This is a genomic window from Flavobacterium hibisci (assembly GCF_020026925.1).
GTDB classification, from domain to species: Bacteria; Bacteroidota; Bacteroidia; order Flavobacteriales; family Flavobacteriaceae; genus Flavobacterium; species Flavobacterium hibisci.
In genome coordinates this window covers 1-57,671 of record NZ_JAIQDW010000022.1, presented here as the reverse complement: position 1 = coordinate 57,671, position 57,671 = coordinate 1, and the positions used below count along the sequence as shown (strand labels likewise).

Annotated in this window: 58 protein-coding genes (1 of these 58 running past the window's edge); 17 read left to right on the top strand and 41 right to left on the bottom strand. The window is 33.8% G+C overall.

Features of this window, described 5'->3' with window-relative positions; genetic code table 11:
- A protein-coding gene (locus K8B81_RS18055; protein ID WP_223682951.1) for a metallophosphoesterase crosses the window boundary here: on the top strand, nucleotides 1–215 show its 3' portion. The gene continues 3,520 nt to the left of window position 1, outside the view; only the last 215 of its 3,735 coding nucleotides appear in the window; its start codon lies off the left edge, out of view; it ends in the stop codon at nucleotides 213–215.
- Here the strand turns inward: K8B81_RS18055 and K8B81_RS18050 are convergent, their stop codons facing one another.
- Together K8B81_RS18050 and K8B81_RS18045 are read right to left on the bottom strand one after the other, a co-directional pair.
- Nucleotides 216–1,076 carry an SdiA-regulated/phytase-like domain-containing protein gene (locus K8B81_RS18050; protein ID WP_223682950.1) on the bottom strand — a complete coding sequence of 287 codons (861 nt, stop codon included), beginning with the start codon at nucleotides 1,074–1,076 and terminating at the stop codon, nucleotides 216–218. It abuts the gene before it with no gap.
- An 11-nt stretch (nucleotides 1,077–1,087) separates the two neighbouring features.
- Nucleotides 1,088–2,140, bottom strand: coding sequence for a hypothetical protein (locus K8B81_RS18045; RefSeq protein ID WP_223682949.1), 1,053 nt, complete (start codon nucleotides 2,138–2,140; stop codon nucleotides 1,088–1,090).
- A gap of 96 nt (nucleotides 2,141–2,236) precedes the next feature.
- Between K8B81_RS18045 and K8B81_RS18040 the strand changes: the two genes are divergently transcribed.
- The 3 genes from K8B81_RS18040 (at nucleotide 2,237) to K8B81_RS18030 (ending at nucleotide 8,636) form a co-directional block, all read left to right on the top strand.
- Nucleotides 2,237–3,148 carry an ABC transporter ATP-binding protein gene (locus K8B81_RS18040; RefSeq protein ID WP_223682948.1) on the top strand — a complete coding sequence of 304 codons (912 nt, stop codon included), beginning with the start codon at nucleotides 2,237–2,239 and terminating at the stop codon, nucleotides 3,146–3,148.
- Nucleotides 3,149–3,151: 3 nt separating this feature from the next.
- Entirely contained in the window at nucleotides 3,152–3,988 is an 837-nt protein-coding gene (locus K8B81_RS18035) for an ABC transporter permease (RefSeq protein WP_223682947.1), read from the top strand.
- A 121-nt stretch (nucleotides 3,989–4,109) separates the two neighbouring features.
- A complete protein-coding gene (locus K8B81_RS18030) occupies nucleotides 4,110–8,636 on the top strand; it encodes a T9SS type B sorting domain-containing protein (RefSeq protein WP_223682946.1) in 4,527 nt (1,508 codons plus the stop codon).
- Nucleotides 8,637–8,726: 90 nt separating this feature from the next.
- On the opposite strand, the gene typA is transcribed toward K8B81_RS18030, so the two are convergent.
- The gene (gene typA, locus K8B81_RS18025; protein WP_223682945.1) at nucleotides 8,727–10,523 is read right to left on the bottom strand and encodes a translational GTPase TypA; all 1,797 of its coding nucleotides are present in this window, start codon (nucleotides 10,521–10,523) and stop codon (nucleotides 8,727–8,729) included.
- 167 nt (nucleotides 10,524–10,690) lie between these two features.
- Here typA and K8B81_RS18020 point away from each other — a divergent pair, with 167 nt between their 5' ends.
- Together K8B81_RS18020 and K8B81_RS18015 are read left to right on the top strand one after the other, a co-directional pair.
- On the top strand, nucleotides 10,691–12,400 hold the full coding sequence (locus tag K8B81_RS18020; protein WP_223682944.1) for a PAS domain-containing sensor histidine kinase: 1,710 nt from the start codon (nucleotides 10,691–10,693) through the stop codon (nucleotides 12,398–12,400).
- 3 nt (nucleotides 12,401–12,403) lie between these two features.
- A complete protein-coding gene (locus tag K8B81_RS18015; protein ID WP_223682943.1) occupies nucleotides 12,404–12,811 on the top strand; it encodes a response regulator in 408 nt (135 codons plus the stop codon).
- 67 nt (nucleotides 12,812–12,878) lie between these two features.
- Here K8B81_RS18015 and K8B81_RS18010 read toward each other — a convergent pair whose 3' ends face one another.
- The 11 genes from K8B81_RS18010 to K8B81_RS17960 form a co-directional block, all read right to left on the bottom strand.
- On the bottom strand, nucleotides 12,879–13,937 hold the full coding sequence (locus K8B81_RS18010; RefSeq protein WP_163394336.1) for a nucleoid-associated protein: 1,059 nt from the start codon (nucleotides 13,935–13,937) through the stop codon (nucleotides 12,879–12,881).
- Nucleotides 13,938–13,979: 42 nt separating this feature from the next.
- Nucleotides 13,980–14,339: a four helix bundle protein gene (locus K8B81_RS18005; RefSeq protein WP_223682942.1), complete on the bottom strand. Its 360-nt coding sequence runs from the start codon at nucleotides 14,337–14,339 to the stop codon at nucleotides 13,980–13,982.
- Nucleotides 14,340–14,436: 97 nt separating this feature from the next.
- Entirely contained in the window at nucleotides 14,437–14,979 is a 543-nt protein-coding gene (locus K8B81_RS18000) for a plasmid pRiA4b ORF-3 family protein (RefSeq protein WP_223682941.1), read from the bottom strand.
- A gap of 115 nt (nucleotides 14,980–15,094) precedes the next feature.
- Nucleotides 15,095–15,697, bottom strand: a complete 603-nt coding sequence (locus K8B81_RS17995) for an HPP family protein (protein WP_223682940.1) — start codon at nucleotides 15,695–15,697, stop codon at nucleotides 15,095–15,097.
- A 108-nt stretch (nucleotides 15,698–15,805) separates the two neighbouring features.
- Nucleotides 15,806–17,110: a chloride channel protein gene (locus K8B81_RS17990; protein WP_223682939.1), complete on the bottom strand. Its 1,305-nt coding sequence runs from the start codon at nucleotides 17,108–17,110 to the stop codon at nucleotides 15,806–15,808.
- Between the two features lie 145 nt (nucleotides 17,111–17,255).
- A complete protein-coding gene (gloA2, locus tag K8B81_RS17985; protein ID WP_223682938.1) occupies nucleotides 17,256–17,645 on the bottom strand; it encodes an SMU1112c/YaeR family gloxylase I-like metalloprotein in 390 nt (129 codons plus the stop codon).
- A gap of 10 nt (nucleotides 17,646–17,655) precedes the next feature.
- Entirely contained in the window at nucleotides 17,656–18,192 is a 537-nt protein-coding gene (locus K8B81_RS17980) for a PIN domain-containing protein (protein ID WP_223682937.1), read from the bottom strand.
- Nucleotides 18,179–18,532, bottom strand: a complete 354-nt coding sequence (locus K8B81_RS17975; RefSeq protein ID WP_223682936.1) for an STAS-like domain-containing protein — start codon at nucleotides 18,530–18,532, stop codon at nucleotides 18,179–18,181. Before K8B81_RS17975 ends, K8B81_RS17980 begins: the two co-directional genes overlap by 14 nt.
- Nucleotides 18,533–18,578: 46 nt before the next feature.
- Entirely contained in the window at nucleotides 18,579–19,460 is an 882-nt protein-coding gene (locus tag K8B81_RS17970; RefSeq protein WP_223682935.1) for a hypothetical protein, read from the bottom strand.
- Between the two features lie 90 nt (nucleotides 19,461–19,550).
- Nucleotides 19,551–20,120: a sugar O-acetyltransferase gene (locus K8B81_RS17965; RefSeq protein WP_223682934.1), complete on the bottom strand. Its 570-nt coding sequence runs from the start codon at nucleotides 20,118–20,120 to the stop codon at nucleotides 19,551–19,553.
- Between the two features lie 63 nt (nucleotides 20,121–20,183).
- On the bottom strand, nucleotides 20,184–20,642 hold the full coding sequence (locus K8B81_RS17960) for a DinB family protein (RefSeq protein WP_223682933.1): 459 nt from the start codon (nucleotides 20,640–20,642) through the stop codon (nucleotides 20,184–20,186).
- A 141-nt stretch (nucleotides 20,643–20,783) separates the two neighbouring features.
- Between K8B81_RS17960 and K8B81_RS17955 the strand changes: the two genes are divergently transcribed.
- The 8 genes from K8B81_RS17955 to K8B81_RS17920 all read left to right on the top strand — a co-directional run bounded on the left by K8B81_RS17955 (nucleotide 20,784) and on the right by K8B81_RS17920 (nucleotide 27,456).
- The gene (locus K8B81_RS17955; protein WP_223682932.1) at nucleotides 20,784–22,943 is read left to right on the top strand and encodes a TonB-dependent receptor; all 2,160 of its coding nucleotides are present in this window, start codon (nucleotides 20,784–20,786) and stop codon (nucleotides 22,941–22,943) included.
- 247 nt (nucleotides 22,944–23,190) lie between these two features.
- On the top strand, nucleotides 23,191–23,598 hold the full coding sequence (locus tag K8B81_RS17950) for a DUF2141 domain-containing protein (RefSeq protein WP_223682931.1): 408 nt from the start codon (nucleotides 23,191–23,193) through the stop codon (nucleotides 23,596–23,598).
- 37 nt (nucleotides 23,599–23,635) lie between these two features.
- A complete protein-coding gene (locus K8B81_RS17945; RefSeq protein WP_223682930.1) occupies nucleotides 23,636–24,259 on the top strand; it encodes a tetratricopeptide repeat protein in 624 nt (207 codons plus the stop codon).
- 22 nt (nucleotides 24,260–24,281) lie between these two features.
- The gene (locus K8B81_RS17940) at nucleotides 24,282–25,643 is read left to right on the top strand and encodes a 2TM domain-containing protein (protein ID WP_223682929.1); all 1,362 of its coding nucleotides are present in this window, start codon (nucleotides 24,282–24,284) and stop codon (nucleotides 25,641–25,643) included.
- Nucleotides 25,644–25,645: 2 nt separating this feature from the next.
- The gene (locus K8B81_RS17935; protein WP_223682928.1) at nucleotides 25,646–25,945 is read left to right on the top strand and encodes a 2TM domain-containing protein; all 300 of its coding nucleotides are present in this window, start codon (nucleotides 25,646–25,648) and stop codon (nucleotides 25,943–25,945) included.
- A 2-nt stretch (nucleotides 25,946–25,947) separates the two neighbouring features.
- Complete coding sequence (locus K8B81_RS17930; RefSeq protein ID WP_223682927.1) at nucleotides 25,948–26,253, top strand: 2TM domain-containing protein; 306 nt, start codon at nucleotides 25,948–25,950, stop codon at nucleotides 26,251–26,253.
- An 18-nt stretch (nucleotides 26,254–26,271) separates the two neighbouring features.
- The gene (locus tag K8B81_RS17925; RefSeq protein WP_223682926.1) at nucleotides 26,272–26,640 is read left to right on the top strand and encodes a 2TM domain-containing protein; all 369 of its coding nucleotides are present in this window, start codon (nucleotides 26,272–26,274) and stop codon (nucleotides 26,638–26,640) included.
- Between the two features lie 48 nt (nucleotides 26,641–26,688).
- Nucleotides 26,689–27,456 (top strand): LytR/AlgR family response regulator transcription factor, encoded by a 768-nt coding sequence (locus K8B81_RS17920; protein WP_223682925.1) that lies wholly within the window; start codon nucleotides 26,689–26,691, stop codon nucleotides 27,454–27,456.
- 235 nt (nucleotides 27,457–27,691) lie between these two features.
- Here K8B81_RS17920 and K8B81_RS17915 read toward each other — a convergent pair whose 3' ends face one another.
- The 3 genes from K8B81_RS17915 to K8B81_RS17905 are packed head-to-tail and all read right to left on the bottom strand — an operon-like array spanning nucleotide 27,692 to nucleotide 30,552.
- Complete coding sequence (locus K8B81_RS17915) at nucleotides 27,692–28,717, bottom strand: COX15/CtaA family protein (RefSeq protein WP_223682924.1); 1,026 nt, start codon at nucleotides 28,715–28,717, stop codon at nucleotides 27,692–27,694.
- 12 nt (nucleotides 28,718–28,729) lie between these two features.
- Nucleotides 28,730–30,163, bottom strand: coding sequence for a CCA tRNA nucleotidyltransferase (locus K8B81_RS17910; RefSeq protein ID WP_223682923.1), 1,434 nt, complete (start codon nucleotides 30,161–30,163; stop codon nucleotides 28,730–28,732).
- A gap of 14 nt (nucleotides 30,164–30,177) precedes the next feature.
- Nucleotides 30,178–30,552: a GxxExxY protein gene (locus K8B81_RS17905; RefSeq protein WP_223682922.1), complete on the bottom strand. Its 375-nt coding sequence runs from the start codon at nucleotides 30,550–30,552 to the stop codon at nucleotides 30,178–30,180.
- 362 nt (nucleotides 30,553–30,914) lie between these two features.
- Between K8B81_RS17905 and yaaA the strand changes: the two genes are divergently transcribed.
- Nucleotides 30,915–31,673, top strand: a complete 759-nt coding sequence (gene yaaA / locus K8B81_RS17900) for a peroxide stress protein YaaA (RefSeq protein ID WP_223682921.1) — start codon at nucleotides 30,915–30,917, stop codon at nucleotides 31,671–31,673.
- 129 nt (nucleotides 31,674–31,802) lie between these two features.
- On the opposite strand, the gene K8B81_RS17895 is transcribed toward yaaA, so the two are convergent.
- From K8B81_RS17895 to K8B81_RS17780, 24 genes are all read right to left on the bottom strand, one after another.
- Entirely contained in the window at nucleotides 31,803–33,392 is a 1,590-nt protein-coding gene (locus K8B81_RS17895; protein ID WP_223682920.1) for an MDR family MFS transporter, read from the bottom strand.
- Between the two features lie 5 nt (nucleotides 33,393–33,397).
- Nucleotides 33,398–34,477, bottom strand: coding sequence for an HlyD family secretion protein (locus K8B81_RS17890; RefSeq protein WP_223682919.1), 1,080 nt, complete (start codon nucleotides 34,475–34,477; stop codon nucleotides 33,398–33,400).
- Between the two features lie 12 nt (nucleotides 34,478–34,489).
- The gene (locus K8B81_RS17885; RefSeq protein ID WP_223682918.1) at nucleotides 34,490–35,812 is read right to left on the bottom strand and encodes a TolC family protein; all 1,323 of its coding nucleotides are present in this window, start codon (nucleotides 35,810–35,812) and stop codon (nucleotides 34,490–34,492) included.
- Nucleotides 35,802–36,431, bottom strand: coding sequence for a TetR/AcrR family transcriptional regulator (locus tag K8B81_RS17880; RefSeq protein WP_223682917.1), 630 nt, complete (start codon nucleotides 36,429–36,431; stop codon nucleotides 35,802–35,804). Before K8B81_RS17880 ends, K8B81_RS17885 begins: the two co-directional genes overlap by 11 nt.
- A gap of 336 nt (nucleotides 36,432–36,767) precedes the next feature.
- Nucleotides 36,768–36,917, bottom strand: coding sequence for a type II toxin-antitoxin system RelE/ParE family toxin (locus K8B81_RS17875; RefSeq protein WP_223682916.1), 150 nt, complete (start codon nucleotides 36,915–36,917; stop codon nucleotides 36,768–36,770).
- Complete coding sequence (locus tag K8B81_RS17870) at nucleotides 36,908–37,150, bottom strand: hypothetical protein (RefSeq protein WP_223682915.1); 243 nt, start codon at nucleotides 37,148–37,150, stop codon at nucleotides 36,908–36,910. Before K8B81_RS17870 ends, K8B81_RS17875 begins: the two co-directional genes overlap by 10 nt.
- A 211-nt stretch (nucleotides 37,151–37,361) precedes the next feature.
- Nucleotides 37,362–37,616: a hypothetical protein gene (locus tag K8B81_RS17865; RefSeq protein ID WP_223682914.1), complete on the bottom strand. Its 255-nt coding sequence runs from the start codon at nucleotides 37,614–37,616 to the stop codon at nucleotides 37,362–37,364.
- 116 nt (nucleotides 37,617–37,732) lie between these two features.
- The gene (gene trpA / locus K8B81_RS17860; RefSeq protein WP_223682913.1) at nucleotides 37,733–38,494 is read right to left on the bottom strand and encodes a tryptophan synthase subunit alpha; all 762 of its coding nucleotides are present in this window, start codon (nucleotides 38,492–38,494) and stop codon (nucleotides 37,733–37,735) included.
- A gap of 118 nt (nucleotides 38,495–38,612) precedes the next feature.
- A complete protein-coding gene (locus K8B81_RS17855) occupies nucleotides 38,613–38,930 on the bottom strand; it encodes a gamma-glutamylcyclotransferase family protein (RefSeq protein WP_223682912.1) in 318 nt (105 codons plus the stop codon).
- A 132-nt stretch (nucleotides 38,931–39,062) separates the two neighbouring features.
- Nucleotides 39,063–40,244 carry a tryptophan synthase subunit beta gene (trpB, locus tag K8B81_RS17850; RefSeq protein WP_223682911.1) on the bottom strand — a complete coding sequence of 394 codons (1,182 nt, stop codon included), beginning with the start codon at nucleotides 40,242–40,244 and terminating at the stop codon, nucleotides 39,063–39,065.
- A gap of 13 nt (nucleotides 40,245–40,257) precedes the next feature.
- On the bottom strand, nucleotides 40,258–40,890 hold the full coding sequence (locus K8B81_RS17845) for a phosphoribosylanthranilate isomerase (RefSeq protein WP_223682910.1): 633 nt from the start codon (nucleotides 40,888–40,890) through the stop codon (nucleotides 40,258–40,260).
- 162 nt (nucleotides 40,891–41,052) lie between these two features.
- Nucleotides 41,053–41,832, bottom strand: coding sequence for an indole-3-glycerol phosphate synthase TrpC (gene trpC / locus K8B81_RS17840; protein WP_223682909.1), 780 nt, complete (start codon nucleotides 41,830–41,832; stop codon nucleotides 41,053–41,055).
- Nucleotides 41,833–41,864: 32 nt separating this feature from the next.
- Complete coding sequence (locus tag K8B81_RS17835) at nucleotides 41,865–43,226, bottom strand: Fic family protein (protein WP_223682908.1); 1,362 nt, start codon at nucleotides 43,224–43,226, stop codon at nucleotides 41,865–41,867.
- An 11-nt stretch (nucleotides 43,227–43,237) separates the two neighbouring features.
- Entirely contained in the window at nucleotides 43,238–44,230 is a 993-nt protein-coding gene (gene trpD, locus K8B81_RS17830) for an anthranilate phosphoribosyltransferase (protein ID WP_223682907.1), read from the bottom strand.
- 86 nt (nucleotides 44,231–44,316) lie between these two features.
- On the bottom strand, nucleotides 44,317–44,883 hold the full coding sequence (locus K8B81_RS17825) for an anthranilate synthase component II (RefSeq protein ID WP_223682906.1): 567 nt from the start codon (nucleotides 44,881–44,883) through the stop codon (nucleotides 44,317–44,319).
- Nucleotides 44,884–45,013: 130 nt separating this feature from the next.
- A complete protein-coding gene (locus tag K8B81_RS17820; protein ID WP_223682905.1) occupies nucleotides 45,014–46,414 on the bottom strand; it encodes an anthranilate synthase component I family protein in 1,401 nt (466 codons plus the stop codon).
- Between the two features lie 300 nt (nucleotides 46,415–46,714).
- Entirely contained in the window at nucleotides 46,715–47,989 is a 1,275-nt protein-coding gene (locus K8B81_RS17815) for a hypothetical protein (protein WP_223682904.1), read from the bottom strand.
- A gap of 202 nt (nucleotides 47,990–48,191) precedes the next feature.
- Nucleotides 48,192–48,758: a YceI family protein gene (locus K8B81_RS17810; RefSeq protein WP_223682903.1), complete on the bottom strand. Its 567-nt coding sequence runs from the start codon at nucleotides 48,756–48,758 to the stop codon at nucleotides 48,192–48,194.
- A gap of 32 nt (nucleotides 48,759–48,790) precedes the next feature.
- Nucleotides 48,791–49,423 carry an NAD(P)H-dependent oxidoreductase gene (locus K8B81_RS17805; RefSeq protein ID WP_223682902.1) on the bottom strand — a complete coding sequence of 211 codons (633 nt, stop codon included), beginning with the start codon at nucleotides 49,421–49,423 and terminating at the stop codon, nucleotides 48,791–48,793.
- Between the two features lie 4 nt (nucleotides 49,424–49,427).
- Nucleotides 49,428–49,889 (bottom strand): MarR family winged helix-turn-helix transcriptional regulator, encoded by a 462-nt coding sequence (locus tag K8B81_RS17800; protein ID WP_223682901.1) that lies wholly within the window; start codon nucleotides 49,887–49,889, stop codon nucleotides 49,428–49,430.
- A 225-nt stretch (nucleotides 49,890–50,114) separates the two neighbouring features.
- Nucleotides 50,115–51,704, bottom strand: a complete 1,590-nt coding sequence (locus tag K8B81_RS17795) for a glycerol-3-phosphate dehydrogenase/oxidase (RefSeq protein ID WP_223682900.1) — start codon at nucleotides 51,702–51,704, stop codon at nucleotides 50,115–50,117.
- A 301-nt stretch (nucleotides 51,705–52,005) separates the two neighbouring features.
- Nucleotides 52,006–52,482 (bottom strand): DUF6691 family protein, encoded by a 477-nt coding sequence (locus K8B81_RS17790; protein WP_223682899.1) that lies wholly within the window; start codon nucleotides 52,480–52,482, stop codon nucleotides 52,006–52,008.
- 11 nt (nucleotides 52,483–52,493) lie between these two features.
- Nucleotides 52,494–53,057 carry a YeeE/YedE family protein gene (locus K8B81_RS17785; RefSeq protein WP_223682954.1) on the bottom strand — a complete coding sequence of 188 codons (564 nt, stop codon included), beginning with the start codon at nucleotides 53,055–53,057 and terminating at the stop codon, nucleotides 52,494–52,496.
- Nucleotides 53,058–53,173: 116 nt separating this feature from the next.
- On the bottom strand, nucleotides 53,174–54,592 hold the full coding sequence (locus K8B81_RS17780) for an MBL fold metallo-hydrolase (RefSeq protein WP_223682898.1): 1,419 nt from the start codon (nucleotides 54,590–54,592) through the stop codon (nucleotides 53,174–53,176).
- A gap of 257 nt (nucleotides 54,593–54,849) precedes the next feature.
- Here K8B81_RS17780 and K8B81_RS17775 point away from each other — a divergent pair, with 257 nt between their 5' ends.
- Entirely contained in the window at nucleotides 54,850–56,196 is a 1,347-nt protein-coding gene (locus K8B81_RS17775; RefSeq protein WP_223682897.1) for a cytochrome ubiquinol oxidase subunit I, read from the top strand.
- Nucleotides 56,197–56,198: 2 nt separating this feature from the next.
- Nucleotides 56,199–57,275, top strand: a complete 1,077-nt coding sequence (gene cydB / locus K8B81_RS17770; protein WP_223682896.1) for a cytochrome d ubiquinol oxidase subunit II — start codon at nucleotides 56,199–56,201, stop codon at nucleotides 57,273–57,275.
- The last annotated feature ends 396 nt before the right edge of the window (nucleotides 57,276–57,671 follow it).

The window sequence follows — 57,671 nt, the reverse complement described above, 5'->3', positions numbered from 1 at the left end:
TTCGAAAAACAATTGCTCCTTTGACCTATGGAATTTTAGCAGGATTTGATTATGGACGTATTTGGCTTGATGGTGAAGATTCAAAAAAATGGCACAACGATTTTGGCGGCGGAATCTGGATTAACGGAATAAATCTAATTACAGCGAGAGTTTCCTATTTTCAATCACCGGACGAAAGAGGAAGGGTTGTTGTAGGAGCCGCTTATAGTTTTTAGTTATTTTAATTTCAATTCATAAACATTGCCGCCGATTTTATTGGTTTTTTCATCAGCAATTAATAAAGTAGTATTGTCTTTAAAAACAACTGCTTCTTTTTGTGAAAAATGATTTAAAGCAATTTCGTTTTGAGTTCCTTTGTGAAAAGAATCCCCACTGAAATCTTTGAATAGTACAATTTTATCGTGACTTAACAATGCAATTTTTTTTCCATCCGGACTAATTGTTGCACTTGTTAGCACACAATGATTGTAATTATTGCAGGTTTTAAATTCGCCAATTTTAACCGCTTTTTGAGTTCCCGGAGCATTTACTATTTTGTAAATAAATGCAGTTCCGTCAAAACCTTTGCTACGGTTTTTGGTAAAAAGATAAAAATAGTTCCGGTATTCAAAAAAACCTTCAACATCATAGAATAATTCTTTTTTCTTAGGCGGAAATTGTGTCTGCTCAGGATAGGAAAAAGAAACTTTATATTCAGCAACGGCATTTTCTTTATTTAATTCACTTTTGGCAATTTTATAAATACACAAATCCTGACGTTTATTATCGTTATTACCAAAGTCGCCTATGTAAATATTTCCTGCTGTATCTTTTGTAATATCTTCCCAATCTACGTTTTGAGCGTTTGTAATGGCGATAGTCTTTTCTAATTTTCCTTCTGAATTTATAGCGTAAATTTCGTTTTTATTGCCGCTGTCTTCAAGTGTATAAATCAAATCAGTCTCAGGGAAATAAGTGATTCCTGAAACTTCTTTAAGCTTTTTAGGAAGCGAATAAAGCGTTTTTAAATCACTATTTGATTGCTGTTGGCAAGCGAGTAAAACGAGAGAAGTTACAATTAAGAAGGACTTTTTCATAAGATAATTTTTTAAATCAGGTTGGTGTTTTTAAAATTACGAGTGATAAATTCAAAAGCGGCATGCATGATATGCCCCATCGATTTTGCATTTTTAAATTTCATATCATTAGTATAACGGTACAATTCCATTTTTAGCTGATTCAAATGTTCTTCCGTTGAAATGGTATCGTGACACATGATGTTTAAAAGCTTTTTAATTCTGTTTTCGGCAGAATGGATTCGCTTTGCTAAAATAGCACGTTCTTCATCTTTGTATTGAATAATAGAGCGTTCTTCGAGCTTTTCCTTAATCAGTTTTATCATCGGATAATTTTCTTTGAAAAACTGAGGACGATACACTTTAAAATTGCCTTCGTAACATTGCTGGTCAAAATCAATCGGACGAATTTTATACACTACCTGATCAAAATCATGAATTGGTACGATTACATAATTATAAGCCCGCATATCGCCTAAAAGCCTAATCATACAGCGTTCATTGAATTTTACAAACTCTTTTGCGATTTGTGATTTTTCGGTTTCTGTACAGGAATCCAATAAAGAGCCCATGAAAACATCACCCGGAATGCCGATAATATGTTCTTCAATCAGCGTATCATTATAAACCAGAAAGTTGATTTTGTCAGGAGATAAAATATCTTCTAATTCCAGTCCATAAATTCTGGAAGCATCCGCTTTTTTAATATAAAAATGAACGTAATTGTCATTAAGAATATTTCGAACCTTAATCCGGAAAGGTTTTGAATTGCCAAATGTGCAGTAATCAATGGCATCAATATTAAGAAACTGGATAATTTCGCTATTTCCGTCAGAATGTAAAAGAGAATATATTTTCTTCAGGTTCAGATCAATTTCATTTCTTTCAAATTCATTATAATAGACTCTGATCCATAAAGTGTCAGCATCATTCTTATCATATACATTTATAGAACCTGAAAAGCGCAATAAGTCGTCATAAAACACAGAAACTTTAGAGATTCTTTCGTATCGTTCTAAGTAACTTAAAAGAGGCTGCGTCAGAGGGTAGGTAGGTTTTTTTAACAGCATTAAAGGCTCGCTCATTTTCAATATCTTTAATGCAAATTTACATTAATTTATATTTAGAGTAACAATATCTAAGTTGAAACGTCTTACTAAAAAACTAAAACCGAAATAAATTTGGAAACCATACTCACAATTGAAAATCTTCATAAAAGATATGGGCGAATTCAGGCCTTGAAAAATATATCTTTTGAAATACAAAAAGGACGCGTTTACGGTATTTTAGGACCAAACGGAAGCGGAAAATCAACTACTTTAGGAATTGTTCTGAATGTTGTAAACCGGACATCTGGGAATTATAGCTGGTTTGGTGGAAAAATGCAAACCCATGAAGCTTTAAAAAAAGTAGGCGCAATAATAGAGCGCCCTAATTTTTATCCTTATATGACCGCTGAAGAAAACCTGAAATTAGTCTGCAAAATAAAAAGCATTGATTATTCTAAAATAAATGAAAAGCTTGATCTTGTTGGTCTGACAGAAAGGAAAAACAGTAAATTCAGTACTTTTTCTTTAGGAATGAAGCAGCGTCTGGCTATTGCTTCGGCACTTTTAAATGATCCTGAAATTTTAATTTTGGATGAACCTACAAACGGATTAGATCCACAGGGGATTCATCAGATTCGTGATATTATTAAAAAAATTGCGTCGCAGGGAACGACTATTCTACTGGCTTCACATTTATTGGATGAAGTTGAAAAAGTGTGTTCGCATGTTGTGGTTTTGCGAAAAGGAGAGATGCTGTATTCAGGCTCTGTTGACGGAATGTCTGCCAATGAAGGTTTCTTTGAAGTTCAGTCTGAGGATAATGAAACTTTAAAATCGGTTTTGAATGAACATCCTGCAGTTGACAGAATTGCCGAAGAAGAAGGGAAAATTTCGGTTTATTTAAAATCTGAATTGTCAGCTTCTGAACTAAATAAATTTTTATTCTCAAAAGATATTGCCCTAAGCCATTTAGTGAAGCGGAAAAACAGTTTAGAAGCACAGTTTTTAGAATTAACCAAAAATGCCAACGCTCAAAATAACTAAACCATGAACAGACTTATTTCAATAGAGTTCCAAAAGATCTGGAAAAACAAAGCCAGTAAAGTATTGACCCTAACGTATTTCATTTTACTTTCATTTATAGCTTTAATTGCGTCAATAAAATTTGATTTGGGAATTTTTAGATTCCACTTAGCAGAAATGGGAATTTTTAATTTTCCTTTTATTTGGCATTTTAATACGTATGTAGCCGCATGGCTGAAATTTTTTCTGGCTATTGTTATTGTTTCTATGATGGCGAATGAATATAGTTACGGGACTTTAAAACAGAATTTGATTGATGGGCTAAGCAAAAAAGAATTTGTGTTGTCTAAATTCTTTACAGTTGTTGTTTTCGCATTTTGCTCGACGATATTCGTTTTCGTAATGAGTCTTATTTTAGGACTTTGTTTTTCATCTTATACTGAATTTGGAATTATTTGTACTGATTTAGATTATCTTCTGGCTTTTTTTATAAAGTTGACGGGCTTCTTTTCTTTCTGTTTGTTCTTAGGAATTTTAGTAAAACGATCTGCTTTTGCATTGGGATTTCTTTTGGTTTGGAGCATATTGGAAGGAATTTTGAAAGGTGTTTTAGTATTTAAAATATTCCCTGACAGCTCTATTGGATATACTATTATGAAGTTTTTTCCATTAGAAGCCATGTCAAATTTAATTATTGAACCATTTACAAGATTGTCAGTAATTAAAACTATTGGCAATCAAATGGGAGTTGATAATGTGAAGGATTATAGTGTTGATTATTTTTCAGTTCTGATTGTTTTAGCCTGGACGTTTTTGTTCGTTTACTTTTCATATAAAATACTGAAAAAAAGAGATTTGTAGTATTCCGGATAATGTAGTTTTTTTCAGATTATTTGAATATATTCTGATAAATAGTTTTATGAAAAGCGGTAAAAAAATGCTTTGATTTTAAAAATAATGCAAAAATCATTACTTTTAAAATATGCTAAAAAATATACTTTTATATCTTTTTTTACTATTTGTACCTTTTCTGGGTTTTTCGCAATTTAGTAAAACGCATTATATTCCGCCTGTAGTGGCTTCAGCAGGTGTGCCGGTAGGTCAGCAATATATTTATATTTCTACTCCAAGTTCAACCCCGGTTAATTTTATAATAAACGAAATAGGAGGAGCATCTTTTAAAGGAATAGTTTCGAGAGATGTACCTTATATTTTTGATATTAATGCGCATAATTCAAAACAATTCGTTCTTGAAGAGTTTGATGTAAGCAATATTCAGTCGAATCGGGGTTATACTATCGAAGCCGGAGATGTTGTGTATGCCACATTACGTATTACTGACAGAACTGGAAATCAGGCAAGTGAAATAGTTTCAAAAGGGCTGGCAGCCCTGGGAACGCAGTTCAGAATTAGCGGTCTTACCAATAAATTAAATGAAGGCTATTCAGATAGACATTTGACATTCGCATCTGTTTTAGCTACTGAAAACAATACTACAATCAATTTTAAAGACATTAAAACAGGTGCTATCCTGATTAATAATACCCTTACCGGAAACTCGCTTTCGAGTATTACTCTCAATAGTGGTGAAAGTTATACTATTGCAGTAAAAGGTCCCCTGCCTGCTAATAATGATGCACTTATTGGTGTATTAATTACATCAAACAAGCTTATAGCTGTAAATTGTGGTTCTTTTGCAGGGTCAAATGGTTTGATTAGAAATAATGTAGATCTTGGGATTGACCAGATTGTGTCGGCAGAAAGAACTGGTACCGAGTATATATTTATTAAAAGTACAGGTTCGCCAGACGTAGAGAAGGTAATATTAATAGCTCATGAAGATAATACTGAAATATTTTTGAATGGTTCTGCAACTTCGGCTTATTCTATCGATGCCGGAGAATACATTTCGCTTTTAGGGTCAGACTATAATGCTCAGGGTAATTTGTATGTGCGCTCCAGCAAAAACATCTTCGCTTATCAGAGCATAGGTGATGATTTAAGAGGGGATGAGGCTAATCAGGAAATGTTTTTTGTCCCGCCTTTAAGCTGTCAGAGTCCAAAATCGATCGATAATATTCCGGCAATTGAGTCGGTTGGTAATCGCATTTTTAAAGGCAGGGTCACACTTATCACTAAAGCAGGATCAGATTTAAATTTTATAGAGAATAAAATACCTTATACTTTAGCAGCATTACGTAGAAAAGTAAATGTTTCAGGACCCACTGCTGTAACAGGAAATGCTGAATATGAATGTTATGTTATAACCGGACTAATCGGAGATGTATCTGTTTTTTCGACTTCACAGTTATATTTAGCGGCATATGGAAGTGATGATGCAGCAACATTTGGAGGTTATTACTCTGGATTTACTTTTAAACCCGAAATCAATTTTCAGCAATTGAGTATAGCCCAATCAGGCTGTATCCCGAATGTGAGGCTTAATGTGAGTTCTGTAGCTGGGTTTGACGTGTTTCAGTGGTATTTTAATGATACAGAAATTCCAGGAGCTACTTCAAACAGTTATTTACCAACGCAGCCGGGATATTACAAAGTAAGAGCGACCTTATCAGCTTGTGGGACTGAATTTTTTTCGGATGAAATTCCTGTAAGTGATTGTCCTGCAGATAGGGATGATGACAAAGTCAATGATAATATAGATCTTGATAATGACGGGGATGGAATAGCGAATTGTACTGAATCGTTTGGAAATCAGAATATAGATCTTTCTAAATTAACTTTAAATACTATTTCCATTGGCGGTACTTATACAAATTCATTTGCTGGGACAATAACTACTTCAGCAACATCTGGTTTTATGTCCTTTTTAGGAAGTCCTGATGGAAGTTTCGTTAGTGAAGTACCAGCCGGAAAAACAAATTGGGTAAAATATACGATGACTTTCGCTCAGCCTGCGTCAATAGGACTGGAATATATTTCAGTAGGAAATGCTGCTGATTTACTGAATTCTACAGCGGAATATGTGGTGAGTTCAGAAATAAATAAAACAGTAACGGTATTAAATCCAAACAACCAATTATTGATCGACACTAATTATGATGGTTTTTATGAAAGTGGTGTAACTGAATTTTCATCTTTTGAAATTCGTTTTAGGTTGAATGGTGCTGCCCCATTAGCAGCTGGCACAGGAACTTTTAAATTTTTAACAAATGAGTCTAAAATAATTAGTTTTAAACATCAAAACCTTTCTGATATATTATTAAATAGAACATCTTTAAAATTCTATTTGGTTTGTGTTTCTAAAGATTCGGATAATGACGGAATTCCGGATCAGTTAGATCTGGACAGCGATAATGATGGTATTCCTGATGCTGTTGAAGCACTAGGTGTAAATTTAAAAGTAGTTTCTAATATTGATACCAATCATGACGGGATTGATGACAGTTTTGGAAACGGATTGATACCTTCGGATTTTGATAATGATGCTATTCCTGATTATTTAGATCTGGATAGCGACAATGACGGAATTTATGACTTGATTGAATCCGGAAGTAACGCTGCAGATGTAAATAGGGATGGTGTAATAGACGGGAATAATTTTGGTTCAAACGGACTGGCTAATGCTGTGGAAACTACTCCCGAAAGCGGAAAAATAAATTACAGTATAACAGATACTGATTTAGACAACGTTTATAATTATATCGAAACAGATAGCGATAACGACCTTTGCCCTGACGTTACAGAAGCTGGATTTATGGATGGGAATAACGATCATTTTTTGGGATCGGCTGCTCCTCCGGCAGTAAATAAAAATGGAATCGTTACTAGTGGGACTGGTTATAGTAGTCCAAATTTGAATTATACGATTCCTGCGCCTATTATTATCGATAAGCAACCAGAAAACAAATCGGTTTGCGAATTACAAAACACTGTTTTTACAATTGTTGCTGCTTCAATTTCCGGTTATCAATGGCAGATTTCTACTGATGGCGGTACAACCTGGAATGATTTGGTAAATACGGCAACATACTCAGGGGTAAATTCTTCTTACTTAACAGTTTCTAATGTTTTGAAATCAATGAATGCCTATCAATACAGGGTGTTTTTGAGCCGTACAGGCAATTCATGCGGATTATATTCGGATGCTGCAACTTTGACATTATTAGCTTTGCCAACGGTTAATTCTCCAATAACTCTTGTACAGTGTGATGACGATACGGATGGTATTTCAACATTTAATCTAATACAGAAAAATAACGATATTTCAGTCAATTCCGCACTGGAAAAATTCACTTATTACACCACTTTTGCAGCAGCAGTATCAAAAGACAACATATCATTAATTGCAAATCCTTTAGCTTATAAAACTTCTGACAGAGTTATTTATGTTCGTACTGAAAATGCAAATGGTTGTTTTAGTGTGTCACAATTAAATCTGTTTGTTTCAGTGACTCAAATACCGAATAGTTTTCAAATTGCTGGTTATCAGGTTTGTGATGATTTTATAGATGGAGTCAGTGTAGACACAGATGGTATTTCAGCTTTTGATTTTAGTAATGTAACACAGCAAATTAAAAATACGCTTCCTGCTTCCGGATCAAATTATACGATAAGTTATTATAAAAATGAGGCAGATTTCCTGGCGGAAACAGATGCTTTCAGTAATTCATTGGCAATTGAAAATATCGCAAATTATCGAAATATTGGATATCCAAATAAACAGAAAATATGGGCAAGGGTTGAAAATTCTTTGTCAAATGAGTGTTTTGGATATGTAACTTTTGAGTTAGTAGTAAATCCATTCCCAAATATAGATTTAAACATTGACGGTCTGGAAAATGAAATTGTCTGTACTAATTTACCTGAATTTATGGTCAGACTTGAAGCGGGAATTAATGACGGTACGCCAATAAATGAGTATACCTATCAATGGTTTTTGAATGGAAATACCATCTCCGGAGCTATAAATTATTCAATTGAAGTGGATAAGCAAGGAGAATATAGCGTTGAAGTAAAAAATACAAATAATTGTTCGAGAACCCGAACTATAAAAGTCACAGCATCGGATATTGCCGGTATTAACGAAATTAAAATTAAAGATTTAAGCGAGAACAATTCAGTTGTGATAGATGTAAATGGACCTGGACATTATGTATACAGTATTTCGGATTCAAATGGTCCTTATCAGGATTCAAATGTGTTCCAAAATGTTGATATTGGTTTTCATACTGTTTATATTAAAGATATGAATGGGTGCGGAATAACTGAAAAAGTAATTGCTGTTCTCGGAGCTCCAAAGTTTTTTACTCCAAATGGAGATGGTCATAACGATACCTGGAATATAAAAGGCGTAAGCAAGGATTTTTATTCCAAATCAATCATTTATATTTTTGACAGATATGGAAAACTGATTAACCAAATTTCTCCTTTAGGCTCGGGATGGGATGGTACATTTAACGGAATACCCATGCCTGCTGACGATTATTGGTATTCGGCAAAATTTGAAGATGGGCGTGAAACAAAAGGTCACTTTAGTCTAAAAAGATAATTTTTTGAAACTCCGATTCAAAAACAGTTAAAAAAATCCCAAACTCATTATTGTCTGGAGTTTGGGATTTAATGTTGAAATTTAATATAATTAGATTTTATATCTTTTTCTGTCAGTTTCACTTAAGTAAATCTTTCTTAAACGAAGAGATTTTGGAGTAACTTCAACGTACTCGTCTTTTTGAATATATTCTAAAGCTTCTTCTAAAGAGAATTTGATAGCAGGAATAATTCTGGCTTTATCATCAGCTCCAGAAGAACGTACGTTTGAAAGTTTTTTCGTTTTAGTAACGTTAACCGTCATATCGTCGCTACGAGTGTTTTCTCCAATAACCTGACCTTCATAAATATCCTCGTTTGGATCAACGAAGAATTTACCACGATCCTGTAATTTATCGATAGAGTAAGGAATTGCTTTTCCGTTTTCCATAGAGATTAATGAACCGTTGTTACGTCCTGGGATTTCTCCTTTGTATGGTTCGTATCCGATGAAACGGTGTGCCATAATAGCTTCACCAGCCGTAGCGGTAAGTAATTGATTTCTTAAACCAATAATTCCACGGGATGGAATATTGAATTTAACAATCATACGCTCACCTTTGCCTTCCATAGAAAGCATTTCTCCTTTACGGATCGTTACGAATTCAACCGCTCTACCTGAAAGGTTTTCTGGTAAGTCGATTGTTAATTCCTCAATTGGCTCACATTTCACACCATCAATTTCTTTGATGATAACCTGTGGCTGACCAATTTGAAGTTCGTAGCCTTCTCTTCTCATTGTTTCAATAAGGACTGATAAGTGTAGTACACCGCGACCAAAAACCATGAATTTATCAGCAGAATCAGTTTCTCCAACTTTCATCGCTAAGTTTTTCTCAAGCTCTTTTGTTAATCTTTCACGAATATGTCTGGAAGTAACAAATTTACCTTCTTTACCAAAGAAAGGAGAGTCGTTAATGGTAAACAACATAGACATTGTTGGCTCATCGATAGCAATAGTTTGTAAAGCCTCAGGATTTTCGAAGTCAGCGATAGTATCTCCAATTTCAAAACCTTCAATACCTACAACAGCACAAATATCACCAGCAACAACTTCTTCTACTTTTCTACGGCCTAAACCTTCAAAAGTGTGTAATTCCTTAATTCTGGATTTGATGATTTTTCCATCTCTTTTTACCAAAGAAATTGGCATTCCTTCTTTCAAAGTTCCTCTTTCAAGACGTCCGATAGCGATACGGCCTGTAAAAGAAGAGAAATCTAAAGATGTGATGAGCATTTGTGGAGTACCTTCAGAAACTTTTGGAGCAGGGACATTTGCAATAACCATATCTAATAATGGCTCAATGTTTTGTGTTTGAACTTTCCAGTCATCAGACATCCAGTTGTTCTTAGCAGAACCGTAAACAGTTGGAAAATCCAATTGCTCTTCAGTAGCACCTAATTCGAACATTAAGTCGAAAACTTTTTCATGCACTTCTTCCGGAGTACAGTTTTCTTTATCAACTTTATTGATAACTACACATGGCTTAAGACCTAAGTCAATAGCTTTTTGTAATACAAAACGGGTTTGTGGCATCGGACCTTCAAAAGCATCCACAAGTAAACATACACCATCGGCCATGTTCAATACACGCTCTACTTCACCTCCAAAATCGGCGTGGCCTGGAGTGTCAATAATATTGATTTTTGTCCCTTTATATTGAACAGAAACGTTTTTAGAAGTAATAGTAATACCTCTCTCACGCTCTAAATCGTTATTATCAAGAATTAAATCACCTGTGTTTTCGTTTTCACGAAATAACTGACAGTGATACATAATTTTATCAACCAAAGTGGTTTTACCGTGATCGACGTGGGCAATAATTGCAATGTTTCTAATAGATTCCATCTGTGATTTTTAATGGGCGCAAAGGTACACTTTATTTTGATAAAAAAAACGTTTTGAAGATAGTTTACGTAATGCCAGCGAATTAGTTTAACGAAATAGTAATAATTCAATAGATTTAAACACAATTCTGTTTGGTTCAGTCTGGTTTATTTGCCTATATTTGAGTAATGAAAAGTAAACCTAAACAAATTACGCTGATATATATTATCATTTCGTTATTTATGGCTGTCTTGTGTCATAAATTACTGGTTTGCTACGCTTTAAAAACTGAATTCTTTTATCTTAGTTTTATAAAAGACATTATTTATATATTTTTTACCGGAGTGGTTTTTAATTATATTTTATCTAAAAATGAAAATAAGAATATTTCCATTTTAAAAAAAATGCAGCTTACTAATGAAGAGATTAAAGAGTCTAATGAGAAGTATGATATAGTTGCAAAAGCTACCAGTGATACGATATGGGACTGGAGAATTCAGGAAGATTACATTACATGGAATAAAGGAATAGAAACTGTTTTTGGATATAAACACGAAGATGTAGGTGTGACATCGAAATGGTGGTTCGATAAAATTCATCCGGAAGACAGTATCAGGATGTCTGTTAAATTATATTCTTTTATTGAACAGAAAACTGAAAAATGGCAGGATCAATATCGCTTCAGGTGTGCAGACGGAAACTATAAATATGTTTTAGACAGAGGGTTTCTCTTAAAGGATGAAAACGGCAAGGCTATCAGGATGATTGGGGCTATTCAGGATATCACAAAACAAAAAGAAGAGGAGCAGCGGCTTAAACTTTTAGAAACCGTAATTATTCAGTCTAAAGATTCTATTTTGATTACAGAAGCAAATTCTACTGACGGTAAAATTCCGAGAATTGTTTACGTAAATCCTGCTTTTTCTAAAATGTCTGGCTACGAATCCGATGAAATCCTGGGGCAGTCGCCAAATGTTTTTAAAGGGCCAAATTCAGATTCTGAAGCATTAAAAAAAGTATTAAAAGCTATCAAGGAAGAAAAGGAATGTCTAATTGAAACCATAAGTTACAGCAAAGATAAAAAGGAGTATTGGGTTCGTTTTTCTATGATTCCAATTTTTAATTCAGAAGGTGTTTTGTCACATTGGATATCGATTCAGCAGGATATTACAGAAGAAAGAAAACTTGAAACAGAAAAAGAACATTTGATTCGTGAATTGACTCAGAATAATAAAGACTTAAAGCAGTTTTCGTATATAACTTCGCATAACCTTAGGGCTCCACTGTCTAATTTAATGGGGTTGTTGAATCTGATTGAGTATATACCTATAGATAACCCTGAGTTACAGGAAATTCTTAATGGTTTTTATAAGTCAACGTATCTTTTAAATGAAACAATTAATGATCTGGTAAAGGTTATCATTATAAAAGATAATCCTTCGATGCAGAAAGAAATGGTTTCTCTGGCCGAGGTTTTTGAAAATGTATTTGGTCAGTTGTCTTTTCAAATAGAGACACATAAGCCTATAATAAAACTTAAGCTGGATAAAGTTCCGTTACTTAATACTAATAAGGCTTATATTGAAAGTATATTATTAAATTTGTTAACGAATTCGATTAAATACAAATCTGAGAATAGAAAGTTAAAAATTTCAATAACCGCTGAACAAGTTGGTCAGACAGTTTTTTTGACTTTTACTGATAATGGAATCGGTATTGATCTAGAAAGAAACGGTGATAAAGTTTTCGGATTATACCAAAGATTTCATAATTATCCCGATAGCAAAGGTCTGGGTTTGTATCTTGTTAAATCGCAGGTTGAAACTATGGGGGGGACAATTACTGTTGAAAGTGAGGTCAATAAAGGAACCTCATTTATCATAACATTTAAAAATTAATTTATGCTGGAAGAAATTTTATGTATTGATGATGATCCTATTACATTAATGCTGTCTAAAAAAGTAATTGCAAAAGCAGGTTTTTCTGATTTAATCATCACAGCTCAAAATGGTGAGGAAGCTTTGTCGTATTTCAATACTCTAAAATATAGTAAAGATCAGCCGGTAAAAAAGCCACAATTGATCTTTCTGGATTTGAATATGCCTGTTATGGGAGGCTGGGAGTTTTTAGATCATTTTACAACGTCTGATTATGAGGAGTTTAATTCTATTAATGTTATCGTTTTATCTTCTACAATTAATCCTGAAGATTTAGCAAAAGCAAAAAAATATCCTATTATAATTGATTTTCTTTCTAAGCCTATAACCTTGCAAATGCTTGAATACCTGAAAAATAAAATTGAACTATAATAAAAAAAACGGCAATTAGATTTAATTGCCGTTTTTGTTTAAGTAAGTAATAGAAAATGAATCCTCCTTAGTTTTTTTCTTCTTTGTTGAAATATACTAAGTAGTAATACATTTGTTTTTCTTCATCCCAGCCTTTTTCGACAAATTTTTCTGCGCTTTCAGGATTAATAAAGTCCATTTTAATCTGAATATGAGTATCCAGATTAATCACGTTTTTAATCGATTTTCTGGCGTCAGAAACTGCTGCGTTAGCAATAGGGAATGAGGTAACATCTTCGATGCTGTATTTTTCTCCTTTATCGACTTTATAGTTTTTAAATTCGGGGATTAAATCAGGATTGTCTAATACTTCATTTAGGAAATTCTGTTCTTCAAACTGATCATTTTTAGCGAAATAATTCACAGATCGGTTCATAAACATTACTTCTTCTTTTTTGTCTTCTGCTGGTAAAACAACATCTTTCGCAAAGTTTTGACAGAATTTTAAATATTTTTTGGTGATAAAGTTTTCATCTTCAAAAGCATCCACAGATAAAAAGTGCTCAAGCCAGTAACGGGCATCATAACGGTTGCTGTCTACGGTTAAGATTTTGTATCCTTCTTCTTTTTTGTAATTAAAAATAAGGCATCCTTTATCTAACTTACTCAGGTTGATTCCCTGCTGTAAAATCATTTCAAGATTACTGTCTTTTTCTTCAAATTGTAAAAAATCAGATTGTAATTCGCTTTTAAAAATTCCAATCGCGTCAACTACATTGTTATCAATGCTTAAATTAGTCAAATACGTTACGTAAACCTCTCCGTTTTTAATATGCGGATGATTGGACTGTTCATATAAATGCTTCGTGATTTTTTTTGAAACTTCCTGAACACTTGATGGATTTGCAAAAATTTCAGTTGCAAATTTAAACATGTCGTTGTAGTCCAGATCTACTTCGTGTGCAAACTGATAATAATTTTCTTCTTTTTCTCTAAAAGGCTTAAAAAAATACTCTTTAATTAATGGTACAATTTCATCATTTAAATTAAATGGCTGTTCCGATAAAAAAATCGCTTCATTTCGGCTTTTATTTCCTACGCGATGTATCGCCAGAGTTTCGATGTGGGTATTGAAAAGGTTTATCATATTTCTAGGTGCTGAGGTTCTAAGTTGTTAAGTTAGTAAGGTTTAGTTTCTGTATTTTATTTTTTTTATAATTGAAACTAACATTCTTTCTACTTCACGGCTATCCTCGTATAAGTTATTAAAATCGTCTTCTTTTAGATACGAGATATTTTTTGCGATTTCTAATTGTGTTTGCATTTCAAATAAAGAACCAACTGAAATATTTAAAAATCGTAAAAGATCTTTGTCACTTTCTTTGCCAGATCCTTCTGCAATATTACTTGGAATAGAAATCGAACTACGTCTAATTTGTGAAGTTAATCCAAAGATTTCTTCTTTTGGAAAATTATTTGTTGAATAATAAATTTTGGTAACCAAGGACATTGATTTCTGCCAGATCAAAAGTTTTCTGAAATCACTCATTTTTATTGAATTTAAATTTTAGTAAAAATAAGAAAATTCCTAAAATAAAAAAACCTCAGAAACTTAGCAGCTCAGAGCCTTAGAACCTTAAAAAAAACTAATTCCAATTCTCCTCAAAACCGAAATCCTCAAAGCTGTCGTCTCCTTCGAACATGTCAAGATCGTCTTCATCTAGATCATCTTCAAATTCACCGTAGATATCATTGTGCATATCATCAGATTCGAAGTTTTTTTCTGTAGCTTCATCAGGCATTTCACCGTGTGAAAATAAAGTTTCGGGATAAGTAACTCCAACTTGTTCATCTTCGATAGCAGCCAGTTCAACTAAGAAAGTCCACATGCTGATGAAATCATAAACGTATATAATCTTCGTATTTTGTTTGTCTAAAATACTAGATAACGGATAATCGTTCATGGTTCTGATTTCGCCGGGAATATCTCCTGTGTCAAAAAGCGGAATTTCATCTTCCTGATTCCATGTGTCATCACAAGTATAAAATGAAGCCACTTCAGAACCGTCAAAGCCAAAAGCGTTGAAAATTGCATTGTGTAAATCCTCAAGGGTATCATCTTCAAGAATTGCAATGTCTCTAAAAATATCTTCTTCGGCGTCCAGGATTACTCTAAATTTATAAACCATAATCTTTGTATTTTTGAAAAGCCAAAGGTAAAATATAAATTATGATTTATGAATTAGTAATTACGATTTGTTGAAAACATTTTAGGGAAAATTAAATTCACTAAAACAAATCTGTTTATTGTTTTTTCGCCAGTCGTTTTCTGATTTTGTGATAATGTTTATGATAAGTGCTATGGCTTGGATAAACCCTGCTTGAAGTCATGTTATTGAATATTAGCGCTGTAATGAGCAAAATTAAAACGCCAATTAATACCGGAGAAAAGACGTACATATAACCCAAACTTTTTATTTTATCCGAACCAATGATCGCAATTAATGCAGTCGCTCCTCCTGGCGGATGCAAAGTTTTAGTAATCTGCATTAAAATTATAGCGAGTGAAACTGCCAAAGGTGCTGCAATCCAGATAATATCCGGTGCTAATTTATGAACGGTAACACCAATGAATGCTGAAACTAAATGTCCTCCAACTAAATTCCTTGGTTGAGAAAATGGACTCTGAATAATTCCGTATACAAGTACGCTAGAAGCTCCAAAAGAACCAATTAGATATACCGCGTCATTACCTGAAAAATGCATCGATTGAATGTAAGCCAGAATTCCAATACCGACAAATGATCCTAAAAAAGACCAAAAATGTTCTTTATAATCAACTAGAGTTTCTTTGTAAAGAATATAACGTGTTTTGCGATATCCTCTTTTTATTTTTTGAACAGGCATTTTGTAATTTTGTTTGCTATAATTGATTTTTCGTTATGTTTTTAAATACACTTTGCTGTACGTAACAATGGTTAAGATTCTGTTAATCGATGGATTATTAGCCTGAAATTATTTTGTCATACTTGGAGAATAACTATATACCGTATAGGGATAAATCATTTTTGCAGTGTATTTCGAAATTAAACAAACAACAAGAATAGGAAAAAATAAGGTGTAATCGTTTGTAAGTCCGCATACCAAAAATATAGCTGTAAAAGGGGCATGGATGCTGGCACTTAATACCGCTGCCATTCCGATAATCATAAAGTTAACCGGAATTACATGAACCTGAAAAAAAGTATTTAAAACGGAAGCCAGTAATAATCCTAAAAAAGCCCCTATAAAAAGGCTTGGTGCAAAAACTCCTCCATCGCCTCCGGAAGCTAATGTAATGGAGGTTACAATGGGTTTAAGGAGTAATATACCAATAAAAGTTAACGCTAAAGTAAATGTCATAATTTGGTTTGGAGCAATAAAACTGGTTTTAATTGCATGATATCCCTCTCCGTACAATTGCGGAAAAATAAACAGTGAGATGCTTAAAACCGCAGAGCCAATTATGATTTTGTAATAATGCCTGTCAATTTTTCCGAATTGGGATTTAAAAAACAAAACACATCGGGTCAGGTAAACAGAATTCATTCCGGCCAAAATTCCTAAAAGAATAAAATACGGAATCGCTTTTAAATGCCAGGTTGTGATTGAAATAGCAAACAGAGGTCCTTCTTTTAGGATAGTAAGTAATCCAAAAGCAATAGAAACCGCTATGACATTTGATATGATAAATGCCCGGGTCACTTTTCTTGAAATAACTTCAAAAGCAAACAAAATTCCTGCAATCGGACTGCTGAATAATGCTGTAACTCCGGCAGCAACTCCGGCACAAATTAATTCGGTTTTGTATTGACGGAAAACATTTTCTTTTTCGTGAGCTACAGACCCAATTGTTGCAGTGGCGACTACTGTAGAAACTTCGATTCCGGTTGAGCCTCCAAAAATAACAGTTAACAATCCGTTGATGAAGTGAGAAGGGATTTTATAAGAAGGTAAATTTTTAGATTTAGAACCGGTACTTTCAAAAACCTCTTTGATTCCTTTGTTTTCTTTTTTCTTAAAAAGATATTGTCTTAGAAAGTAAATTACAGATAATCCGAAAACGGGAAAAATGATATAAAAAATGGGATTTACCGATACTTCGTGAAAGAAGATTTCCTCGTAATATTCTGTAATTCTTTTAAGTGAAATTCCGAGAAAAGCAGAGAGAAAGCCAATTAATAAGGAAACAATAACTAATTTTCGAAACTTAATAAATTGATGATTTTTTTTGATTTGCGCCGTTTTGTTCATCAGACTATAAATTTTGTAGTATCGCATATTTTATGCGGATTACAAAATTAGAGAATCAAATTGGGTTTTAAATAAAAAATACTCAGTATATTATGTTAAAATTGAGGATATAAGAAAAATCTTTCAGTGTGTTTTGGTTAGCATAGCGACGAAATATCTCACACAATTATCATCATCTTTCATAAAATTCTATTGGTAATAAATCAGGATCGGTGATAAAAGTAAATCGTTTTTCGGTGTTTTCATCTATCCGGATAGGTTCTGATTCAATGTTTTTAGAATTCAAAAGAGCAACAGTTTCATCTAAATTAATAACTTCAAAAGCTAAATGGCGCAAACCCACAGCTTCAGGCCTTGAAGGTCTTTTTGGGGGATTTGGGAATGAAAATAATTCGACAATATAAGTGCCGTTTAGAGCTAAGTCGAGTTTATAAGACTGACGTTCCTCCCGGTATATTTCTCTAATAATTGTTAAGCCTAAAACTTCAGTGTAAAAAGCTTTAGATTTTTGATAATCGGAGCATAAGATAGCAATATGGTGAACTTTGTTTATGGTAAGCATTATATTCTGATTATGAAGTGATAATGTCAATTTTAGAATCTAATTTTAGAAAATCTTTATCATTTGTAACAATCTTATAATCGTTTAGTTTTGATAATTCAAAAATGTATGCATCATTAAAATCTACATTTTTAAAATTTTCTTGAATGTTATCTATATCAATGCAGTGGAAACTATCCGATACCGCTTGAATATTAGGTAGTTTTAAAATCTTGTTTATTGATTTTTTTATTACTTCTGCTGAATTTTCATAGGCTTTACTCCCAACAAAATCAGCTTTAAATTTTGCATTGATAATCTTTTCAACAGAAACCCATTGATCAAAATCTCTTCGAAGTAAAACGTTTGCATATTCAGAGATGACCATTGAGGAAATAAATATAGGTTTATCTTTTATTATTAAATCTTCTAATAATTTAGAATATTTTTTTTGATCGCTATTTTGAAAATCAGCAATGGTTCCAAAAAGTAATAGCCAAACATTTGTGTCAAAAAAAAATTGGTCAGTAAAACCAATTTTTAAATCTTGAATTTTAATCGTCGCCATAGATTGCATTGTTAGAATTTTTTTCAAAATCTTCTTTATTGGCAAAATATTCTTTAGCCCTTTGAATTACATCAATAAATAAACTTCGATCTTCTAATTCGACATTTTTGAGTTTTAAATATTCATTCAGAAAATCAGGAGTGTATTCTTTCTTACCGTATAATTTCCCTATTGCAGCATTCAAAAATGCTGTAATCATTATTGTAATACCCGCAAAATCTAATTCTATCTTTTCTTTCTTTTGCAAACATGAATCAATCATTTTGAAAACTTTTTCTCCATTTTCAGTTGATACTGCAAGCTCCGAATTAATTATATCTTTAATAATTAGATGCTTCATAATTATAGAATTATTTCATTAATAATGTGGCGCAAAGTTACGCCATTTAAAATATATTTTCAAAATCGTCTTCTTCACTTTTTAATGAGTAGTAATTAGAATCATTTAGATTAAATTTAATATTTACTATCGTCCCTTCAAAAATAGATGCTAATTTCTTTTTAGTTACATTTTCATTTTTATATTCATAAAAACCATCTGATGAAATGACTTGAATTTTGCCTTTATTATATTTTATAAATTCAAAAATTACTGCAAGACCTAATCCTCCAGAAGTATCACCACTTTTGGTTGTATTTCCTTTTTTCATTGCCCATTCAATTGCATCTGCAGCATCGAGATCTTCATTGTGAAATGCGGAAACATTTTGTTTGATATTTACTCCTTTATCAACTATTGTAAAGTGTAAAGGTTTGTCTGGTTTTCTAGGATAAAATTGACCACAACTATGTATATAATCACATTGTCCGTGAGTTCTGGCATTTTCGTAAATTTCAAAAATATTTCTAGTGATTTCTTTTCCCAATTTTTCACTATGCGATGGAAACTGTTGTTTTTTTAAAAGTTCTTCTTGGATATACCTATTGAAGCCAACATCGTCATTAGGTGTGAATTTTTGATACTTTAAAACAGTGTTATTGTAATCTGAAATTTTTTGAAATCCAAAAGGCAGTAAAAACTCATTTTTTCTTAATATCGTCTCTACTTGTGGTTGAATATTTATGATTTTAATAATATTTCTTTTTGCTTCTAGCATTTCAAAAATTGTCCCAATCAATGCACATAAATTTGCTTCAAGAAAAGTAACTCTACTAAAGTCAAATGTAATCTCTGTATTTTTAATATAGTTATATTTATTTAACCAACTTATTATATAATTATAACCTTCGAATTCACTTCTAATATCATTCGGAATTGTTATAGTCATCGTTACACTATTTGTATCAAATATAACTAAATTAATATTTAAAAATTATATTTATAAAAAGTGCTTTTTTTATATCTTTAAAAAATGTGATTAAAGAGTTTTAGATTTGTTTAATTTGCGAATTACCTTAGCCGGATTTCCAACAGCTAACGAATTGTCGGGGATATTTTTGGTAACAACCGATCCGGCTCCAATAACACAACCTTTTCCTATTGTTACCCCCGGACAGATTACAGAATTACCGCCAATCCAACAGTCATCTCCAATAGTAACGGGATAAGCGTTTTCTAACGTTTTTCTTAATTCAGCGTCAAGCGGATGTGAAGCCGTATAAATCTGAACATTGGGTGCAATAAATACATTTGACCCAATAGTTACAGTTGCACAATCCAAAACGACACAATTTACATTAAAATAGACATTGTCTCCCGCAATAATATTATATCCGTAATCGCAATGAAATGGGGGCTCAATATAAAAACCGGTTCCGGTATTCGGAATCAATTCCTTTAAAATTTCTTTTGCTTTTTTAGTAACCCGGTACTCTTTTACATTTAAACTATGAAGCAGGTTTTTTGCTCTCCTGCGGCCTTTTACTAATTCAGCATCAAAAGCATTGTAGTATTCACCGCTGATCATTTTTTCTTTCTCTGTTTTCATAATTACATTTTATTCATAGAAATTTCTCTGATGTCTTTTTTGCTATATTGACTAATTGTAGATTTACAGCATTTTTTTCAAAATAACAATCTGCCCTAAATGATAAACATCGTGCTGAATGATTCCGTGAATGTGTTCGTAATAGGTGTGATTATTGTTGGTATATATTTTTCCTAAATCAGCATCATCAAAATCTTCAAAGAAAGCATTCCAGGCTTCCTGTGATTTTGCAAGGTTTTGAAGTGACTGCTCCCAGGCAGCTTCAGATGGATCCAGAACAGGTACAAAATAGTTATGATCCGGAGTGATGATTACTTCTCCCTGCATACGTTTTAAAATGTTTCTTCTCCATTGAATAAGATGATTCACGATTTCCCAAATTGTATTCAGATTCGGATTTACTTTCCTGTATGCCTGTTCGGCAGTCACATCTCTTAACGTATGTGTTAAAGTAACTTCCAGCCAGGGATTTCCATTATAAATGGACTGATATAGATTTGAAATTCTTTTACTTTCTGACATAATAATGTTTTTTTTCAATTCATAGCTAAGATACAAATTAGTATTTTACAACTCATCCCCAAAATTCTACAATTGGGTTATTTAATATTTTTTAACAAGAAAAGTTAAAATACATTTGCTTCATCAAAATCAAAAGAAGACATGAAAACCAAATTATTTTTAACAATACCTTTTTTATTTTTTACAGCATTTATTTTCGCTCAAAATACTATTTCAGGAAAAGTTCTCGACCAAAAAGGAAAACCGGTTGTTGGTGCCAATATTTATCTGGACGGAACATACGATGGCGCAACGAGTTCTGAAACAGGAGAATTTTCTTTTGAAACTACAGAAACCGGAAATAAATTTTTAGTGGTAAGCTTTTTGCTTTTCGAAACTTTCAAAACAGAAATTGATGTTGCCAATTATAAAGACCAAACAATTAAATTAAGAGAAAATATAAATGCTTTGGATGCTGTTGTCATCACAGCCGGAACTTTAGAATCTGGAGAAAAAGCAAGAGTATCTGTTTTAAAGCCACTGGATATTGTGACTACAGCAGGTTCTGCCGGAAATATTATAGCGGCTTTACAAACGCTGCCGGGAACACAAAGTGTGGGGGAAGACGGACGTTTGTTTGTACGTGGAGGTGAAGCAAACGAAACCCAAACTTTTGTAGACGGAATTCGAGTAGCACAGCCATACGGTGCTACAACTAATAATTTACCAACCCGAAGCAGATTTTCTCCTTTCTTATTTAGCGGGATTGCTTTTTCTACCGGAGGTTATTCTGCTGAATATGGTGAAGCATTATCTAGTGTTTTGCTTTTAAATACGCAGGATGAAGAAGATCACGAAAAAACTGATATCGGATTTATGACGGTTGGTTTGAGTTTAGGAAACACACAAAAATGGAAAAAAAGTTCCTTAAGTGTAAATATGATGTACGTTAATCTGGCACCTTATCAGGCAGTGATTCCACAAAATGTAGATTGGAATAGTCCGTATCAGTCTTTAGGAGGCGAAACGGTTTACAGATATAAATTTACAAACGGAATTTTCAAACTTTACGCTTCTTTCGATTCAGAAAAATTCGATTTAAATCAGAAAAATATCAATTTTGAAAATCCGATCAGAACAGATATGAATAATAATAATTTTTATCTGAATTCATCTTACAAAGGAAGTATCGGACCAGGATGGCAGCTAACATCAGGAATTAGTTACGGTTACAGCAAAAACAAATTGAAATATGATATTACTGGTATTGAGGGTCAGGAAAATGCGGCACAGTTAAAACTAAAATTATCAAAAAAGGTTTCCAATTATTTTAAATTGTCTTTTGGTGCCGATTATTTCGTTACAAAATACAACGAAGATATTGCTACTGCTACATCTTTTGAAAACGGTTACGATTCAAATATTTTTGCATCTTATGCAGAAGGAGATGTTTCATTCTCTAAAAATCTAGCTTTGAAAGTTGGTTTAAGATATTCAAACAACAGTTTATTAAACGAAAATAATATTGCACCAAGAGCTTCATTAGGTTATAAACTTTCAAAATCGAGTCAGTTTTCTTTTGCTTACGGAGATTTTACGCAGACTCCGGTTGTGGATTATATTAAATATTCAAAATATCATCAGTTTGAAAGTGAAAAAGCAAGTCATTATATTTTAAATTACACGTTTTCAAAACCAGGACAATTGCTTAGAACAGAATTTTATTATAAAAATTATAAAAATTTAGTGCAGTACGATACCAGGGATATTCAGTACAATTCGGTTTTCAGTAACAGCGGTTCAGGCTACGCAAAAGGTTTCGATTTGCTTTGGAGAGACAGCAATTTGTATAAAAACTTAGAATATTGGATTTCATATTCTTATATAGATTCGGAAAGACAATACAAAAACTTTCCCAATGTGGTAACACCAAGTTTTGTAGCCAATCATAATTTATCAGTTGTAACGAAATATTTTATAACAGACTGGAAATCGCAAATTGGTTTTACAAACAGTTTCAGTTCAGGACGTCCATATAATGACCCAAACCAAACACAGTTTATGAATGGAAAAACAAAATCATATAACAGTTTAAGTTTTAACTGGGCATATTTATTGACCACACAAAAAATTCTCTATTTCTCTGTTTCAAATATTTTAGGAACACAAAACGTTTTCGGATACGATTATGCCAGAAATCCGGATTCAGGCGGCGTTTATCAAAGACAGGCTATAGTTCCAACCGCAGACAGATTCTTCTTCGTAGGTTTCTTCTGGACCATTAGCCAGAACAAAAATGAGAATCAATTAAAGAATCTTTAAAAAGGCTCTAAGCTGCTAAGTTTGTAAGCTACAAAGGGAAAAACTTAGCATCTTAGACGCTTAGAACCTTAGCAACTTTAAAAAGAAACAATTCAGTAGCCAAAATCAACAACTCAGTATCATTTAATTTTATAACACTAAAAACCAGCATACTTTTGAAGTATAAATTAATAACCAGAGTTTTAATCATCAATAAAAAAATAAAATCGCAGAATTTTAGTAAATCAGAACCTTAAAAAAAGAAATCATGACCAAAATTATTACCCTTACTATCTTGTTTATTTGCAGCTTAATGTCTGCTCAAAATGTAAAATTAACTGTTACTGTTTCAGGTGTAAAAAACAATAGGGGAGCTGTTAAAGTTGGATTATATAATTCAGAAGGAACTTTTCTGAAAACAACTTACAAGAGCCTTGCTTCTGAAATTAAAAATAACAAAGCAGTTGTAATATTTGATAATCTTCCTGCTGGTGAATATGCGATTTCTACTTATCACGATGAAAATAATAATGGGAAACTTGACAGAAACGCAATGGGAATCCCATCTGAAGATTACGCAGCTTCAAACAATGCTAAAGGATTTATGGGGCCACCTTCCTATACAGATGCTAAATTCACTGTTGGTAAAGACTCTAAAATTGAAATTACATTATAAAAAACTAATCCTGTTAAACCATTAAATAACTTATAAAATGAAAAAAATCATCACATTAATCACACTATTTGTAGTGGTATTAGCTTCAGCTCAGACACAATTTGAAAAAGGAATGGAGAAGGCTTTCGGACTTTGGAAAGAAGGCAAAAACGACGAAGCTTCAGCAATGTTTGAAAGAATTGCTGCAGCAGAAAAAACCAGCTATCTGCCAAATTATTATGTTGCATTAATCAACACCACATCTGTTTTTACTGAAAAAGATAAAACAAAGATCGATTTGTTATTGACAAAGGCACAAGATGCTTTGGATAAGGAAATCATAAAAGATCAGAACAATGCCGAGTTATATGTTTTGCAGGCTTTGATTTATACAGGATATGTTGTCGCTGACCCAATGACAAACGGAATGAAATATTCGGCAAAAGTGATGGAAGCCTACGCCAAAGCCAAAGCAATTGATCCTAATAATCCAAGAGCGGTATTTGGTGAGGCAGAATATCAGCTGGGTGGTGCAAAATGGACAGGCGTAGATACAAAACCTTTATGTGCGCAGGTTGATAAAGCTATTGAACTTTTCGGTACATTTAAACCAGAAAGTCAGTTTTCGCCAAAATGGGGATTAGACAGAGCTTTGGAAGCACAAAAAAGTTGCAAAAAATAAAAAATAATTTAAGCTGATTATAATGAAAGATAATGGAAATACATATGCAGATCTAAAAAGCGGAACAATTGTTTCTTTTAAGATTTCCATGATTTTTACGGTAATATTTTCAGCTTTTTTGGGAGATGACTTAAATGTTCAAAATGTTCTTTTAACTTTTTTTATAAGCTGTCTTTATTCTTTTGGAGTAGGTTTTGGCAACGGATTCCTTAACGTTCTTCTGGATAAAAAATGGGATTGGCTGGAGCAGACGAACCTGAGGGTTTATTACGGAATCATGGTTACCATATTGTATACTGTTCCAGTTGTTTTAGGAATAAATTATTACATTTTTGTTTATCTCCAAAGTATGCCAGTCGATAAATTCTTTAGTGAAAGAATGATTTGGGTACATCTTTTTTATATCATTTTGTCATTGGCGGTATCTACCTTTATGCAGGCGAGAAGCTTTATGGTAAAATGGAAACAGGCATCAAAATTCGAAATAACGCAGCAAAAGATTATCGCAGGAACGGCAAATGCCAAATTCGAAAGTTTAAAAAATCAGATCGACCCACATTTTCTTTTTAACAGTCTCAATGTGTTAAGTTCTTTGATTGAAGAAAACCCGGATAATGCACAGCGGTTTACCACTTCTTTATCTAAAATTTACCGATATGTTTTAGAGCAAAAAGATAAAGAGCTGGTTTCTGTTGAGGATGAATTGTCATTTGCAAAAACGTATATGAATCTACTGAAAATGCGTTTTGAAAACAGTTTGTTTTACGAATTGCCAACAGAAAATATCAATCCGGATGCAAAAGTGGTTCCGTTGTCGCTGCAGCTTTTATTAGAAAACACAGTGAAACATAATGTAGTAAGTGAACAAAAACCATTGCATATCAAAATTTTTACAGAAGGAGATTATCTTGCCATTCAAAATGATTTTCAGAAAAAGGAAGTTTTACAGGACAGGCAGGGAGTTGGGCTCCAAAATATTGTAAATCGATACGGAATTGTAACCAACAGAAAAGTTTTGATTGAACAAAATGAAAAAACATTTACGGTTAAGATTCCGATTTTAACGAAACAAATAGCAGTTATGGAAACAAATGCAGACTATAGCGATGAAAGTAAAGCTTATTTCAGAGCTAAAAAAAGAGTTGAAGAATTAAAAGGATTTTACGCAAATGTAATTTCGTATTGTTGTGTGATTCCGTTTTTAGTATTTATCAATTTGAGGTATTCTCCCGGATTTCAGTGGTTTTGGTTTTCGGCTTTAGGCTGGGGATTTGGGGTTGTAATGCATGCTTTTAAAGTTTTTGGTTACAGTTCAGACTGGGAAGAAAGAAAGATCAGAGAGATTTTGGAAAAGGAAAATAATAAACAACAAACCTGGAAATAATTATGGAAAAGTATGCTGCTGCAGAACGTTATTATGAGGCTCAGGAAAGAGTGAAAAAAATCAGAAAGTTTTATGAACATCTGACAGTATATTTTCTCTGTAATCCAATTGTTATAATGGTAAATCTTATAACTTCACCAGGTTATTTATATTTTTGGTTTTCCTTGCTGGGCTGGGGAGTTGCAATTGTTTTACACGGATTGAAAGCTTTTGATTGTTTTCCTTTTTTTAGTAAAGAATGGGAGAAAAGAAAGATAGATGAGATTTTAGAAAAAGAAAATAATAGACAAAAATGGGAGTAATCATGGAAATAAATTATAACGAAGAAGATAAATATTACCAGGCTAAAAAGAAAGTCGAGAATATTAAAGGGTTTTATGGTAATTTGACTTCTTACATTGGGGTTAACATTGTATTGATTTTTATTAATTTCTATACAACACCAAATCACTTATGGTTTTACTGGCCTTTGATGTGGTGGGGAATAGGAGTTGTTTTTCATGGATTAAAAGTTTTTGAAGTTTTTCCGGTTTTTGGAAAAGGATGGGAAGAACGGAAAATCAGAGAAATCATGGAGAAAGAAAAAGAGAACAAAAATAAATGGCAATAACTTTTAAAACAAAATAAAATGGGACGTTGTAGAAGACGCTTTTACGAAGAGTACGGACAAGAATTTGAAAATGATGAAAGTTTTGAAAGAGCATACAAAAAAATAAAAAGAATCAAGGGTTTTTATTCGCACTTAAAAATATATTTAATTGTAAATGCAATCATTATTATTTCAAATATAAACAGGGATTTTGTTGGAAACAGATTTGATGAGAGCGGATTATTTGAATGGCATACGTATTCGACAGCCTTCTTTTGGGGGATTGGTTTATTGATTCACGCTTTCACCGTTTTCGGGCCTGATTTGTTTTTTGGATCAGAGTGGGAACAGAAAAAAATCCAGAAATACATGAACAAAGAATCTCAAAACACCAATAAATGGGAGTAACTTTACCAGTGTAACCAAAACCAGATTTTAATTTTTCAAATTTAATAAATGACCACCTTAATTATAGAAGACGAAAAACCGGCTGCAAGATTATTACAACGAAAATTAGAAAAATTAGACATTGCTGTGCAAACTATGCTGCATTCTGTAGAAGAATCTATCCATTGGTTTGGCAATAACGCGCATCCTGATTTGATTTTTTTGGACATTCAGCTTTCGGATGGCTTATCGTTTGAAATTTTTGAAAAAATAGATATAAAAAGCGCTATCATTTTTACAACTGCTTATGATGAGTATGCATTGAAAGCATTCAAGCTAAACAGCATAGACTATCTTTTAAAACCAATTGATGAAGATGATCTTGAAACGGCTGTTGCAAAATACAAAAACAGAATCCCGAAACAGGATAATGCAAATCAAAATCTACAGCTTGATTTTGAACAAATACGACAAATGCTTTCAAATCCTTTTGAAAAAACTTACAGGGAAAGGTTTACAGTTAAAATCGGGCATCATTTAAAGGTAATTACCAAAGATGAAATTGAATGTTTTTTTAGTGAAAATAAAGGCACTTACATTCATACCTACGATAATCGTGATTATTTAATTGATTCTACATTAGAAATTCTGGAGCAGGAGCTGAACAAGAAAGATTTCTTTCGCGTAAGCAGAAAATTTATAGTACCGTTAAAAGCAATCAAAGAAATTCAGGTATATACCAATTCCCGTTTAAAAATCATTTTGCCAACTTATAAAGATGATGAGGTTATTGTGAGCCGTGAAAAGGTACAGGATTTTAAAAATTGGTTGGGGTAGGTTTTTTTGTGAGATGTGAGATGTGAGAAGAAAGAAAATGTCGTTTCTACGGAATTTTGGAAAACCTTCATTCCGAATCAATAGATTTTTAGAAAAAGAGCCATCGGCTCGATACATATTGTAGGGCCGGATTTCAATCCGGTTTTGGATTATATAAAACTATATTAAACTATATTAAACGTATCAACAAAAAAGAGCTGAAATTTCAGCTCTTTTTTAGTTTTAAAAATATCGATTATTTGCTCAATCTATGCAATGTGTAGGTCATCGCACTTAAAAGTAAAAATGCCATAATCTGATGAATTAATCCTAAAGCCAAAGGCACACTGTACAATAAAGTGAAAACGCCAAGGGCAAACTGAACAAAAACAAAAATCACCAAAATGTTAATTCCTTTTGACTGGGTATCGGTAAGTGAATATTTTTTGCTTTTGAAATACAGAAAAAGAATAATCGCCACTACTGCATACGCAAAAGTTCTGTGCACAAACTGAACACCACTTTTTCCTTCAATTAAATTTTTGATTAGAGAAGACTGTTCAATAAAAACCGATTCATGAATAAATTCTCCGTCACTCATTAATGGCCAGTGATTGTGAATTAATCCTGCGTTAAGTCCGGCTACAAATCCACCATAAATAATCTGGATCAATAAAGCTACTAAAGCATATCTTGCGATTTTACGAAGCGGAAGAATTTTATTGATGTTTCTTTCCGGATAAATCAGATCAAGCGCTACCCAAAGTGTGTAAGCAAAAGTGATAAAAGCAAAAGTAAGGTGCAGTGAAAGTCTGAAGTGGCTTACATCCGGATTGTCAATTAACCCGCTGCGGACCATAAACCACCCAAGAAAACCCTGAAAACCGCCCATTGCCAAAAGAACAATGCATTTTTTAATGGTTGGAGTGTCTAATTTCTTTTTGATTAAAAAGTAAACAAAAGGTACAAAGAAAACCAGTCCGATGATACGCCCGATGAAACGATGAAACCATTCCCAGAAATAAATGAATTTATAATCTGCCAATTGAAAATCGTTGTGAATATTGATTTTCTGATATTCTGGAAACTTTTTGTATTCATCAAAAGCAGCTTGCCATTTAGCTTCTGTTAAAGGTGGAAATGTGTCGGTTACCAAGTGCCAGTCGGTCATAGATAAGCCTGAATTGGTTAAACGAGTAATTCCACCCACGATGACCATTAAAAATAATAAAACACAGCCCGATAGTAACCAAATGATTACTGATTTATTTTCTTTTTTCATTTTATAAAGTACTTATTTCTCTATTTTTTTCAGCCCTAACTTTTGAGCTCTTTTAATCACAAAATCATAAGCAGCCTGATATTCATTCGGAATATCGCCTTCTAAAATAGCTTCTTTTACCGCTTCTTTCAAAAACCCAATTTCACGTGAAGGTTTCAAATCGAACATTTCCATAATTTCTTCTCCAGAAATTGGCGGTTGGAAATTACGAACGTGATCACGCTCTTCAACTTCAACAATTTTCTTGCGGACAACTTCAAAATTTTTATGATATTTCTTGAATTTCGCTGGATTCTTGGTTGTGATATCAGCTTCACACAAAATCATTAAATCTTCTACATCTTCACCCGCATCAAAAACCAAACGACGAACAGCGCTGTCAGTTACTATATCCTGCGCCAGAACAATCGGACGTGAACTCATAATAACCATTTTCTGAACGAATTTCATTTTTTGATTTAAAGGCATGTGCAAACGTTCGAAGATTTTCTTAGCCATCTTTCCGCCTAAAAATTCGTGTCCATGAAAAGTCCAGCCTTGTTTTTTATTGAAACGTTTTGTTGGCGCTTTCCCGATATCATGCAACAATGCAGCCCATCTTAACCAGACATCATCAGTATTTGGGCAAATGTTATCAACGACTTCAAGCGTATGATAGAAATTGTTTTTATGTGTATGGCCTTCAATTTCTTCCACCTGATTCAAAGCTGTCAATTCAGGTAAAATTAAATCTAAAAGCCCGGTTTTATATAAAAGTAAAAATCCGGTTGAAGGTTTGTCTGTAGAAAGAATTTTATTTAGTTCATCTACGATTCTTTCACCAGAAATAATTTTGATTCTTTCCGCATTTTTTGTGATGGCATTCAATGAATTTTCTTCAATTTCGAAATTCAATTGAGTAGCAAAACGAATCGCACGAAGCATACGCAATGGATCATCAGAATACGTAATATCAGGATCTAAAGGCGTTTTAATTGTTTTGTTTTCTAAATCGGTTAAACCGTCAAAAGGATCTAAAAGAGCACCAAAGTTATTTTCGTTTAAAGATAAAGCCAGGGCATTGATTGTAAAATCGCGGCGATTTTGATCGTCTTGCAAAGTTCCGTTTTCCACAATTGGATTTCGGCTGTCTCGGGTATAAGATTCTTTTCGGGCACCGACAAACTCGATATCAGTATCTTCAAAACGTAACATCGCTGTTCCATAAGTTTTAAAAACCTGGACTTTTGGTTTTTTAGGAAGTAAATCAGAAACCTTTAAAGCAAGTTCAATTCCGCTTCCAACAGCAACAACATCAATATCTTTTTTCGAACCCCGGTTTAAAAGCAAATCACGAACAAATCCGCCGATCACATAAGAGTCAACGTTTAATTCCTGAGAAGCTTTCGAAATGATATCGAAGATTTTGTTTTGTAAAGCAGTTTTGTAGTTTGTTTGTATAGCCACGAATTCACTAATTTTTATAAAATAATACGTTTGTGTTCAAGTGAAGCAGAATTGAAGTTTGCCAAAATTGCTAAATTATTCTTGGAAACTTTTAGATAATTAAGACACTGTGAAATATATTTTGGATGTAAATAATCGCTTGATTTTATTTCAAGTATAATTTGATCAAATAAAACGAAATCAGCGTAAAATCTGTGATCTAATATTATGTCTTTATAATTTACTAAATATTCTTTTTCTCTTTCAAATGGGATATTGGCTTTTTTGAACTCATATTCTAAAGCATCTTTATATACAATTTCAGAAAATCCACCACCTAAATTCCTATGAACATCAAATAAAATTCCCATTATCTGATAGCTTTCCTGCTGATACAATATTTTTGTCATGATCTAAATTTTTTCGCCACGAATTCGCGAATTTTTCTAATTAATTTAAAAAAGTCAATTCGTGATTTCGTGGCTATCTATTTAGAATACAACTTTCAATTTTTTGTATTGAAAATGTTTTTGGAATTTCTGATTGCAAATTTACAACATAGAAAATGCCTTTTATAATCTATCGTTGACTTTTTTGAATAAATTCACAATTTTGCATTTTAATTTATAAAAATAAAAAGCAAGAGCAGTGAATTACACGAATTAATACAAATTAAACGTACAGAAAAAAAAATAATTCGTGAATTCGTGGCGGAAAAAAATATTATTTTAGGAATTCAATTTGTATTTTTGAATCATACAAAAACGTACAAATGAAAATTGTTATATCTCCGGCGAAATCTTTGAATTTCGAAAAAGAATTACCAACATCTCAATATACTGAGCCTTCATTTTTAAAAGAAGCGAGAATAGTTCATAAAATTGTAAAACAAAAAAAGCCAGCCGAATTATCCCAATTAATGTCAATTTCAGAAAAACTGGCCGATTTAAACTGGAAAAGAAATCAGGATTGGAAAACGCCTTTTACTCCAGCAAATGCACGTCCGGCAGTTTATACTTTCGACGGGGACGTTTATACTGGTTTAGATGCTTATACAATTCCGTTAGAGAAATTAGATAGTTTACAAGACAAATTAAGAATATTGTCAGGACTTTACGGTCTTCTAAAACCGCTGGATTTAATGCAGGCCTATCGTTTAGAAATGGGAACTAAAATGCCGGTTGGTGAATCTAAAAACCTTCACGATTTTTGGAAACCGACTGTTACTAAAGCTTTAAACAAAGAATTGAAAAAAGATGAATTATTCGTGAATTTAGCAAGTAACGAATATTTTTCTGCTGTTGATGTAAAAGCGTTGAAAGTGCCTGTCATTACGCCAGACTTTAAAGATTATAAAGACGGAAAACTAAAAATGATCAGTTTCTTTGCGAAAAAGGCGAGGGGTATGATGGTGCGTTATATTATTGATACCAATGCAGAAACAATAGATGATTTAAAAGGGTTTAATTACGAAGGATATCAGTTTGATGCGAATCTTTCTAAGGGGAATCATTTGGTTTTTACGAGGTAATTTTGTTTTATTTGTTTCATGTTTCACGTTTGATTTTGAAACTGATTATTGTTAAAATGATTTATAAAAACAACGCCGAATTCTAATTGTTGAATTCGGCGTTTTGAGTATTATAAATTATTATTAGCATTAATGCATTGCGTCGGCTGCATTAATTTTGTTCTTCCCTTTTTTGATAAAGAGAATAATCGGTATGCAACATAAAAACATAATTCCTAAATAAAGGAAAATATCCATGTAAGCCATCACAGTACTTTGTTTCATTACAGAAAGATCAATAGCCTGATAGGCTTTTTTCAAAGCAACATCGGCACTGTAACCTTTTGCCATGAAGGCGTGCTGCATACCTGCAAGACGCTGTTGTACTTCGAATTTGGCCGGATCTAAATTGTTAATTAAATCTACTCTGTGCGACTGGCTGAAGCGCGTGATGAACGTAGTAATAATAGCAATTCCAAAAGATCCGCCTAATTGACGCATCATTCCTGTAAATGCTGCTCCTTCGCCAATTTGTTTTCCTTTTAAGGTAGAAAGAGAAAGCGTCGTAATAGGAACGAAAAGTAATCCTAAACCAATTCCTCTTAAAATCAACGGCCAGTACATGTGCTCAACACCCGTATCAGGTGTCATACGGCTGTACATCATAAAAGTGAAGAAGAAGAAAATTAAAAATCCTACTCCCACCATATAACCCTGAGGTACACCTTTCTGAATCATATTCCCCACAAACGGCATCATAAGCGCTGTTGTAATCGAACCCGGAATTAATAATAATCCGGCATCAGTTGCGGTCCATCCTAAAATCGACTGCGTATAAATTGGGATAATCAATGTTGAACCGTATAGACCAAAACCAAGGATAAAACACATTACCGTTCCAATTCTTAAGTTTCCGTCTTTTAGAACACTTAAGTTCACGATTGGATATTTATAAGTAAGCTCTCTCCAAATAAATAAAACCAATCCTAAAACTGTTACAACACTTAAGGTTACAATTAAAGAATCGTTAAACCAGTCGTCCTGTTGTCCGTGCTCTAATACGAATTGTAATGAACCAATAAAGGTACTCAACAAAATAATTCCCCACCAGTCAACCTGATTTGCTTTTAATTTCTCTCCATATTTCGGACTTCTAACGAAAGTTAATGCCAAAATAGTAGCAATAATTCCCAACGGAATATTGATGTAGAAAATATAAGGCCAGGAGTAATTATCAACTAAATAACCTCCCAAAGGTGGTCCAAGAGTTGGTCCAACAATTACGCCCATTCCGTAAATTGCCTGTGCCATTCCTCGTTTTGCTACAGGATAACTTTCTGTAATAATCGTTTGAGCTGTTACCAGTAGTGCTCCACCACCCATACCTTGTACGAATCGAAAAGCTACCAGTTCCCAAATATTTGTGGCATTTCCACACAAGAAGGAACAAACGGTAAATATTATGATCGAAGCCACAAAATAATTTCGTCTTCCAAATTGCTGTGATAGCCAGCTCGTCATCGGAATTACAATCACATTCGCAATCGCGTATGCTGTAATTACCCACGCAACGTCAGTCAGGGTTGCCCCAAGACTTCCGCGCATGTCTGTCAGTGCTACGTTTACAATCGTAGTATCTACAATTTCCAGCAATGCACAAAGTACTGCCGTAATCGTAATGATTACACGTCTGTAGCCGTATTCTACTAAATCGTCGTCTCCTTGTACTGCTGCTGTCATTTATTTTATTTCAAATGTACATCTACATCCACATTCATTCCAGGACGTAATAATTCAACTTTTTTAGGATCGTTTGAAGAGTCTAAACTAATTTTTACCGGTAATCTCTGAATCGTTTTTACGAAGTTTCCTGTTGCATTGTCAGGAGGTAATAATGAAAAACGGGATCCTGTAGCAGGAGAGAAAGAAGTAACAGTTCCTTTAAATTCATAATTAGGATAAGCATCTACTTTTAAACTCACTTTTTGCCCCACAACCATTTTGTTCAATTGTGTTTCTTTAAAGTTTGCTACAACCCATGCTTCATTGTTGTTGATAATATAAAATAAAGACTGACCTGGCTGAACCAATTGTCCCGGCTGAATATCCACTTTAGAAACCTGGCCATCAATTGCAGCAGTTACTACTGTGTAAGTAAGATTCAGTTTAGCTACTTCAAGCATAGTTTTTGCTTTTTTGATATTAGCTGCAGCTACTTCTGTTTGTTTATCAGAAACTTTAGATTTTGACTGGATAACCGATTTTTGGAATGAACTTGCTCTTTGTTGCTGCTCTAAAACACGAACCTGATTTTCGGCTTCTTCTTTCGCTGTTAATGCCTGCTCGTATTGTTGTTTCGTAATCGTATGCGTTTTATATAAATTATTATAACGGTTGTAGTCGTTTGTCAATTGTCTGAGTCTGATTTTAGCACTTTCTATAGAACCGCCAGCCGATTTCATTTGAGCATCAGAAACATTAATGCTTGCGTAGGCACTTCCGATATCCGCTTTTGCAGCTTCGTACTGACCTTCAGCTCCTAATAAAGCTGCTTGTGCTTCATCAATTTTCAATTGATAATCCCTCTTGTCAATTGTAAACAAAGTATCTCCTTTTTTTACAAAATCATTATCTTTTACATATACTTTGCTAATGTATCCCGATACTCGTGGAATAATCGGATTCATTCTTTTCTCGATCTGGGCATCATCTGTTTCTTCGTGTGCCTGAGAGTGTAAATATTTTGAAATTCCGTAAGTTCCTCCTACTAAAATCAAAATGGTTAGTATAATGATGAATTTTTTATTTGTCTTTTTCTTTTCCATGAGAGCTAGCGATTATATTTTAGAAAGATTGAATGATTGAGATAATTGTCCGGATACCGAAAGTAATTCATAATACTTTTGGATAATAGTTGCTTTTGATAAAGCAGTATTGATTTTAGCGCTTAAATGTTCTACATCAGCTTCAACAAGATCATTGGTGTCAGATAAGCCGTTGTCGAATTTGTCCTTTACCAGTCTGTAGTTTTCAGATGCCTGCTGTAATGCTTCATCATAAACCACACTCTGATTAATAGCTAAATCATAATCTTCAATAGATTTTTGAACTTCTACTTTGATGCGGTCGCTTAAAAGTGCTTCAGAATTTTTTACTTCCATCGCTTTACTTTCAGCTTCTTTTACGTGCGAATTGTTTTTTAGAATTCCCGATAAATCATAAGATAGTCCAACGCCGAAATTCATAGCATATTTTACAGTAATAAAATCTTTAAGATCGAAAGCCGTATAACCTCCCAATAATGCTAAAGTTGGATAATAACCAGCTTTTGCAACTCTAATGTTTGCCTCACTTGCTTTAGATTGTAAACGGACAGCTTCTAAATCTTTTCTGTTTTCTAAAGCTAATGCGTCAGATGTTGGGGCATTGCTTGTTTTTAAATTAAAGAAATCCTGCTCGTTAACCTGAAGTTTTACCGAAGGATCTAATTTAAGCAATGTTGTAAGATAAAAATTGATGTTGTTGATGTTGTTGTTCGCTTCATCAATAGATAATTGTGTTTTAGAAACCATTAATTGTGCTTTCAATAAATCATTTCTCGGGATAATTCCATTTTTTTCTAATTCGGTAAAATCAGTTACACGCTGTTTCGCCTGTTTCTGGTTTTCGTTTAAAAGATCTAATGTTTTTTGGGCTTTATACAATGCAGTATAATAGGTAATTACGCGAAGTGCAACATCTTCTTTCGTTTTAGCTGCATTCGCAGTTTCTGCTTCGTATAAACTTTCGTAAGTATCAATACTGCTTTGAATTTTAAATCCCGAAAAGATTGGCAGACTAAGATTTGCCATTCCTAACATAGCACGGTCCGGAGATGCCATAGGCTCAGAACTTGCCTGGTCGTTGTGAAGGTCAATCGAAGCTTTTCCTAAACGCTGGTATTGCCCCGAAATTTTTAAGTCCGGATACTGATTATTCTTAACCGACTGTAATTCGTATTTTTTTGTGTTTACCTTAGTATTGGCAAGTGTAACTTCGTTACTCTTTTCCCACGCCAGCTTAACGGCTTCGTCTAAGGTTAAACTTGTTTTTTCTTGTGCTTCTATTGAAGAAATTCCGATAAAGAAAACTCCAAAGAGCATTAATTGACTAATTTTCATAAACAAGTAGTGCTTTTATAGTTTGTTGAATGTGGTTTTTAAGAATCGTTTTGATGTAATTATCATACAACTCTTCCGTGTTTAAATTCAGTAATTCGACGAAGAAAGGTTTATTCATATGAAAATGAAAAAAAGTACCCATAATTGTCGGAGTGATAAGCGGAATAATTATATCTTTTCTAAAAATTCCTTTAGACTGGCCTTCATGAATAATTGTTTCTAATGACTTTAAATTGCCTTTTTTCAATTCTGTGAAAACGGCTAAGCTATTTTCTCTTTTTTTTGAGGTAAGTTCGAAATGTAAAACCCTGAATATCCCTTTGTTACAATTGATTCGGTTGATGTAAATCTCAACTAATTTATTTACTTTATCAAGAGGTTCGAGTTTTTCGTGCTGTAAACTTTCGATTTGTAATTTTAAATCGGCTGTTTTATGAATTATCAAAGCTTCAAGCAGTTTTTCTTTAGAACCAAAATAATACGAAACCATGGCAATATTAATTTTTGCCTCTTTAGAGATGTCCCGTATAGACGTTCCTTCAAATCCTTTTTCCGAAAAAAGTTTCTCGGCTACTTTCAGAATTTGAATTTTTTTATCGTTTAATTCGATGTTTGACATAGCGTGTTTTCTAATCGGGTACAAAATTAAACAGTTGTTTAATTTAAACACTTGTTTAATTTTGTTTTAACGTAATATTAACATAAAACGGTTTCGATAATTTGTGTTAATTTTATGTTTTTGAAATAAAAAAAGCTGAAACACCTTAGTATTTCAGCTTTATATAGTCTATTTGATTAATTTTATTTGTACTGGATTTTGTCTGGTGTCAAATACATTAGCGATATAAACAATGTTTTTTTGTTCATCAATCCAGTAAATGATTTTGTAATTTTTAAAAACTGAATATCTAAAATCCTGAATTCTTTCAGATAAAAGTTCTTCTCTTTGACCGCCTTAAGCATTATATTCAAGTGAAAGTGAACAATCTATTAAACCACTAATTAATTTTTTTGCAACTTTAACTCCTGCTTTATATTTATAATATTCAAAAATATCTGTAAGCTTATCTTCTGCAAATTGAGTCCAATAAACAGTTAATCCCATTTTTGAACTCTTGATTTTAAATCTTTTGCAGGAACGATTCGACTTTGTTCAGCATCATGTAAAGATTGATCAATTTCTCTGTTGAATTGATCAAAACTCATTGGATGCATTTCTAAATCTAATAATTCAGTTTTTTTTTCATGAAGTAAATTTTCGAGTCTAATTATAACTTCTTCATTTTGAAGTCTTAGAAATTCCTGAACAAATGATATTTTACGAGCTTCTAAATCCATAATGATTGATTTTATTCAAAGGTATAAAGAATTAAATAAACTTGTATAAAAGAAAATAAGAAACAACTTTATCTTTATTTGCTTTTATTAAATATTTTTTTAGCTTCTAATCGGTTTTTCTAAATATATCAGATCCAAATTTTTCAAGTATTAATCTATCCATTAGATTTGAATAACAAGTTGAATAATCTGTTATAATACAACCTCTATATTATATGTTTATTGAATATTTTCTTTTTAGATAATCTTCATAAAATTCATCAAATCCAATTTCAGATTTTCTAGTCATTTTTATTTGTAAGCCATATGAATTGTAAATTCCTTTTTGAAAGTCTGCTCTGGCATTATCTTCACCTTCTTTACAATTTCCTAAGGATATTGAATCATTTTGAACATGATTTTGATTTTCCTGCGAATTTCCTATAATTGATATAAATGAAAGTGTAATTATAAGTATTAGTTTCATTCGAATAATTTAAATTAGTTTTTAAAATTATGATAGTAATCTAATAGCTTAATAATTAAATATAAAACGACATCTAAAAAATAAATGTCGTTTCAATTTTATAAAAAAGAAAAAAATTATCGAATCTCACCAACAAATTTTTCAATCTTACCACTTCCGCTTTCGCTTAAATGTTTAATAAAAGCACTTCCAATAATAGCGCCTTTTGCATATTTTGTAGCCTGACTGAAAGTTTCTTTATTCGAAATTCCGAAACCTACGATTTGAGGATTCCGTAGATTAAGATTTGAAATTCTCTCAAAATATTCTTCCTGAACATCTCCAAAACCAGATTGTGATCCCGTAACACTTGCCGAACTTACCATATAAATAAATCCATTTGAAACGCTGTCGATAAAACGAATACGCTCGTCTGAAGTTTGTGGTGTAATTAAAAATACATTGATTAAACCATATTTTTCGAAAATAGCTTTGTATTCGTCTGCATAAACGTCAACCGGAAGATCCGGGATAATTAAACCGTCGATACCAATTTCCGCGCATTTTTTACAGAAAGCTTCAACTCCGTATTGCAGCATCGGATTAAAATATCCCATAATAATCAACGGAATTTTTACGCTTTCGCGAATGTTTGCCAGCTGGTCAAAAAGCAGCTGAGTGGTCATTCCGTTATGAAGTGCTGAGGTTGAACTTGCCTGAATGGTTGGTCCGTCTGCTAAAGGATCACTGAAGGGTAGCCCAATTTCGATTAAATCTATACCGTTTTTTTCTAAATCCTGAATAATCTGAACGGTATCGTTTAAGTTTGGATATCCTGCAGAAAAATAAATAGAAAGGATCTTTTTATCTTCTTGTAATTTTTGAGTTATTCTGTTCATTTTAATAATATTTTGTTTCTCCTGCAAGGTTTCCAAAATCTTGTAGGTATTGTCTTTTGTTAATGTAAGCCTGCCAGATTTTTGAAAGTCCTGCAAATTAAATGAATCTCTTTTCAGATTAATTTTCAATATAAATCCATGCAACAACTCCTGACTTCAGTGTTATTTGAACTCTTTTGTAAGCATTGGATTCGAATTGATCAGCTTTTGCGAGGTCAGCACTGGAAATAGTGTAAACAATACCGTCAACTGCATCCGATGGATTTTCACTTGGCGTTGCTACAAAATAGTCTTCAATTCCAAATTCTTCTTCTATCTGAAGGTCTTTCAGTTTATAACCTGTTAACTGGTCTGGTGTTCCAGTCAACAGTTTATTAAAAACCTGCATCTGAATTTCTTTTGATTGTAATGTTCCGTAGGAGAATATCTGTTCCATAAATCTTTATTTTTCTCGTTATCTGTTTGCGTTAGGGATGGGAACGGTATCCTTTTTTATGGCTTTTTCTGCCATAAAAAAGATTTAGTGGACAGCCCGACCCTTGGGTAACGCCCAAAAATACAATTTTTATTACAATTTAAAATAGTCAATATAATTGTCTAAATCTTTGTCTCCACGACCCGAAAGACTGATCACCACAATATCAGTTGGTTTGAATTTCTTTTGGTCTAAAACGGCAAAAGCATGTGCGCTCTCAATCGCCGGAATGATTCCTTCTAATTTGGTAAGCTGTAAACCTGCATTCATCGCATCGTCATCGGTTACTGAGAAAAATTCGCCACGTCCGGTTTGTGCTAAATGAGCGTGCATTGGACCAACACCAGGGTAATCCAGACCTGCAGAAATCGAGTACGGTTCTGTAATTTGTCCGTCAGTGGTTTGCATTAAAAGAGTTTTACAACCGTGGATAACGCCCACTTTTCCTAATTTGCTTGTTGCGGCACTGTGTCCGCTATCGACACCTTTTCCGGCTGCTTCGACTGCGATAATACCTACTTCTGGCTCATGTAAAAAGTGATAATAAGTCCCCGCTGCGTTACTTCCTCCACCGATACAGGCTACAACATAATCAGGATTTTCACGACCTTCTTTTTCTTTGAGCTGCCATTTGATTTCCTCTGAAATTACACTTTGAAAACGCGTTACCATATCCGGATAAGGATGAGGTCCAATTGCCGATCCGATAATATAATGGGTGTCAACCGGATTGTTGATCCAGTCTCTAATGGCTTCGTTTGTAGCATCTTTCAAAGTTCTTGAACCCGAAAGTGCCGGACGAACTTCAGCACCTAACATTTTCATTCTGGCTACGTTTGGAGCCTGACGTGCAATGTCAATCTCACCCATGTACACGATACATTCCATTCCCATCAAAGCGCAAACAGTTGCTGTCGCAACACCGTGTTGACCAGCACCGGTTTCGGCAATAATTCGTTTTTTGCCTAAACGTCTGGCAACTAATATTTGCCCGATGGTATTGTTTACTTTATGCGCTCCGGTATGGTTTAAGTCTTCTCTTTTTAAGTAGACTTTTGTATTGTATTTTTCAGATAAACGTTTAGCAAAATATAATGGGCTTGGGCGGCCAACGTAATCTTTAAGTAATTGGTTGAATTCGGCTTTAAAATCAGGTTCAGCTGTAATTTTTAAATAATTCTGGCGTAATTCTTCTACATTCGGATAGAGCATTTCAGGAATGTAAGCTCCTCCAAATTCTCCGTAATATCCTTTTTCGTCTACGTTAAAATTCATTTTGTTTTAAAGTTTAAATGTTTACAATTTCAAATTTGCGCTTGAAATTGCTTAATAAATTTTTATTCTTTAGCCCCGGTTCGATTTCAAATTTACTATTTATATCGACAGCATAAATAGGCAAGTTGCTTTTTGAGATTTCTCCAATGGCTTTTAATTCATTCATTCCGATGCCACCGCTTAAAAAGAAAGGCTTTTTCGAATTGTATTTTTTTAATATTGTCCAGTCAAAAGTGGTTCCGTTGCCGCCGGGTAATTTTCCTTTGGTATCAAACAGAAAATATTCACTTACACTTTCAAATGGTTTTATAATTTCAAAATCAAAATTTTCATCCGCAGAAAATACTTTGATGATTTCGGTCTTTTGGGGTAATTGTTGTTTAAGTTCTGAGCAAAATTCTACCGATTCATTTCCGTGTAACTGAATGGCTTGTAAATTGTGTTTTTCTACTTTTTCAAGAATCTCTTCCTGGCTCTGGTTTACAAATACGCCTGTTTTTTTAATTGTTTTTATGAGCTCCGGAATATTTCCGTCACAATATCTTGCGGATTTATCCCAGAAAATAAATCCCATATAATCGGGCAGGAGAGAACCTACTTCGAGGATGTTGTCGGGATATTTCATGCCGCATATTTTGAGTTTCATTTCGTTGTGTTTTTTTACCGCAAAGTGCGCTAAAGGTTTTTTGATTTAAATGATGTTTAAAAACGATAAGTTCGCAAAGCTTTGTGTTGATTTTTTTGTCACAGATTAAAAGGATTTTAAGATTTGAAAATCCTTTTAATCTGCGAAATCTGTGGCAACTTTTTATAACTGATTAATAAATTCTGTTGCAGCCAGACCTGCGTTATCGGTTTTCATAAAGTTTTCTCCAATTAAGAAACCTTTGTAACCGTAAGGTTTTAATTCGCTAATGGCTTCTACAGACGAAATACCGCTTTCGGAAACTTTTACAAACTCGTTCGGAATTTGAGATGCCAGTTCTTTACTAAAATCCAGACTTACTTCAAAAGTTTTTAGGTTTCGGTTATTCACGCCAATCATGTCTAAACTTGGCATAATTGATTTTTGCAGTTCTTCCTGATTGTGGACTTCTAATAAAACTTCTAAACCTAAATTTTTAGCAAATTCAGATAAGGATTTGATTTCTTCACGGGTTAAAACTGCAGCGATCAGCAAAATCAAATCGGCTCCGTGGGCTTTTGCTTCTAAAATCTGGTATTCATCTACAATAAATTCTTTTCGCAATAGTGGAATATTTACTGAAGCTCTTGCTAAAATTAAATCGTCTAAAGATCCGCCGAAATATTTTCCGTCAGTCAGAACTGAAATTCCACAGGCTCCGGCATCTTCGTATCCCTTAACGACTTCTTCAACTGTAAAGTTGTTGTTGATTATTGATTTTGAAGGAGAACGGCGCTTGTGCTCTGCTATGATTCCGGAGTTGCTTTCCCTTAATTTCTGGCTTAGGGAAATAGTTTTTCTTTCAAAAAAAACAGAAGTTTCCAATTGTGAAACCGGAATGATTGATTTTTTAAGAATTACTTCTTGTTTTTTGTCTATTATGATTTTGTCTAAGATGTTCATTTTAATTTTTTACAATTTTTACAATTTTCCAATTATTTAATATCATTTCTGATACGCTCAATTAAATTTTTCCCTAAATCTTTTTTTACTTGTTCGATGGTTTCTTTATGAGGGAATTCATTGTAGGCATAGTTGCTTTCCCAAACTTCACTATGATTAACATAAAGTCTTATATTATAATTTGTTGCTTCAAAAGAAAGAGAAAAAATTATTTCATAAATATTATTGTTCTGAGCTTTTTTTAGACCATATTTGGTATGATGCCATTCTATTTCATATATATCTGTTTCATAAACGTTATGTCCAAATATTTTAATTTCAGTAGGCTCAGTTGATTTTTCAAATGGATTTACGAATGAGGATAATATTGATTTTGTTGGAAATTTTTCATTTTGATGATTAACCGAATGTTTTGTTTTACCCTCACTAAATAAATCATCAAATTGATTTATAACAACAGCTAATGGGTTCCAAACATCTGAATTTATGAATTGGAAAATCTCATAAATATTTTTTGGTGACTTTGTAAAACTTTCACCTTCAAGTTGTCGTTTTAATAAACTAATCTCTTTGTGCAAATCATCTTCCTCTTCAATATCAATATCCTGAATTGCATTTAAGACCAATTGCTCAGAACGCTCAATCAATCCTGCACAGTATTCAAAAAACAGTTCTCTAGAACCACCATAACCCTGAATATCGCTGATGTAATTATAATAAATTGAACGGTCTTTTTCATTGATCCAAAATGGATTATAACCTAATGAAATAAGAATCAAATTCGTTAATATTCTGGCTGTTCTTCCATTGCCATCATAAAAAGGATGAATGTCTAAATATTCCAAATGAAAATCCATTGCTACATCAATAGGATGTGGTGCATTTTTTTTATTAGCGTTAATCGCATCAATAGCAGCATTGGTTTTGTTTAAAAGAGCATGAATTTTATCAGGTACTTCTTCCGGAGCAACAAATGAATATTTTTCTCCTTTAGAATTAATGATCTCGTTAGCTTTTTCTTTCCATTGTCCAATTTTATTTTTAGACTTTGGATTTTCTTCGTGCATAATGCCAGAATGGATTTCCTTAATCCTTTTTTCGGAAAGTCTTAATTCGCCTTTGCCAATTTTTAAAATCTCAGTAATCACTTTGTCATGACCCTGCATTTCAAAAATATCTTTTAGAGGTTTATCATTAACTGTCAGATTCCCTACCATAACGCTACGAGTTTCTTCGATGGTAAGAGTGTTACCTTCCATGCTATTGGAATTATAGTTCCATTCTAGTCTGAATTTGTAATTTATTTTTCTTTTTTGTTCAACACTCAGTTCTCCAAAAGTAGCAACTTGTGATTTTATAGCATCAATTGCAGCTTTTTTGTTTTCGTAGCTCATAATTTCATTTTTTAGCTGGATAAAGAAATTAATTTATTCAAAGCTACTAATCCCTTTCCTGAAAACAAACTCTCTTTTGCTAATTCAAATCCTTCCAGTGGAGAACATTTCGTAACTGTTGCAATCGCCATTGCAGCATTGGTTAAGACTACATTATTTTGAGCCTCAGTTCCTTTTCCGGAAATGATATTAGTGAAAATTGCTGCAGATTCTTCGATGGTTTTTCCGCCTTCGATTTCGTTTTGTGATAAAAGACGAACACCAAAATCTTCCGGGTTTAACATTCCTTCCATGTTACTGGTAATAATTTTCGTTGGACCAGTTAAGGAAATTTCGTCATATCCGTCAAGCGAATGCAAAATAGTAAAGTTGACATCTGTGCTTTGGTACAAATACGCATACATTCTTGCCAATTCTAAGTTGAAAACTCCAACCAATTGATTTTGTGGAAATGCTGGATTTACCATTGGTCCCAACATATTAAAGAATGTTTTTACTGCCAGTTCTTTTCGGATTGGACCTACATGTTTCATTGCAGGGTGGAAAAGGGGAGCATGTAAAACACAAATTCCGGCCTGATCCATACATTTTTCTAAAAAAGAAGGATCATTACTGAATTTAATTCCCATTTTTTCCATCACGTTGCTTGATCCTGAAATGGATGAAACGCCATAGTTTCCATGTTTGGCAACTTTTATTCCGGCACCTGCCGAGACAAAAGAGGCCAAAGTTGAAATATTGAAAGTATCTTTTCCGTCACCGCCTGTTCCGCACAAATCGATGGTGTTGTAAGCTGATAAATCAACGCGGATGCATAATTCTAACAAAGCTTCACGAAAACCTGAAAGTTCATCAATCGTAATGCTTCTCATCATAAATACGGTCAAAAAAGCCGAAATTTGACTTGGATTGTACTGACCACTTGAGATATTAATCAATACGTTTTTTGCTTCTTCTTTGGTAAGCACTTCGTGATTGATTAATTTGTTTAATATTGTTTTCATTTTTTTACTTTTAGTTTTTTTGTTTCAAGTTTTAGTTTTCACACTTCAATATCTTGAAACTTTAAACATGAAACCTGAACAAAAAATTAATCTTTGATCCAGTTTTCTAAAATCCTCTTACCATTTGGTGTTAACACACTTTCCGGATGAAATTGTACTCCGCGAACATCGTATGTTTTGTGGCGTAATGACATTACCTGACCGTGCTCTTCAAATGAAGTAGCTTCTAAAACTTCCGGTAAATCAGCATTCACAACCCATGAATGGTAACGTCCTACTTCAAATTCATCTTCCAGACCATCAAATAATGATTCATCTGTAACTGCTTTTTTTACATTTGTAGCAACACCGTGGTATACTTTATCAAGATTTGAAAGCGTTCCCCCAAAAACTTCTCCAATTGCCTGCTGTCCTAAACAAACACCTAAAATGCTTTTTGTTGGGGCATATTTACGAATTACATCTTTAAGTAAACCCGCTTCATCCGGTATTCCAGGACCTGGTGAAAGTAATATTTTATCGAAAGAACCAATTTCGTCAATATCAAATTCATCGTTTCTGTAAACGGTTACTTCACAGTTTAAATCTTCCAGATAGTGTACTAAGTTGTAAGTGAAACTATCGTAATTGTCTATAACTAATATTTTTTTCATCTCTTTATTTTTGTTTTTATTGTTTGCTTCGCCAATTTGGCTAAAGCCTCGTGTCAGGTTTCAAGTTTCTGGTTTTCACGTTACAGTTAACCTGAAACTTGAAACAAAGAAACTTGAAACTGTTTTTAAACTATATTTTTTCAGCCATTTCCAAAGCCGTATTTAATGCTCTTAATTTATTATAAACTTCCTGCATTTCACTTTCTTCATCAGAACTTGCTACAATTCCGGCTCCTGCCTGACAGTGTAAATGATGGTTTTTTGAAAGGAAAGTTCGAATCATAATTGCGTGATTAAAATTACCTTCAAAATCCATAAAGCCAATTGCGCCTCCGTAGAAATTACGGTTTGTTTTTTCGTAATCTTCAATCAATTGCATCGCTCTGTGTTTTGGCGCGCCGCTTAAAGTTCCTGCAGGAAAAGTGTCGGCAACCACCTGCATGGTTGTCGCTTTATCATGTAAATGTCCGGTAACTTTTGAAACCAAATGGATTACATGCGAGAAAAACTGAACCTCTCTGTATCTTTCTACGTTCACATCATGACCGTTTCGGCTTAGATCGTTTCTTGCCAGATCGACCAGCATCACGTGCTCGCTGTTTTCTTTTTTATCCTCGGATAATTTTTTGGCCAATTCAGCGTCTTTTTCATCATTTCCGGTTCTTCTGAAAGTTCCGGCAATTGGGTGGATTTCGGCTTTTCTGTTTTTTACGATAATTTGTGCCTCGGGTGAAGACCCAAATATTTTGAAATCGCCATAATCAAAAAAGAACAAATACGGGGATGGGTTGATGCTCCTTAAAGCACGATACACATTAAATTCATCGCCTTTAAAACCCTGTGTGAAACGTCGTGAAAGAACCAATTGGAAAACGTCTCCACGGAAACAATGTTTTTTAGCCAAAGCTACATTGTGTTTGAATTCTTCGTCTGTAAGGTTAGAGAAACCTTCGCCTTCTTTGCTGAATTTATAAGAAGCTATATTTCTCGATTGTAATAATTGTTCGATTTCTGAAATATTGTTTCTTCCATCGACACTATGGCAAAAAATATACGCTTCGTTTTTAAAGTGGTTGATGGCGATGATGTTTTGATAAACCGCATAAAAAACATCCGGGATTAAGGTTGCTGAATCTTTTTTAGCAATTTCTACCTTTTCGAAATAACGTACAGCATCGTAAGAAATGTATCCGAACAGACCATTATTGATAAACTTAAAATCGTTTTTCTCTGATTTGAACTGACCTGAAAATTCCTGAATTACTTCCGGAATGTTAGTAGAAGCGTCAACTGAAATTTGCTCTCCCGTTCCATCAGGAAAAGTTTTAGAAATAACTTCGTTTTCGATTTTAATTGTTGCGATAGGATTGCAGCAGATATACGAGAAACTATTATCATTTCCGTGATAGTCACTACTTTCCAGTAGTAAACTATTTGGGAATTTATCTCTGATTTTAAAATAAATACTTACCGGCGTAATAGTGTCTGCCAGGATTTGTTTGTAGTGTGTGTTGAGTATAAAAGGTTTCAATGTATTTTGTTTTTAATTTTTAATATTTTCTGTTAGTTTGATTTCGACCAAAAAAAAAGGCTTGTCGTGATGACAAGCCTTTTATATTTTATAGTTTACAATACCATAGGAAGCTTTGTTCACGACGTTTGACGTAAATTCTTCCACCACCAAGTATTGTTCATTGTAATTTTCATAATCTTATTTTGATACCGCAAATATATAAATGTAATTTGAATTAGAATGCATCCAAACCCAAAAAAAACTTTTCTTAATTTATAAATTTGTTAAATATATAAAAAGCGCCATAGATTTTATTGCTTATTTTCCGCTTGCAACCGCATTGTTCAATTTTATTCTAAAGTCCGGATTTCCTTTAATATTAGGTGTTGCAAATAATTCGTCACTTCTTAATTTTGTAAATTCTATAGCAAATTCAGGGTTGCTGTACCAGTTTTTAATTCCGGGATCATTGCTTGAATATTCGCTTGTTATTTCGCCATTACAATTGTTGGCAATCACATTTTTTAATGTAATTTTTGATAAATTCTCATTTCCATTTCCGATACTTCCACTTAAAAGTATAAAAGGAGTGAAACCTGACACAACACTATTGGTCAAATTGAAGAAAGTGTTTTCTCCAATATGGGCAGATTCGCGAACGAGTCCCTGATTGTTTTCTTCCAGATTTACAAGAGTGATGTTGCTGGCATTTATTCGCGTCATTTTTTTAGTTACGTCTGTGTTTTCAATTTTGTCGTATGAATCTGCTTCAAAACATCTTGAACCTGAAATATCCGATGAAAAAGGGTGACGGATCGCAATACTGTTGCTGATATTGATTTGTGCCCCTTGTGTAAAATCAAAATCATCATCTGTAGTTCGGTATGAAATCAGGTTGTTCATATTCAAATCGCCTCCATAACATTCGAAAGAATCATCATTAGAAAAACTAATCTGAATATTACTTAAAACCGTTTTTCTTCCAACTCCCGCCAGTGAAAGTCCGTTAAGCTCTTTCAAAGCACTTAATTTTCTGCCCGAATATTCAATACGAACATATTTCAGAATTCCTGAATTATCTTCTGCGTCCTGTCCTCCATAATGATTTAATATTAGGTCTAAGTTGAAGGGCAGTGTACTTATGCCGCCAAGTTTATTGATAGGCGCTTTTCCCATAATGATGATTCCGCCCCAATCGCCAGGTCTTCTTTCAGTCGTTTCTTTATTAGAAGTAAAAATAATGGGATCTGTTTCTAAACCTTCTGCAACTATTTTTGCACCATTTGTAATTACTAATGTACCACAGGTTTTGTCGTCGCCTCTGATAACTGTTCCGGGTTCAATTGTAAGTACAGCATTATTAGTTACATAAACGATACCAACCAGCTGATAAGTATTACTTTTCGTTAGTCTGGAATCTTTGTCAATCGTTCCGGCAATTATATTTGTTGCTTCGTTATATTCTATGGCTGCTGGTTTAAAGTTAGTCCAGTTATTCATCCAGTTGGATGTTCCTGTTATTCCTTTTTGTTGTGCCTGAAGATTAAAAGTGTTTATAAGTAGTATAATGACAATGAGTAATTTAGTTTTCATAACTATAACTTTGATTTCTAGTTTGTGATTTTTATTGTTTTTAACGAGATCAAAATTAGAAGCAGAATGTTAATCAAAATTAAGTGTTTTGTTATGAAAGAGTTATCTGAATATTAAGAACATTATTTTTGTGTTTAAAAAAGAAACCCCAACAATTTAAATGTTGGGGTTTTATAAATTTCAAATTAGTAAGTCTGAAATATTAGAATTTTAAAGTTACAGCCAATTCAAAATCGTCATTGATTGTTTTGTCTCCTAAATTCTGGAAGAAGTTACCAGAGTTGTATTTGATATCATATTTAGTTCTGTCAACTTTAAATTCAGTTGTTGCGGTATTTCCTTTTACAGCGATGTCAAAAGTTACAGGTTTAGTGATTCCTTTAATAGTTAAGTCAGCAGTTACAGTGTAAACATCAGCTGATTTAGCACCAATTGTTTTGAAAACTAATTTTGAAGTTGGGTATTTGTCAGTTCCGAAGAAATCGTCAGCTTTTAAGTGACCATTTAATTTTCCCTGGTATTCTCCTGTCAAATCAGTTGCAGTTAATGAAGTCATATCAACTGTAAAACTTCCTCCAGTTAATTTTTTTCCTTTGAAAACTAAAGCTCCTTCTTTGAAGTTTACAGTTCCAGAGTGCTCTCCGGTTACTTTTTTACCTACCCATTTGATAGTAGATGTTTTCACATCGATTTTTTTAGTTTGTGCGTTTACTGAAACACCAGCCACTGCTACGAATAATGCTATTGCAATTGTTTTTAAATTTTTCATGTTGTAAAATGATTTTGATTGTTATTAAATAATTAAAGTGTGATAAATAATTCTTCCTGAGATTTTCTAACTTTTTTATAATGCTGAGCGTCGTCCTCATCATGTCTGTAACCAATAGTTGCAACAACTGCTGCATTTAAGCCTAATTTGTCCAAACCTAAAATTTCATTGAATGCTGCAGGGCTAAAACCTTCCATTGGCGTAGTGTCAATTTTTAATTCGGCTGCTGCGCTTAACAATGTTCCTAAAGCAATATAAGTTTGTTTAGCAGTCCATACGTTTTTTGCATCGTTTGATAAACCTGCAATCTGTCCTTTGATCATACCGCTGAATCCTTCTAAAGCTTCAACCGGGACACCTCTGGTTTCGTTGATGTTTTTCATATATGCATCAACCGAATTTGCATCAAGAGATACATCATTTGCAAAAATGAAAAGGTGAGAAGCATCTGTGATTTGAGTTTGCCCCCAGGCTTCGGCTTTTAATTTTTCTCTTAATTCCGGATTTTCTACAATAACCACTTTAAATGGCTGTAATCCGTATGAAGAAGCGCTTAATCTGACAGCTTCTTTTAATGTATTTAAATCTGATTCTGAGATTTTTTTGGTTGCATCAAATTTTTTAGTTGCATATCTCCAGTTTAAATTGTCTAATAATGTACTCATAATATTAATTTTCTTGGGTTCTGTATTTCTCTAATAATAGGTTTAATAATTCTAATTCTTCAGGGCTTATATTGGCAGCAAATTCACGCTCATGTGCATCTACTTTTGGATCTAATTCTTTTAAAACATCCAGTCCTTTTTGGGTGATTAAAACTTCAATTTTTCTTCTGTTTCCCGGGCATACATTTCGGGTTACATACTCTTTTAATAGCAATTTATCAACCAATCGGGTTGTGTTGCTGGTTTTCGCAAGCATACGTTCCTGTATCACACACATGTTTGCAGGATTTCCTTTTTGCCCTCTTAATATCCGTAATACATTATATTGTTCACCGGACAGATCATACGGTTTTATCAACTCATTGAAATGATCCTGAATTACATTTTGCGTATACATGATATTCAGAATAACTTTTTTCGCATTATCCAGCTTAACAGTACTTTTTATAACCTCTTCAATTGTCATAGTTGCAAGTGTATAATTTGTATATACAAATGTATTGCTTTTAATAGTTGTATATACAAATGTGGTGTTAATTTTTCGTTAATAAAATTAAAACCGGTAATTTGTATATAAATTCTATATAATTAGTATAAATGTAATGTAATTTTTTTAATCTGAAATATTGATTAAAGATAATTAATAAATAAGTTCTATTTAGAAAGTAATCTGTGTTTTTAAGTGTTTGTTTTACAGATTGTCTGGTTGAAATTCAGATAAGAGATATCCTTTAGATATTTTTTTAAAATCTGAAATTTCCTTAGCAATCCAGATTTCATCATGTCCGAGTTCTTTCGCAATTAATCGTGCCGCTTTTTCTGAAGACTCAATTGCCGCCCTCGCATCTAAGAATAATAAACGGACACGTCTTGCCAGAATATCATCGACATTTCTGGCCATTTCATAACGGATTGCCCAAACCACTTCTGCTATAGTGAATTCGTGGTTGGGATGAAGTTTTTCATTTAGTTCAGGTTCACTTTTTTGTAATTGGGTTATTTGAGGAATATCTGAGCCATAAATGTAAAGGTGATTTTCCCGATCAGCAGTAGTGGTGAGTTTGTTTCCGTGAATGGAAAGATGTTCAGTGACACAATCTTTTTTAGGTAATTTTCCTGTTTTGATGGCTTTGTCAATAATTTCCTCAGCCATTTTTCTATATGTGGTCCATTTTCCGCCGGTAATCGTGATTAATCCCGTTTTAGAAACCACGATTTTATGGCTTCTGGAAACCTCTTTGGTACTTTTGCCCTCTTCTTTAGGTGCTGCCAACGGACGTAAACCTGCAAAAACCGATAATACATCTGCTCGTGTTGGTTTTTTGGCTAAAAAACGTTGAGCTGTTTCAAGAACAAATTGAATCTCACTTTCCAGGGCAACAGGTTCTAAACTGTGGCTTTTTATTAAAGTATCTGTGGTCCCAACCACGATGCGGTTATGCCACGGGACTGCAAATAAAACCCTTCCGTCTTTTGTTTTCGGAATCATTAAAGCATGATCGCCGGGTAAAAATGATTTGTCAAACACCAGATGGATTCCCTGACTCGGAACGATATATTTTTTATACACTTTATCATTGAGCTTCATTATTGCATTTGTAAAAACGCCAGTAGCATTTATGATGGCGGAACCTTTTATGTCGTATTGAGTTCCTGTTTCCTGATCGATTGCCTGTACGCCAATAACCGTTTCCGTATCATCTTTTATTAGATTAACAACCTTTATATAATTGATAACGCATGCACCTTTTTCTACAGCTGTCTGTGCAAGATTGATGGCTAATCGCGAATCATCAAATTGTCCGTCATGATAGATTACGCCGTTTGCCAGTCCTTTTTCCTGAACATTTGGAAGCATTTCGATGGTTTTTTCCTTTGAGATATATTTTGAAGCGCCTAAACTTAAGCTGCCCGCCAATAAGTCATAAATTTTTAAGCCGATAGTATAAAAATAACCGCTCCATCGATTGTAATTTGGAATAACAAACGATTGGTTTTTAACCAAATGTCCTGCGTTTTGAGCCAGCAAACCTCTTTCTTTTAACGCTTCACGTACCAGATGCACATCGCCTTGGGCTAAATAACGAACTCCGCCATGTACGAGTTTTGTACTTCTGCTTGAAGTTCCTTTTGCAAAATCAACAGCTTCCAGCAATATAGTTTTGTAACCACGACTTGCTGCATCAAGCGCTGTTCCGAGACCGCTTGCGCCTCCGCCAATGATTATTACGTCCCAATTTTGTGTGCTTTGTAGTTTTGATAATTGTTCGGAACGGTTCATATTTTGGCTTTTATGTTTTTTTTTGGGGGAAAATGATCTTTATAGCAAACTTAGCGAAAGGAAATTAAAAATTGATGAAGAAAAAAATCTAGTTTTTATTGTTTTAGGTTTCAAGTTTCAAGTTGATTGACTTTGAAGATATTTAACCGCAAAGTGCGCAAGGTTTTTAATAATGTAGACTTTTATAAAGCGCAAAGTTCGCAAAGCTTTGTAAATAACTTTGCGAACTTTATGTATATTTTAGTATGCTTTGCGTTTAAATCAACTTGAAACCTGAAACAAATAAAACCTGAAACCAATTTTAATGAGGAAGTTTGTCTTTTATTAAACCATAAACCCAGGTTCCGGCAATTGCACTTACTAAAGTTACAACAATCACTGTTGCACCTGTACCAATTTGGGCGAACAATGGTCCCGGACAAGCTCCGGTAATGGCCCATCCGAAGCCGAATAACAATCCGCCGTAAATTTGTCCCTTGTTGAAAGTTTTCGGCTGGATTTCGATTTTTTCTCCTTGTAACGTTTTTATATTGAATTTTTTAATCAATTGCACTGATAGTAATCCGACAGCAACTGCGCTTCCAATTACACCATACATATGAAATGACTCTAAACGGAACATTTCCTGAATGCGAAACCAGCTGATGATTTCGGCTTTTACAAATATAATTCCGAAAAAAATCCCAACGATTAAATATTTTAGGTTTCCGAATACGGATTCATTTTGCTGACTTGCGTTGATTCCTTCGCTGTCTGTATTTTTATTTTCTAAACTCATTTTTTAAAATTTTAAAGTGAAAGAATATAAGGCAAAATCAAAAGTGACATTATAAAACCGCCAATCATAAAACAGATTGTAGCGACTAACGACGGCCATTGCAGATTTGATAATCCCATGATGGCATGTCCGCTTGTACAGCCTCCTGCATAACGGGTTCCGAAACCTACTAAAAATCCACCTAGGACAATCATGATGAATCCGCGTAGCGTTAGTAAACTTTCCCAAGAAAATAATTGCGACGGAACTAAACCGGTGTGATCTGTGATTCCGTAATTGGCTAATTTTGCTGACAATTCGGGAGTGATTACAACAGCGTTTGGATTTGACAGGAAATAAGCAGCGATAACACCACCAAAAAATATTCCTAGAACGAAAAATAAATTCCAGCTTTCTTTTTTCCAGTTGTATTTAAAAAAGGAAATATTAGCAGGAATACATGCAGCGCAAATATGGCGCAATGAGGAACTGATTCCGAAAGATTTATTTCCGATAATTAATAATATAGGTACAGTTAATCCGACTAACGGACCGGCAACGTACCAAGGCCATGGTTCTTTAATGATTTCTAATATGCTCATGTTTAAAATGTTTTGAACCATATATGTGATATAAGTAAATATAAGCAAGCTTTAATTGAGTTAACTAATATGAACTAATATCATATATGGTGGAAATTTATTTTTTATGTTTATGATTTTAGAGTTTTGCTTTGACAAACAAAGTCTGATTTTGGGATATTGGTTTTTGCAATTGCTCCAAAACCGCCTTCAATTTCGGTAAAATTTCTGAAACCGCGTGCCTGTAAAATAGATGCGGCAATCATACTTCTGTAGCCTCCCGCACAATGCAGGTAAAAATGTTCCTTAGGGTCAATATCTTTTACCCAGTCATTAATATAAGCCAGAGGTTTGCTGTATGAATCTTCGACATGTTCAGCTTCGTATTCGGTTTCTTTTCGAACATCAATTATTTTGTCTTTTTTGATGTCAGCTTCGTTTGCAAATTGTTCTGCGGAAATTCGGTTTACAGCATCTGTTTCAAACCCTGCTTTTTGCCAGGCTTCAAAACCACCTTCCAAATGTCCTATAATGGTATCAAAACCTACACGGCTTAAACGGGTTACAGTTTCTTCTTCCGTGCCAATTTCTGTAACCAGAATAATCGGCTGCTTTACATTCGCAATCAAAGTGCCAACCCAGGGCGCAAAATCGCCGTTGATTCCAATGTTGATAGATTGTGGAATGAATCCTTTGCTGAAATCTGCTGCACTTCTGGTATCTAAAATTAATGCTCCGGTTTCTTCTGCTACAGCTTCAAAATCTTTTACATCAATGGCTTTCATTCCGTTATGCAAAACCGTTTCGAAGCTTTCATATCCTTTTTTGTTCATCGCCACATTCATACTGAAATAGGCTGGGGGAGGCAGCAAGCCATCTGTAACCTCTTTGATGAATTCGGCTTCCGTCATATTTTCCCGCAAAGCATAATTGGTTGCTTTTTGATTTCCGATAGTAGAGACAGTTTCTTTACTCATATTTTTTCCGCAGGCACTTCCGGCACCGTGTGCAGGGTAAACAATAACATCATCAGCCAAAGGCATAATTTTATCTCTTAACGAATGAAATAAAATGCCGGCCAATTGATCCTGAGTCATTCCGGCTGCTTTTTGAGCCAAGTCCGGACGGCCTACATCGCCAATAAATAAAGTATCACCGGAGAAAATTGCATGATCTTTTCCGTTTTCATCTATTAGTAAATAAGTGGTGCTCTCCATAGTATGCCCTGGGGTATGTAGTGCTTTGATCGTAATGTCACCTATTTTAAATTCCTGTCCGTCTGTTGCGACAATACATTCAAATTCAGGTTTAGCATTTGGTCCGTACACTATTGGAGCCAGGGTTTCTTTGCTTAGATCAAGATGACCGGAAACGAAATCGGCGTGGAAATGCGTTTCAAAAATATATTTCAATTTAACCTCATCGCGCTCTAAACGATCCAGATAAGGCTGAATTTCACGAAGTGGATCAATAATGGCAGCCTCTCCATTTGAAGTAATATAGTATGCACCCTGTGCGAGACATCCGGTGTAAATTTGTTCTATTTTCATGATTCTCTTAGTAAATAATTGGATGACAAAGGTAAGTTTGTTTTGGGCTAAAGTAAGTGACTAATGTTACAGAAATCTGGTTTTGCAGAAAAAACTTTAAATAATTTCACCATATAAGTGATATAAGTTCATTTTAGATTTTGCGTAAAATTATATTTACTCATAGGGTTTAAAAATTTATAAATAAACTGGTTTTGCAGGACAGCAATTCGGGTTTTAATGGGTAAATTTGTGGAACTTCATAAATAAATTACCTTATGGAAGAAATGCTCTTTTATGACCGAATGCAATTTGCCTTCACCATTACTTTTCATTATCTTTTTCCACAGCTTACAATGGGTCTTTCGCTCATTATTGTTTACTTTAAGTGGAAATATCTTAAAACTAATAACGAACAATACAATCATGCCACGCATTTCTGGATGAAAATCTTCGCCCTGAATTTTGCAATGGGAGTTGTAACCGGAATTCCGATGGAATTTCAGTTTGGAACTAATTGGGCTAAATTCTCCGAATTAACGGGTGGGATTATTGGACAAACTCTTGCTATGGAAGGGATGTTTTCTTTCTTTCTCGAATCTTCTTTTCTCGGTATCTTTTTATTTGGAGAAAAACTTCTTGGACATAAATGGCATTTTGTAACCGGATTGTTGATTATGATTGGCTCCTGGGCTAGCGGCTATTTAATCATTGCTACACATTCGTGGATGCAGAATCCGGTAGGCTATGAAATTTTGGAAAACGGAAAATTTGTACTAACGAATTTTAAAGCCTTGTTTTTAAATCCATGGTTGTGGCCTTCTTATCTGCATAATCAGGCGGCTTCTTTGGTAACGAGTTCATTTGTGGTTGCCGGAATTGGTGCTTTTTATATTTTAAGCAGAAAAAATGTTTCTTTTGGGAAATTGTTTTTAAAAACCGGAGTCATTTTCGGATTGATTTCGAGTATCATCGTTGCCGTTCCAACAGGTGATTTACTGGCTAAAAACGTGGTGAAATACCAGCCAGTGACTTTTGCGGCTATGGAAGGAATTTTTCACACAGAGAAAAAAGGTTCTGAAATTGTCTTAATAGGACAGCCCGATGTAAAAGACAAAAAACTCGACAATAAAATAGCCGTTCCCAATATCCTGAGTTTCCTGACCTATGGAAACTGGAATCAGGAAATCCAGGGCTTAGATCAGTTTGAAGAAGACTTGCATCCAACCAATATTTCGGGATTGTATTATGCGTATCACATTATGGTAGGACTCGGAACCGTATTTATCGGTTTGATGATCCTTTCGCTTTTTCAGCTAATCAGAGGAAAATTGTTTGAAACCAAATGGATTTTATGGTCGCTGATGTTTATGATGCCATTTCCCTATATAGCCAATACTACAGGCTGGTACACTGCCGAATTGGGAAGACAGCCCTGGCTTGTTTATAATTTAATGCGAACAGCATCGGGTGCTTCGCCAACGGTCTCCTCCGGAAATACCTTGTTTACTTTATTGGGTTTTATAGGGTTGTATTTATTGCTTGGAATGCTGTTTTTGCTTTTGGTTGGAAAAATTATCAATAAAGGACCGCATCATGTGGAACTTTCAACAGAAAAAATATAAGTATGGAATTTTTTTGGTACGTAGTTTTAATGGGAATCCTGGCTGTTTATCTGGTATTGGACGGTTATGATTTTGGTGCAGGAATTATTCATTTATTTTTTGCGAAAACAGAAAGAGATAAAAAAGTTATTACAAACTCCATTGGACCTTTTTGGGATGCCAATGAAGTCTGGCTTATTGCTGCCGGAGGCGTTTTGTTTTTTGCATTCCCCACTTTATATGCATCGTCTTTCAGTGGATTTTACCTGCCTTTGATTATGATTTTATGGCTTTTGATTTTCCGCGCCATCGGATTGGAAATGCGCGGACAGGTGCACCATCATATGTGGGAGGCGATTTGGGACAAAGCTTTCGGAATAGCGAGTTTGCTTTTGGCACTTTTCTTCGGAATTGCGCTGGGAAATATCGTTCGTGGTGTAAACCTCGGAATGGTTCAAAATGGCGTTTCGACGCAGGAAGCACATTATTTCTTTCTGCCCTTATGGAATCCAACTTTTAGCCCACAGGCAAATGAATTGGGGATTATCGATTGGTTTACACTTTTCCTTGGAATTGTAAGTGTCGTGGCGCTGACCATTCATGGTGCAAACTGGATTATTTACAAAACCAATTCTTCATTAAATCCGAAGCTTAAAAATGTGGTTTTTAAACTGAATATTGTTTTGCTGGTTCTGGTTTTTATTTCACTGCAGGTCTGGCATTTTATTGAGCCTAAACCGTTTCATAATTTTGTAGAAAACCCAATTTTATGGTTTTTTCCGATTCTGACTTTTGTTGGGATTTTAGGATTATTTAAAGTACGAACTTTTAAAAAAGACGGTTACGGTTTTCTGTTTTCGACTTTGTTTTTATTGGGTGGATTTGCCTCAACAGCGGTTTCCATTTTTCCGAATGTTCTGCCATCAACGAATAAAGTAAACCCGTCCTTGACGATTTACAATACTGCAGCCGGAGAATATGGACTGAATGCTGGTTTGAGCTGGTTTTTTGTGGCTTTGTTTCTGGTGATTGTTTATTTTATTATTCAGTATCGCGTTTTCAGCGGGAAGATGGATGATGTTGGGTATGGAGAGCATTGATTATGTTTTTAGCCACAAATTGCACGAATTCTAACGAATTGAATTTTATTTTTGTTATAAAATTAATTGCCTCCAGTTTTAACTGGAGGTTTTTTTATATGGATTAGGAAAAGGCTTTAGCCAAAAGATTAAGTAGACTGCACCCAAAAGTTTAGACAGATTTAAAAGATGGGTTAAAAGAAGATTCGGTATTATCTAACAATTGTAAATGTTCTATTCATTCTGAATCGCGTTAGGGATAGCAGCGGTATCTCCCGATTTAGAAAAACAAGAGGCTGTCTCAAAAGTGAGGCAGCTTTTTTTGTGGCATAAAAAAAAGGAAAGTTTTCGCTTTCCTAATTCTTGCAATTTAATTAAATTGCGGTGTGTGTATAGCTTCAAAAGTAGTCTTTAAAG

What these genes read in the sequence shown, in the direction of transcription:
- K8B81_RS18050 (WP_223682950.1), bottom strand. Translation starts at nt 1,076, where the DNA reads ATGAAAAAGTCCTTCTTAATTGTAACTTCTCTCGTTTTACTCGCTTGC.
- K8B81_RS18045 (WP_223682949.1), bottom strand. Translation starts at nt 2,140, where the DNA reads ATGAGCGAGCCTTTAATGCTGTTAAAAAAACCTACCTACCCTCTGACG.
- K8B81_RS18035 (WP_223682947.1), top strand. Translation starts at nt 3,152, where the DNA reads ATGAACAGACTTATTTCAATAGAGTTCCAAAAGATCTGGAAAAACAAA.
- K8B81_RS18030 (WP_223682946.1), top strand. Translation starts at nt 4,110, where the DNA reads ATGCTAAAAAATATACTTTTATATCTTTTTTTACTATTTGTACCTTTT.
- typA (WP_223682945.1), bottom strand. Translation starts at nt 10,523, where the DNA reads ATGGAATCTATTAGAAACATTGCAATTATTGCCCACGTCGATCACGGT.
- K8B81_RS18020 (WP_223682944.1), top strand. Translation starts at nt 10,691, where the DNA reads ATGAAAAGTAAACCTAAACAAATTACGCTGATATATATTATCATTTCG.
- K8B81_RS18015 (WP_223682943.1), top strand. Translation starts at nt 12,404, where the DNA reads ATGCTGGAAGAAATTTTATGTATTGATGATGATCCTATTACATTAATG.
- K8B81_RS18010 (WP_163394336.1), bottom strand. Translation starts at nt 13,937, where the DNA reads ATGATAAACCTTTTCAATACCCACATCGAAACTCTGGCGATACATCGC.
- K8B81_RS18005 (WP_223682942.1), bottom strand. Translation starts at nt 14,339, where the DNA reads ATGAGTGATTTCAGAAAACTTTTGATCTGGCAGAAATCAATGTCCTTG.
- K8B81_RS18000 (WP_223682941.1), bottom strand. Translation starts at nt 14,979, where the DNA reads ATGGTTTATAAATTTAGAGTAATCCTGGACGCCGAAGAAGATATTTTT.
- K8B81_RS17995 (WP_223682940.1), bottom strand. Translation starts at nt 15,697, where the DNA reads ATGCCTGTTCAAAAAATAAAAAGAGGATATCGCAAAACACGTTATATT.
- K8B81_RS17990 (WP_223682939.1), bottom strand. Translation starts at nt 17,110, where the DNA reads ATGCGATACTACAAAATTTATAGTCTGATGAACAAAACGGCGCAAATC.
- gloA2 (WP_223682938.1), bottom strand. Translation starts at nt 17,645, where the DNA reads ATGCTTACCATAAACAAAGTTCACCATATTGCTATCTTATGCTCCGAT.
- K8B81_RS17980 (WP_223682937.1), bottom strand. Translation starts at nt 18,192, where the DNA reads ATGGCGACGATTAAAATTCAAGATTTAAAAATTGGTTTTACTGACCAA.
- K8B81_RS17975 (WP_223682936.1), bottom strand. Translation starts at nt 18,532, where the DNA reads ATGAAGCATCTAATTATTAAAGATATAATTAATTCGGAGCTTGCAGTA.
- K8B81_RS17970 (WP_223682935.1), bottom strand. Translation starts at nt 19,460, where the DNA reads ATGACTATAACAATTCCGAATGATATTAGAAGTGAATTCGAAGGTTAT.
- K8B81_RS17965 (WP_223682934.1), bottom strand. Translation starts at nt 20,120, where the DNA reads ATGAAAACAGAGAAAGAAAAAATGATCAGCGGTGAATACTACAATGCT.
- K8B81_RS17960 (WP_223682933.1), bottom strand. Translation starts at nt 20,642, where the DNA reads ATGTCAGAAAGTAAAAGAATTTCAAATCTATATCAGTCCATTTATAAT.
- K8B81_RS17955 (WP_223682932.1), top strand. Translation starts at nt 20,784, where the DNA reads ATGAAAACCAAATTATTTTTAACAATACCTTTTTTATTTTTTACAGCA.
- K8B81_RS17950 (WP_223682931.1), top strand. Translation starts at nt 23,191, where the DNA reads ATGACCAAAATTATTACCCTTACTATCTTGTTTATTTGCAGCTTAATG.
- K8B81_RS17945 (WP_223682930.1), top strand. Translation starts at nt 23,636, where the DNA reads ATGAAAAAAATCATCACATTAATCACACTATTTGTAGTGGTATTAGCT.
- K8B81_RS17940 (WP_223682929.1), top strand. Translation starts at nt 24,282, where the DNA reads ATGAAAGATAATGGAAATACATATGCAGATCTAAAAAGCGGAACAATT.
- K8B81_RS17935 (WP_223682928.1), top strand. Translation starts at nt 25,646, where the DNA reads ATGGAAAAGTATGCTGCTGCAGAACGTTATTATGAGGCTCAGGAAAGA.
- K8B81_RS17930 (WP_223682927.1), top strand. Translation starts at nt 25,948, where the DNA reads ATGGAAATAAATTATAACGAAGAAGATAAATATTACCAGGCTAAAAAG.
- K8B81_RS17925 (WP_223682926.1), top strand. Translation starts at nt 26,272, where the DNA reads ATGGGACGTTGTAGAAGACGCTTTTACGAAGAGTACGGACAAGAATTT.
- K8B81_RS17920 (WP_223682925.1), top strand. Translation starts at nt 26,689, where the DNA reads ATGACCACCTTAATTATAGAAGACGAAAAACCGGCTGCAAGATTATTA.
- K8B81_RS17915 (WP_223682924.1), bottom strand. Translation starts at nt 28,717, where the DNA reads ATGAAAAAAGAAAATAAATCAGTAATCATTTGGTTACTATCGGGCTGT.
- K8B81_RS17905 (WP_223682922.1), bottom strand. Translation starts at nt 30,552, where the DNA reads ATGACAAAAATATTGTATCAGCAGGAAAGCTATCAGATAATGGGAATT.
- yaaA (WP_223682921.1), top strand. Translation starts at nt 30,915, where the DNA reads ATGAAAATTGTTATATCTCCGGCGAAATCTTTGAATTTCGAAAAAGAA.
- K8B81_RS17895 (WP_223682920.1), bottom strand. Translation starts at nt 33,392, where the DNA reads ATGACAGCAGCAGTACAAGGAGACGACGATTTAGTAGAATACGGCTAC.
- K8B81_RS17890 (WP_223682919.1), bottom strand. Translation starts at nt 34,477, where the DNA reads ATGGAAAAGAAAAAGACAAATAAAAAATTCATCATTATACTAACCATT.
- K8B81_RS17885 (WP_223682918.1), bottom strand. Translation starts at nt 35,812, where the DNA reads ATGAAAATTAGTCAATTAATGCTCTTTGGAGTTTTCTTTATCGGAATT.
- K8B81_RS17880 (WP_223682917.1), bottom strand. Translation starts at nt 36,431, where the DNA reads ATGTCAAACATCGAATTAAACGATAAAAAAATTCAAATTCTGAAAGTA.
- K8B81_RS17875 (WP_223682916.1), bottom strand. Translation starts at nt 36,917, where the DNA reads ATGGGATTAACTGTTTATTGGACTCAATTTGCAGAAGATAAGCTTACA.
- K8B81_RS17870 (WP_223682915.1), bottom strand. Translation starts at nt 37,150, where the DNA reads ATGGATTTAGAAGCTCGTAAAATATCATTTGTTCAGGAATTTCTAAGA.
- K8B81_RS17865 (WP_223682914.1), bottom strand. Translation starts at nt 37,616, where the DNA reads ATGAAACTAATACTTATAATTACACTTTCATTTATATCAATTATAGGA.
- trpA (WP_223682913.1), bottom strand. Translation starts at nt 38,494, where the DNA reads ATGAACAGAATAACTCAAAAATTACAAGAAGATAAAAAGATCCTTTCT.
- K8B81_RS17855 (WP_223682912.1), bottom strand. Translation starts at nt 38,930, where the DNA reads ATGGAACAGATATTCTCCTACGGAACATTACAATCAAAAGAAATTCAG.
- trpB (WP_223682911.1), bottom strand. Translation starts at nt 40,244, where the DNA reads ATGAATTTTAACGTAGACGAAAAAGGATATTACGGAGAATTTGGAGGA.
- K8B81_RS17845 (WP_223682910.1), bottom strand. Translation starts at nt 40,890, where the DNA reads ATGAAACTCAAAATATGCGGCATGAAATATCCCGACAACATCCTCGAA.
- trpC (WP_223682909.1), bottom strand. Translation starts at nt 41,832, where the DNA reads ATGAACATCTTAGACAAAATCATAATAGACAAAAAACAAGAAGTAATT.
- K8B81_RS17835 (WP_223682908.1), bottom strand. Translation starts at nt 43,226, where the DNA reads ATGAGCTACGAAAACAAAAAAGCTGCAATTGATGCTATAAAATCACAA.
- trpD (WP_223682907.1), bottom strand. Translation starts at nt 44,230, where the DNA reads ATGAAAACAATATTAAACAAATTAATCAATCACGAAGTGCTTACCAAA.
- K8B81_RS17825 (WP_223682906.1), bottom strand. Translation starts at nt 44,883, where the DNA reads ATGAAAAAAATATTAGTTATAGACAATTACGATAGTTTCACTTACAAC.
- K8B81_RS17815 (WP_223682904.1), bottom strand. Translation starts at nt 47,989, where the DNA reads ATGAAAACTAAATTACTCATTGTCATTATACTACTTATAAACACTTTT.
- K8B81_RS17810 (WP_223682903.1), bottom strand. Translation starts at nt 48,758, where the DNA reads ATGAAAAATTTAAAAACAATTGCAATAGCATTATTCGTAGCAGTGGCT.
- K8B81_RS17805 (WP_223682902.1), bottom strand. Translation starts at nt 49,423, where the DNA reads ATGAGTACATTATTAGACAATTTAAACTGGAGATATGCAACTAAAAAA.
- K8B81_RS17800 (WP_223682901.1), bottom strand. Translation starts at nt 49,889, where the DNA reads ATGACAATTGAAGAGGTTATAAAAAGTACTGTTAAGCTGGATAATGCG.
- K8B81_RS17795 (WP_223682900.1), bottom strand. Translation starts at nt 51,704, where the DNA reads ATGAACCGTTCCGAACAATTATCAAAACTACAAAGCACACAAAATTGG.
- K8B81_RS17790 (WP_223682899.1), bottom strand. Translation starts at nt 52,482, where the DNA reads ATGAGTTTAGAAAATAAAAATACAGACAGCGAAGGAATCAACGCAAGT.
- K8B81_RS17780 (WP_223682898.1), bottom strand. Translation starts at nt 54,592, where the DNA reads ATGAAAATAGAACAAATTTACACCGGATGTCTCGCACAGGGTGCATAC.
- K8B81_RS17775 (WP_223682897.1), top strand. Translation starts at nt 54,850, where the DNA reads ATGGAAGAAATGCTCTTTTATGACCGAATGCAATTTGCCTTCACCATT.
- cydB (WP_223682896.1), top strand. Translation starts at nt 56,199, where the DNA reads ATGGAATTTTTTTGGTACGTAGTTTTAATGGGAATCCTGGCTGTTTAT.